Origin of the sequence: Umboniibacter marinipuniceus, from assembly GCF_003688415.1 — a bacterium.
GTDB lineage: Bacteria > Pseudomonadota > Gammaproteobacteria > Pseudomonadales > DSM-25080 > Umboniibacter > Umboniibacter marinipuniceus.
Genome location: NZ_REFJ01000001.1, coordinates 228,281 through 285,951, shown reverse-complemented (window position 1 = coordinate 285,951; position 57,671 = coordinate 228,281). Strand labels below are relative to the sequence as shown.

The following is a 57,671-nucleotide window of genomic DNA, read 5'->3' as shown; positions in this document are numbered from 1 at the left end:
CTATGCCCAAGGCTGCGAACTCAAAAAGCAGCAGTCCAATTACCGTGGCGATGCGATTAGTGATGAAGTTGACCGTCAAATTGCCCACATCGATAGCGAATACGCAGCAGTTTCAGGGAATGGCGGTGCAGCGGCGAAAGATCCCATTTTTATTGTTGGCCTACCCCGTGCAGGATCAACCTTACTTGAGCAAATACTCGCTTCACACAGCCAAGTAGATGGCACGCTCGAGCTACCAAATATCCTCGCACTTGTGCATCAACTTAGGCGTGGAGACGAACAGCATCCAGCCGGGAACTACCCGGAATGTCTAAAGAATTTGCCGACTGAGGCGCTAAAGGAATTTGGTGAGGCCTATATCAATGACACCCAGATTCACCGTTCGGGCGCGCCTTTCTTCATAGATAAGATGCCTAATAACTTCCGTCATATCGGCTTAATCAAAAGCATTCTACCCAATGCAAAAATCATTGACGCTCGTCGCCACCCTATGGCGTGTTGCTTCTCAGGATTCAAACAGCTCTTCGCCGAGGGGCAGGAATTCTCGTACTCGCTAACCGATATTGGCCACTACTACGCTGATTATGTTCGCCTAATGGATCATTGGCATAGCGCGTATCCGGGCGAAATTCTAACCGTTGACTATGAAAATGTAGTAGACGATTTAGCAGGACAAGTTAGCGCTATTCTGGACTACTGTGAGCTACCCTTTGAAGCGGCCTGCATAGAATTCCATAACAACAAGCGCTCGGTACGAACCGCAAGCTCCGAACAAGTCCGCACACCAATCTACCGACAGGGCGTTGATCAATGGCGAAACTTTGAGCCGTGGTTGACTGAACTTAAGGATGCACTCGGCGTGACTTACCGGCGCTGAGCCCTCCGGAGGGTACTGGCAAGTTAACTACTAAAAACCAGCCTACCGCTAGTTGCCCAATCCATCAACCCACAGTTATCTCACGCCAACACGCAAAAGCCCTATCGCGGCGCAATCGTGTTAGCGCCGCCGAGCAAAGGTGTCGTTGAATGTTAAACAGGTTATAAACCGCCGAGTGAACATTTAGAAAATGCTGTGCTTGACTCCTCGACTTAAATCGCCGCATCTGCCGCTCTCGAACTCGCGTCGGCTCATGAGAAGACTCGGATCTATTATTACGATATTGCATCGTATCGTGTTCTGAATTTGGTGTCAGCGCTCGATGAGCACCACGATAGCTGCCGAGTTTATCAGTAACGATTGTTCTCGGTGTTAACTGCCGGTTCGAAACAAGTAATCGTCGGAAGAAGCGTTTAGCTGCTTTGGTATCTCTACGTTTTTGAACTAAAACATCGATGACATCGCCATCTTGATCAACGGCTCGCCAGAGATAATGTCGCTCACCTTTGTTGTTGATGAATACTTCATCCATGAACCACGTGTCACCAAACACCTCAGCCGCAGAACGCAAACGCTTTTGATAGATCCGACCGAACTTACGACACCAGCTTCGAATCGATTCGCGGCTTACATCAATGCCTCGCTCGGCTAACAAATCCTCGACGTCGCGTAAACTCAGACTGAATTTATAGGAAGCCCAAACAGCGAACTGAATGACATCGGATGAAAATCGGTGGCGCTTGTAAATACTTATGGGCAAATTATCTTGGAGGCTGAGTTAACTTGCCAGTACCTACTGAGCTGACACACCGGAATGAAGGATGATCGCTAAACTCGACCAGATTAAAAAGCTTAGTATTGTTTTCACTCTTTGTTGTCCCTTGTAGCGATACCATCACCAGCCAAAGTTAAATGCAATTGTGGGATTAACTGGAGCCTAACCGACTCACCCAAACCCGCGGTTGGGCGTACCCCCCTGAAAGCCCGCCCCTAAAACTTACGCCAACGCAAGTAGTAGCACTATTATTGACTCCATCACTACGATTAAGCAACGGTATGCTTTTCCTTCGTGACGGCCGATTGCAATATGGAACAAAGATTGAATTTCCATATTATAAAAGAACGGGCGCAAAACTAGACAGTAAAAATAGCAATACCACAAAAATCGAACGGAATGTTTGATAACTGAGCTTGGATCTGCGACAGTTGGCACAACCCAAAGTAACAAGAGTACGACAATGCTCCCGAGCCCTCGATACTTATAACCCATCAACACCCTCACAACTACAGTCGTTTTCGATTACCTGTTCTGTAAATTTCCCGGCGCCATATGAGGCCGCTTCTTGAGCTGTTTCGCCTCCGTCTAGCCCCCTTCTTACATACTCACCCGCCGTTTTCCCAGCGAGAAGTTCAAGGCCTTTCATGGTGAAATTCTGCCAGTCACCATTCGAGTAATACAAATACATCTCGGATGCGTCCATTGCGGCTTGCGGAGCCCGCAGTATTTTAAAAGGTACCGCTCCAATCTCGGCTGAAGCTTGGATACCACTACGAAGGTCTTCCGTTTCGGAGCCGCCCCACCAAGTAGGAAATTCTTCAGCTATTAAATGAAATGGGGCTAAGTTGTCAGGACACCAACCCCAAGGATCCACCATCATCACCGGATTCCCGTTCGTGTACGCATAGGTGTTCACGCCACCCGCATTACCAATCGGGTCGCTTTGCAAGTATCGCCCAATACTAGGGTCGTAATCTCGGTGATAGTTGAAGTACAAACCGTTTCCTATGATGTCGTATTGGCCAGGGAACTTAACATGAAGTGACTCAGTCGTAGTGGTCTCTTCGATGTCGTATCCGTTATGAACGCCACGCCAAACCAAGTCGGTTGCAGCCACATCTTTAAACATACCGACTGGTTGACCTAAGTGACCCGTCGCAATGTGCCTAAAGGTGTTTGTATTATGCACCGACAATAATTGCCCATTCAAATAGATGTAGTCAATATGCTTGGTCTTACTCTCATCCCAATGACTCAACAAATTCGCTCCCACAAACGTAAAATAGTCGCTTTGGCTGCCGTTTTTGAGCTGCACCAGTTGATTGGATTCATCTCGAGTTAGGCGAACGTCATTGCCGCTCCAGGTGTAGCGATTCGTTAAGCCACGTGCGTCGTATTCAAGGGCCCCTGTGACACCGTTTGGAAAACGTGTACTAGTGACGTTGCCGATGCTGTTATAGCCAAAGCTCTTGTTGCCGGCACTCTGAAGCTGGCCGTAGCTGTTGTAGCTAAACGTACCACTCACGCCTGTTCGGCTAATAATATTGCCGTTCGTTCCATACTGAATGCTATCTTTTACCTGCGGGTACATCGGATTACCGCCCGTCACCGCGGTCAGTTGATTGTTTGAGCCATAATGGTACCAACGCGAATTGTTGGTGCTGAGGTGATCGGTTGCCATCACCAATCGAACCGGGTCGCCTGCCTGATAGCTATAGCTTTGACTGAGAGTGGCGTAGCCACTACTGTTAAGCACGCTCTGTTGTTTCAACATCCCAAAACCGTTGTAACTTTTTAATTGAGCACCACCGCCACGCATGCTGTACCCTTCAATTTGCCCGAACGGGTTGTAGTTGACGTCACTAGCAGCAACCCTGCGATATGTACTATTTGCGTTTATTACCTCAACCTTAGATGCCCACTCATATACGCCGTTATCGTAAGTGTATTCGACTTTTCGACCGCCGGGGTGAGTGAGGCGCGTTAACTGCCCCGTTGTGGGCGAATACTCCGAACTCAGATCACGGGTTACCGAACCAATCACCATACGCTCGCGAGTTACACGACCGAAATCGTCGTAGGCATACTGCTTCCGGGTAACCAAAGTGGCAGCGGAATAGTGATCGACTTGGCTTAATAGACCGTCCTGATTGTAATATCGTTGGTAGAGCAGTTCCGTAGTTCCGGCACCATTGATCACGTGTTTCCAAAGACGTCCTGTACCGCTTTGGTAGCTAAATGTTTCTTTTCGTCCGTCGGCACGTGTGACCGTTTCGATTTGGCCTTGAGCATTGTAGGTGTAAGTTGTAGTTCCGCTTACTGGGCTCACTTCACTTACTAACTCGCCGAAGCCATTGTAGTTATAGGTTGTAATCAAGGCACCTCGCGTGAGTTTAGTGACTTGATCGAACGCTCCATACTCGTAACGTGTGGTTTCGCCGTTCGGTTCGATCTCAGTGATTAACCGGTTTTTCGAGTCGTATTGGTAGCTGAATTCACCACCACCTTCACGCTTGGCAATCAGGTTCCCGCGACCGTCGTAATCGTACTCGAATGTCATGGTGGGCTGGGTATTTAAGTCCGGATTTTCGTAGAGAAACTCCTTGATAACCTTACCCATTGAGTTGTACTCATATCCTCTCCGATAGTGATAGGTGCTTGATGACGTCGCGTTGCTACGCTCCATCGTCGAGACTTCGCTTACAAGCCCCTGGTTATTATAGGCTGTCAAATACGCAGTATAGTCTGACGCTAAAGCCGGCAATGGTGACGTAATTGCCGCTACGCTAAGTACCCAAATTATTAATCTATTTGCTGTATGCATCGCTATTCCTCCTCTCAAAGCTCGTTAAAGCAGGTTGGTTCCCAGGGGTTACAACCAGGAAGGGGGGGAGGCGGTAATGGCGGCTCTTCATCTACCCAAGTTCCAAGACTTCGAGTGATCAGGCGGCCGTTTTGATCATAGTCAAATGACTCACCTGTCGTCGTTTGACTACTCGGTCGAACGACATTCACGAGCTGACCAAGGTTGTTGTACTCATAGGTAGTAGTGAGAGTAGAGCTTCCGTCGAGCATTTGATAGGAGGCTTGTGTTGGCTGGCCGTCATTATTGTAGGCGGTATTTACCTTGTAGAGATTTTCGTACTGGACCGACGTTGGCAAACCAGCTGCACCATAACTCAGCACTTGCAGTTGAACGTCGTTGTTGAGCGACTGTCGCGTTATAAGACCTGCGTCGTTGTATTCCATGGTAAGTTTTACGTTGGTCGGTGAGATCTCCTCAACCTTAGTGACCCGACCGTTGCCGTTAACGGTGTAGTTCCAGCTTGTGGTGCGACTTCCTCCATTCACTAAGTCAGTGACAGTCATTGCAGTAGGCAAGCCGACTTTGCACGTGGAATTATTTGCTGTGCAATAGGTGTAGTTAACGCGGTGTTGATCTTGACCATCAAAACGAAGTGTTTCGCTATCGAGCTTACCCCAGACCTGGCTGTGGAAGCTACGCGTCACTTGTGTTGTATCGATGTCTGAAGCGGTCTCGGTTCGAGAAATCGGAAAGCCATAAACATCGTAAGTGTAGGTGGCCAGCACACCTCCGTTGGTTAGTTCGGAGGCTAAACGACCGGTATCGGGTTCGTAAGTGAATTCTGCTACGGCACTCGGGCAGCTGCTGTCGCCCACTGCTTGGTTCTTCAGAATTCTAGGCACACCTAAGGCGTCATCGGCGTAGATCACATTTGTGACTCGACCATGTTCGTCGTTAACTTGTGCTTGATTCACCGTGCGCCCGAATTCCGACGAATAGAAGCTTGAGTACGTAACCGTTACTTCTTCCTCGTTACCGTATTTACGTGACAAGTTAGCGCGGCCATTACTGTCGTAACCCCACCAACGCACTCGAATACCGTCATCGTTGGTTCGACCAATGAGTCGATGAGATGAATCGTACATGTAGCCGGTCTTTACGCCTGTTGGGCTAATCACTTCCGTTAGTCGACCATTGTTGTCGTAGTTGTAGTCCCAAGTTCCTTGGTCTGTACTGATCGACGTGACGACTTTGTTGCACTCGGAACCCGTGCAGCTGACGTTGAGCGTTTGGTAGTTGTAGTTCAGTTGTGAACCTGAGGAGTGGGCCACTCGATAAGGGAGACGGGTTGTTGTGTTGCTGTACGAATAGCTGAGGGTATCGCCGGTCACATTCGAGACCTGAATAACGCGGCCATAGCTAAGAGCAGACTGGGAACCTGCTACAAAGCGAGCACGGAATCGACCGGGAAGAACAAAGCTCCACTCGCTTGCTAGTAACTCGAGCGTAGCCCCATGCTCTAATGAATTCAACGGCGAGGCGTTTGTGCCATCATAATAAAACGCGTAAACCAACCCTTGGACTGCGATGCTTATTACATTCTCAGCGTTGTGCGCGAGCGATGGAAGCGACGCTTCAGACCATCCCTTACCGTACAATGCCAACTCAGTTACGTCGCTACGATATAGTCGATTAACACGCAGCGGTAAGCGGTGCCCCGATTTGTAGTCACTTTCCCATTGAAGCTTAATGCCTCTAACTACATCGATCGGATTCCCGCTGAAAAATGCTGTTCCAGCAGCAACACTGCCATTTCCTTCCGAATTACATTGAAACTCTTCGGTGTCGTCTACATCCAACTCAGGAATATCGACAGCAAAGTCCAGCAAGTCTTTCTTGGAATTATCGTCTTTTCCGTAGGATACGGATGAAACCGCGCTCGGTGTACCACCTCCCCACGATAATGCTATTCGCGAGCCAATGACATAAATATTGTCAACTACGTCTCCGTCACAAGGGTCGGCAAAATATGCTTGCATACCAGCTTGTGTAGTCTGCTCGTCACAATCAGCAGTCGCTGGTAGGGCTGCAAAGAAAAGAACTACTGAGAAAACGGCAACGATCAGTTGAGCGTTTAATTTGAAACGACTAATGAATTGATTTGGTGCTTGGTGCTTGGTGCTTGGTGCTTGGTGCTTGGTGCTTGGTGCTTGGTGCTTGGTGCTTGGTGCTTGGTGCTTGGTGCTTGGTGCTTGTCATTATCTTGATTCTTCCGTGAAGTATAATTCTAATCGCAGTCAACATTATTTTAGTCAATTAGATTGCACAAGCACCAATAATAACGGAGGCGGAGATTGTGAACTAGCGCACGAATTGATCGATATTGCGTTATTAATGAGACTGCGAATGTGACATTTTCGACCACGCGGTTGTCTTTGTAAATGAGTCCACACTAAAATGTCACAGTCGACGTTAAGCTACATCGCACGTCATAACTGGCGTAGAGGCATGAGGTCGTTTAAAGTCGATTGATGTGAAAATATATACGTTTAAAATCAGAGCTATATTTCAACACTCCGGAGGCCGAGGCCAGTGGTTCGAACCCACTAGGGCGGGCCATACTCCAAAACCAGGTTCGAATCGATTCTCGACTTAATTCAATGCTTCGCCCCGCGAGCAATTCTCAACATCCCGAAAACTAAAACTGAATTTATAGTAAGACCTAACGGCCAACCGAATGACATCGGACGAGAATCAGTGGCGCTGATAAATCGTCTTGGGCAAATTATCTTCAAGGCTAAGTCAACTTGCCAGTACCATCCTACAACGTTAACGGATTCAACTCCTTCGGCAACTGCTGAGCCGCAGCTTCCATCTGTCTCATGAACTTATCGCCCATTTTCTCGGCCGCCTCCAGAGCCGCATAGATGGCGCCAATATTTCTATCTGCCAAGACTTTCAGAACTTGTTCGGCCTGATATATATCCTTTACTGACTTAGCCGCTTGCGATGCTGGCCTACGCTGACTGGTCACTAATTTGTGCAATGCAAACCGAGCAGGTTCAGGTACATTGACAAGAAGTCCCGTATCGAATGCGGCAACCGCCGGCTGAATTTCGTGGAGCAAATAATCTAAAAATCGAAGGGGTTCTGCAGCCGCATTGAATTGCTTTATATAGACTGGCTTCGAGTCTGGTTTTCCGCGCATTGGCGTCAACAGTTCAACACTATACTGTTGTCCTCGAATTTTATAGGCAGTTGAAGGATGCTTGGGATTCAGCATGCCCACTTCAACAAATCCCATACCGCTATCTTCTAGTATTTGAGTAAGATCAACTGACTTATCATCAACCACCACCGGCAATTGAGTATCGACAGCTATATCTAGATCGCTCGTCGCGAACGAGTCTGACCACACAACCCCAAGCATGGTTCCTATTAAATTAAAGGCGGGCGTACCTATTAAAACGCCGCCATAAAGGAACATCCCGCTTCGCTCTAAAAGCTTTAGCACCTTACCCTCTTGTGCTGTAAGCGCCCGCGCACCTCCCGCGAGTAGCTGATTAACCAAGATAGCTCGAGCCCTACGATCGACCTCTCCTGCCGCCCACAGCGCTTTCTCTCTCTCGACGAGTTTTTGAGTTTCTTCGTTATCAGGACCTAAATATCTTTGAATTGGAGCTTGGCCAACTTTTGTTGATGTGTAGACGTAATATTGATCGCGAATTTTTTTCCGTACAAACGAAATACCTTTACCATCGAATGCAGGGGTTTGGCATGCTGCTAATAAATCCAAGTAAGCATTTTGAGTATTATGGCTTAGCTCAATCATTTGCTATCATCCTAGACTGGCTTATTCGGAGTATAACACCATTATCATCCGAGCGTATAAAACTTGGATGATAGTACTCGCGAAAATAGGCAAAAGCCCGATCGCGGCGCAATCGTGTCGGCGCCGCCGAGCAAAGATGTCGTTGAATATTGAACAAGTTGCAAACAGCCGAGTGCACTTTTAAAAAACTGCATGACATCGGGCAAAAATCGGTGGCGCTTGTAAATGCTCATGGGCAAATTATCTCGGCGGCGGAGTTAACTTGTCAGTACCTATCCGAGGAAACGTCTAAGGCTAACTGACCTTTTTCCAGCAAATTGAACCACGACACCCCTGAGATGTCCAAGTAGTTGATCAGTCCCCATTTATAATGCCGAGGCTAAGTAGATCCGAGGGGTTGTGGTGGTTTTTAAAACTTTGTTATATGATCCAGCCCCAGTTATTAATTGCCTAATAAATAGTTTCAAAAATAATTAGCTTAAGGAGAAGCATCATATGTTGCGCAGTACTCTAATCACGGTTATCGCGCTGAGTTGCGGCACCACTTTTGCGGAGACGCAGAATACCGCACTTAATCAATCATTTAATCACGAACTAACACTAGGCGCTTCGACTTGGAATAGAGAACGTTCTGATGTGACCGAGGATTCGCTATTAGTCGGTTACCGATACAGTTTTGGCGAGATCAAAGTCGACGCACCCTTTAATGCGCTCAACTTTTTAAATCCAAGGTCGTCACTAGCGATTTCGCGGGAATATGTGCAGTGGGACTCAGCTTATCATGAGGGTGACGATTCATTAATGCTGATTGGTGGCAGCTATGTAACGGACAATCAATTTATTTTTACGTTGCTAGACTTGGATTCAGATGTGAGTGCAATTTCTGTTGGTAAGCAGTTCAACGGTACCCAGCGGATATCACTTCAGTTCGCAACGGAAGTTGATCTATTCGGTGCAACCTATCGCGAGTATCTCGACTTTGGGGACTCCTCCGGACTTCTTTATGGCTTGACTTTAAGCTCTGACTTTGACGACTCAATGGGTGGAGTGTTGGATTTAGAATACTTTTTTGATCGTCAATGGAGTGTCGCTGGCAGATATTCTCATCAACAATATTTGGATGATTATACTTGTTTTCAGTGTGACAGCCGACGAACGCTCTCACTGAAAACCAATTACTGGTTTAATCAGCAGTTTGGGTTATCAGCTGTTTATCGGCACGGTTTTGACAACGTATTCAATGAACTTGGGATTGAGTTTGCCGTTAGATTCTAAGATGGGACTCTGTATGGCTGAGGTTCGCCTAATGCGGCGCTCGGCCATGTAGAGAGATAGCGTTTCCTCACCATAAATACAATGTATAAGCAAACGAGCACTGAAATTAGCAACGTACATTCAGCCTATCGGCACCAATTTCGCATAGCTTCTCGAATCACCAAGACACCAAGTTAAGCGGATAAGTCCGCGATGTTACCTAAGCTAAAACTGAGTTTGAAGCAGGCCTAATGCACCAACTTTTTGGAACAGTCCGCTAAGACTGACGTCAGTGACTCGAATCCTCTGAAGCTACACATTCAAATGTCTGTAGCTCAACCCGTAACTCGCCTTCCCTCGTGATTCGATACAGGCGGTTATAGTGCGTTTCGTCTAGATCGTCCACCTCGGCCGACGCGAGTAGGCTTGCCAGTTGCGGCGTGGTGTTTGAATGCCCTACCACCACAACGTCACCAGTATAGTCGTCGAGTTTCTTGGCAAGGGCATCAAGAGCACGTGGATCGTAGGTTTGTAGTTTAAGCTGGTGATACTGTGCCACTGGGCGCGCGGTGTCAGTTGTGCGTACATAGTTAGTAGTGAACACTGCCGTCACAGAAGCCGAGGCAAAATAGTTAGCTAGCCACCGTGCGCGCTGCTCACCACAGAAAGTTAGCGCAGGGTCCTCGCCGCCAAGTTTCTCTGCGTGCCTAACAAGGTAGATATCGGCTGAAGCTGACGGCGCAAAAGACAATGTATAAGTGACTGCCAAAGGCACTAGCGCCACCAGCGGTTTGAATAGGATTCGACACCAAGACGATCGCACTGGTGCAACCGGCGTGAGCACTGGGGCTGTCATAATAATTCCTCGTCTTTGAGGGATTCAGTGTACGCCGTTAAGTCCGCTCAAGAAAGTGTCGCCTACTAAGAAACTGAAGGCCGTGTCATAGAGGTTGGATTGGTACTCGCCTCTCCCTTGGACAGCGATGAATTGGGTATGCTAGCCACCTTCTTCGCAACGTCCTTCGCTAAGCTTGGCGCCGAAGTCCACTTCCCCCCAAAGACATTACAGAGCCTACCGATAACTTCTACTTCCGCCTCTCTGGAGGCCTTAGACATCCCCTCTTCACTCTGCACTATTGGCCTGACACCAGACGTCGTAGCAATCACCTCATCGGGACTCAGCGCAATATTGAAGTGACGATTATAAATCTGACTCAAGTAGCTCCTTTCGTCTGCGCTAATTCCGGTGTTCGTCGGCCCCGCCTGACTTACCTCGGTGGTACCAAAGAGTGTTTTCCCGTTCAACGGCAGGGCGAAGATGACGCGCTTTGCATCATCTTGGAGCACAACACCGTGCGCTATCCGCCGGTTAATGATCAGATGGCTACCGCGAATATAGTCAAGATGAAAGCGGCTGCTAATACCCGATGACCTCAAAATATTACTTGCCCACGGTCCCGCTGCATTAACCACCTTATCGAAGTGTAAGCTCTCGCCCGTAGCCAGCTCTACCTCGCCATCAACGCTCAGCCGGCTCACAGAGCACTGAGAACGAAGGTTTACTCCCAGCGTTTTGAGTTCATCAATGATAGCCGCCATCAGCGCTTGATCATCCATCATGACGTCAAAGTAGCTCCAGGCTCCTACTAAGTCGCCATGCTTCGCATCGGGGAAGCGGCTCAGATACTGATAGCGACTCCACCAGCGGCTCGCTCCTAGCGAGTAGCGGCCACTCAGCCACTGATAAAGCTTAACGCCAGCACCAATTAACCATCGGCTTCGCGTTTGAGATCGATAGATGGGGATAAAATTTTCCACGACACGCGTTTGTTGAGGGTACTGCTTTATCCAGCTAGCACGTTCCATGAGCGCATGGTAAACAAATCTGAGCTGACCGTGTTCAAGGTAGCGCAGTCCGCCGTGCAACATTCTAGACGATGCGGAGGAGGTAGCTTGGCCAAAATCTCCGCCCTCAATGAGGGTAACGTCGTTGCCTTTCATGGCAAGTTCACGGGCGATACAAAGCCCATTTATTCCACCGCCAACTACGCCAATTCTTACCGCTTTTTTCGAATTTTTAGGCACCAGAATTTCTCCTTTGATACCTTAAATTTAGCAGCGTATTTTCGCTAGCGCTAAACATTTTTATCAATGGTCGAAAATAGGGTTGAATGGCTTTTTCTGCCTAAGATGAAAGAAAAACGCCCACTCAATAGTGGGCGCTTACACAGCTCGATGGCGCTAGTTGTCGCTTAGAATTCGTAGCGAAGCCCCAAGCTGTAGCTGCTACCCACCGTTTGTTCAACAATGGTCGTATCACCCTGCGCAAAGGTGACTTTTTCGTCCAATAGGTTTTGCACCTTGAACCGAACTCGCAACGCCTCTAGCGGAAACACATCGACGTTTAGATCCAGTGAGTTGAAGGGTTGCTCATAGGCATCTGGCGCACCCGCCCGCCCAGCAAAGACCAGTCGCTCGCCGGCAATGTTGTAGACCATATTGGCCGACACCAAGCCGCCGTCTGAGTCGTAGCCAAGCGCCGCATTGGCCACCCATTCAGAATGACCATTCATCCGCCGTGTATTATTTGTCAAACCAATATCCGATTGGGAAATCTGAATTTCCGAATCGGAAAGCGTAAGATTACCGCTGACAAACAGACCCGAGCTCAGTTGGGATAAATCTTTCAACATTTCGAACTCCACCCCATAAACCTCAGCGGAATCGGCGTTCACAAAACCAATCACTAAGTTATCGTCAGAGCCCGGGCGTTGGATCGCCTCAATAGGCGCACTAATATCCTTATAGAACAGCGTAGAAGTTAAGCTATCGCCATTTTCAAAAAACCATTCAAAGCGTAAGTCTGCGTTGGTGAGATCAGAGGGTTCTAAGAGCGGATTACCCACAACGCGAAATTCAGTGACGGTATCAATATAGGTTGCGTCGGAAACTTCGCGTAAGTCTGGTCGAACCACCGTTTGCGATACTGAGGTGCGTACTTGAAAGGTCTCCGCGCCCAGAAAGTCACCGTTACTATAGGTGAGCGCCAAAGACGGGTACCAATCATCGGATACACTGAAGGAATCAACGATTTCCTGCTCGCTCAGTCCCACTGGATCATCGCTATAGTTTAAGCTGTCGTAAGGCAACGAGAACTGGGTATATTCTTCCCAGCGGACGCCTGCGTTTAGACGCCAAGCTTCTGATAATTGAACATCCAAACTACCCCAACCTGCGTGGCTCTCCAAAAAAGCAACATAACTTTCAGAGCCAATGCCACCCGTTCGGAAACCTAAGCCGCTAGTCACATCAAGAAGGCTCGCATCGTCGAAAATACGATCTGGCAGGGTGAGAACATCGCCACTGTCGCGTAAGTCTGCGGCGTTTTGAACGCCTGCGGTACTAATGTTGGTGGGGAGATATTCGAAGTGACGAACCTTGAGCCAATAATCGTAGCCACCACTTATGGTCCATTCGCTGTCTCCAAGCTCATCACCAGCCTCGAACTCCCAGCCATAGCTTTCGACCTCATCATCAAGACGAGTCCAGTTAAAGGAGGCTACACTTGAGGATGAACGAATCGCCGAACTCACGAGCTCGCCCCCGGTCGTTAGACTATCCAACCCCAACACCGAGACTTCTCCTGGCACATCACTGGTAGCCGTCGCATCGGAGTAGTACCAGCCCGCACCCAAACGTGCGAAAAATAGCGTGTCATCAAAGCGATGACTTCCACGCACTTGATTAACAAATAATTCACGCTGTTCGTAGCGAGTAGCCCATTCTCGCTCTCTGTTACCATCCGCTAGGATAGTATTCAGGTCATTGCCGATGGCCACGCGGGTTTCATCTTCAGTATTACGAAGAAACAGTGAACTAAAGAGAAGTTGATGATCATTCGTGTAACGCAAGCCCACGTTAAAGGCCCCCGTTAACGAGATTTCATTAACCGTTCGCTGAGTATCGGTGTAGATGTCATTGGGTTGAGCCCAATTTTTGGTCATTCGATGCTTGTTGCGCCATTTATTCTCTTGTCCAGCAAGCGCCAAGAAGCCAATCTCTAAGTCATCGGAAAGAAAGAAGTTATTACCCAACGCTAACTTGGCGTTGCGGTCGGGATCTAAGGATTGGTGCTGAATGGCAAATTGGCGATCTAAGCTTGCGGCGTAAGATTGATTAATTGCCACCGCATCATTTCGCGTTGCTGAGATATCTGAACTCCGCAGCGTCGCAAAAATATTTGATACGCTGAGGTCGCCACGATAGTCCGTTAATCCCTGACTAATAGCGCTTGGAAACGCCATACTGTCAGCGGCTGCACCCAAGCTATCTCCGCCGTTGGAGTTTGTAAAGCCATCCTTCGAGCTGCTATTAAAGCCGCTAGATAGCTCTAAGTTCAGGACAAAGTCATCCGGAATTCCTTTGGTGCGAATATTGATATTGCCGCCGCCAAAGGCAGCTGGCAGATCGGCACTGTAAGACTTTTGAATGACCATTGAATCAATGATGTCGGTAGGAAAGATATCCAGAGGAAGCACATTACGGCTAAAGTCTGGAGAGGGTACTTGGGCACCGTTGAGCTGAGTAGAAGAATAGCGCTCCCCTAAACCGCGAACATACACATATTTACCGCCCAGCAGAGTTAATCCTGGTACCCGACGTAGCGCGGCGGCTAAGTCCGAGTCGCCTGCTCGGGAGATAGTTTCGGCGCTTAAGATGTCAACTTGGTGAGACTCTTCAATTCGCTCCACAATAAGCTGCTCTGCAGCGTCGCGCTGACGTCCAGTGACCAAAACTTCTTCAATCGGCGCTGGTCGCTCGGGATCGAATCCGGTTTGCGCCATTACAGCAGGGCTACTAAGCAGTGCCAAAGCAATCGCTGAAGCAAGCGCGGAAGGAGTAAATAAATTCGGCTTCATGAGCTTAAACCTAATAATTGTTGCATGAAAGGAAACAGAGGTTTGATGAGGTGCTTCGCACCCCACCATTGAGTGCTAGCAGTTAGTTGCTCACGCCAGCGGGGAGTGAGTCTAACCCCACCGTCCATCCTGCAGTCCAGTCGTCTCCGTCTTTTACCGCACCAATGAAATCTGAGTCGTCAAAGCGGGTATCGATGGCCGTTAGCGTCACTGGGCTAGCACCGAGGGTTTCGGCAGCACTGATATAGCCGTTTCGGATTGACTGAATTTCGGCCAAATCGGTGGTCACAGCGTTGTCGTTTCCGCTTACGAAGGTCGCCATATCAACAAGGGTATTGCCGTCAATGTCTTCGGTCCCCGGATCCTTGAGCGGCTCAGAGCCAGCGAAGATATTACCCTTTAACTCAATTCGACCCTGCGACGCTTGATAGGGCGCTCCGTCATCAAACTCGACGAGTTCATTTGATTCACCCGTGGCGTTGTAGGTGGTGATAATGGAATTGTACAAACCGCCGTTAAAGCCCTTGCGGAAAAGAACACCCTCGGAATCTCCGTGCGTACCTCCCGCACTCTCATCTGAGGCCGAGCTCAGGCAGGTCATGTTCGCGATTTTTACGTCCGTGTAAGGCATCAGCGAGTGCCACATTTCTTCCTGGTTACCCGTTCCAGATGCCTTACTCTGACCATCTGCTTCAATACAGCGGTTGCCATCCATTTCTTCATGAACAATCAATGCGTACTGGACGACACCCGTGTGACCATCAGTGAAATCGAGTGAATCATCATCTACAAAGCTCAGGACGGCATGTGATACCGAGACATCACCGCCAAAGAATTCCAGGCCATCATCGTAGGTGCTGTAGACCTGAACATAGTCCACTTCGGTGTTCCCACCCACGGCATAGAAGCTGATGCCGTTCAGCTCATCGCCCTCTGATACTTCGAAGCCCGAGTGCTTGACCACCACATAATTGAGCGCACCGGAGCTCTCATCATTGTTGTCACCGCCGTAGTAGGAAGGCACCCCCTCGGTCTGCACTGCGCAAGTCGCATTGTTACGCTGATCGTCAGTACAGGCTTGGGTTATACCATTGCCATTCAGCTGCAGTCCACCCCACTGCTGACGCGCATTTTCCGGATTATTACTATCTTCAATGTCAGCAATTGATGTGAAAGTAATAGGGGCATCAACAGCTCCACGAGCAATAATCTGCGAGCCACGGTTGATGCGCAAGAAGGTGCCTTCCGGGAACGCTAAGGTTGCGCCCTTGTTGACAAACAACACCGGACCTTCGGGAGCGCCACCTTGATCCACCGGCGCATTGCCCGCGCTCGGCACTGTGCCAGCTATGGAGTTATCTACGTCCTGTCCTATCTCCAGCGCTCCCGCAAATTTATGAACACCGCCGCTCTCTAAAACGCCAAACGTCACATCGGCCATCACCGGCTTACCGGCACGGGCAAACTCTAACGAGTAAGAACAGTTGCCATCAGATAGGTAATCGCCTTGGTAGCTCGTACCGTTGACGTCATAGGCGGCGCATGGGTTGGTCACTCCGCCTCCGTTATCACCGCCAATATCGCCGCCGGTTATGGTATTGCCCACGTTCAAATCGACGTCGCTGCCGCATGCCGCGAGGACGGTTGATAGACTCATTGCGAGGAAAAGTTTATTGCGCTTCATGGTGCTCTCCAAAACAATTATTAGCTAAGCCTGTCGGCTTGGTTATTTTCGAAACTGTGGCTAGTTTGAGCGCCTAAGATGACAATTCGGTGTCGGGAATATTGCGATAGCGTTAACGCTTTGTGACAGGACCATGACCTTGGTTTAGTGTGAAGTTAATCATGCCCCCTACAATAACAGGCGAAGGTCTACGGTTAAGACAAGCCGTTGATTACCCCGCCGGATAACCAGCGTAGTCAAATCCTTCGGAGCAAGTTCAAGCCAGGATGTTTGGGCTATTTCAGGAGTGGAGAGTAACGCGCCATCTATCTCGGTTATGACATCGTTAAGGCGTAACGCCGATTGCGTTAACCAAGACGGATTAACCGCGCTAGTAATCTTTAAACCTCTGCCGCGCCCAGTTCGAGCGAACCACTCAACCGCCACAAATTGATCAAATCTTAATATTCTAGCGGTGGGCGGCTTGCTAGCTTCCTCGCGCTTCACAACCTGCGGCGCTTGCCGTGCAGCGGATAAGCGGGCAAGTGAAGATTGCTCACCAAGATACCAACGCTGCTTTCCCTGTGGACCGTTGAGTTCAATGTACCTTGGAGTAATTAAGGTGATAACTCGGGGGTCGGAGTCACCAATGCGCTCGCCAAGAAAACTAACGCTCATTGAGGAATCATCGCTCACAATGACGCGCGAAAGCTGTGGATCCGCACCGACAATAATGCCGCTGAGATGTTGTGAAAGCGCCAGGTGCGAAGTAAGCAGACTCCAACACATCCATCCGCTATTCAGTATCTTTTTACGCCACTGCGACACAATCACCACCTCGTCTTGATGCTTCAATTCCTCCTAGCCTAATTGCGATGTGTTACAAGTCCGTTAACGATCGTGTTGCGTAGGCGGCGTAGGAAGCGGTAGCAGGTAGGTTAAATTTATTGACCTCTGAGTGAGTATTTATCACGTAGAAAAACATGAAGTTTGCAGTAATCTTCAGTTAATCATGAGTTGTGAGCATGCCATCATGTCTACCTTTGACCCCATTATTGCTAGTGATTATATCCTCCCCGAAATTTTGTCACTGGAGGATCAAGCCGTGTTTGCCAAGAGTTGGCATTTGGTCGGCTGTGCTAATGACCTATCCCAGCACGGTGATTTCTTTGTGACCCATATCGGGCAGGAGTCGGTAGTAGTCATCAATGATCGGGGGGCGCTGCGGGCGCTGAGTAATATTTGTCGCCATCGCGGCCACCCGCTACTTACTGGTAGTGGTAATACGCAGCAAATTAGCTGTCCCTATCACAGCTGGCGCTATCAGACAGACGGGCAGTTACTTCGTGCACCCAATGCGAAGCGCGTGGCAAATTTTTCGACAGCGGACATTTGCCTCCCGAGCTATGCGGTGCGGCGCGAACAAGATCTAATCTGGGTTTGTCTTGCCCAGGACGAGCCTTTCCCCGCTCACCAACTGGCGCGTGTAAGCGAAGAAATTTACGAACGCTTAGGCCCGCTCTCGGCGCTGAATTCGCTTACGCAAAGCGAGTATTACATTGCGGCAAATTGGAAGGTGGTGATGGACAATTACTTAGAGTGCTATCACTGCGGAGTAGGCCATAAAAGCTTCTGCGAAGTGATGGCGCTACCTAGCTACCATGGTAGTGCGGACGGCTGTTGGAGCTTACAAACAGCTCACTATACGGGGACGATACCACTGCCTCTGAATAGCCCTAAAGAGTGGGCATTTTTTAGCTTTTATCCCAATATGATTATTAATATCACACCCGGTGTTAGGCAGATAAATTTTATGCAGGTTGTTCCTGTGAGTGCCGAACAAACCTTAGTGAAACTAAGGACGTGGCGTGATGGTGAAGAGAACGCGCTGACAGCGTTACTCGCTAACGTCATACTAGATGTAAAACGCGAAGACATTGCCTATTGCGAGGCCGTGCAACGTGGCTATCACAGCGCGAGCTTTACGCAGGGCATTGTTATGGCAGACGAGAGTGGCGGCCCACTTAGCGAGCTCGCCGTACTCCATTTTCACCAATGGCTGAAGCACCGGATGCCGAGTTAGCCTAACTGACGCTGACGTACTGCTTCGAAAAGAATCACACCCGTTGCCACAGAAACATTGAGCGATGACACCGAACCGGCCATGGGCAGGTTCACCAAAAAGTCACAATAATCACGAGTTAAACGGCGCATACCTTTATCCTCAGCACCCATTACAATGGCCAAAGGTCCCTTGAGATCCTGTTGATAAACCGTTGTTGGTGCCTCGCCTGCGGTGCCGACAATCCAAATTCCAGCCTGCTGGAACATATCTAGCGTGCGCGCCATATTGGTCACCACCACAAATGGTGTGGTGTCCGCAGCACCACACGCGATCTTTCGTGCGGTGGCGGTAAGCCCCGCTGATTTATCGCGGGTGGTAATCACAGCGTGCACGCCCGCCGCATCGGCTGAACGCAAACAGGCGCCAATATTGTGGGGATCGGTGACGCCATCTAACAGTAGGAAAAACGGCGGTTCATCCAGGGATTCGATCAACGACGCGAGGTACTTTTCGTCTTTCAGCTCGCCCGGAGTACAACGGGCGATCACACCCTGATGGTTGCCTTCAACCATCTCATCCATCACTTTTCGTGATTTAGTGGTTACCGAGATACCGTCTCGCTGGGCTTGCCCGAGTACTTTCTGCAGCCGTTGGTCACCGCGACCCTGCAAAACAACGAGCTCTTGGACACGTGTAGCGTCGGTTTTGAGGAGCGACTGAACAGCGTGCAGTCCAAAAATTAAATCCATCTTCAGTTTCCTAATTGTTCATTGCGTTGCAAAGGTCGGTTTCGCCAAAGCTTAGCTGCGTCCAAACTGCCACCAGCGTTTCTTTTTCTCCGCAGGTTTGGCCTCCGCAGACACTGTGTTAGACGGCTTTTTCGCCTTTGCTTTACCTGGCTTCACGCGCGCCTTAATGGCGGCGTGGCTCTTCGACACATTACGCGTTGACGCATCTCCAGCGCTCTCGGGTGCGGCATTCGTCCGACGTCTCGGCTTACGGGTATCCGTGTTGACGTTGCCCTGAGAGCCAAGGAAATCCTCACCTTTGGCGGCGGTTTGGGGACCTCGTTTGGCCTTAGCTTTAGGCTTTGGCTTGGCTTTCACTGCACCCAATGGTACGGCCTTGTCAGCAGCTTTCGCTTTTGACTTAACTGGCTTAGGTGCACGTTCCTTAATTGGCTTTGAACGTTTCGCTGGCGACTTTTCCACCTTTGAACGCGGCCCGGATTTAGCTCCAGCAGCCTTTGCTTTGCTACCTGAACGAGCGGTTCTTTCACCCTTCGCTGCAGCCTTATTGCCCCTACCTTTAGTGGCGGATCGGCGTGACTCGTGACCAACCAATTCTAGATCTATCTTGCGCTCATCGAGGTCAACGCGTGCCACCTTAACGCGGACGCTGTCGCCTAAGTTGAAGCTATTGCCGCTGTGTTCAGCCACCAGTCTTTGCTTGGCTTGGTCGAAATGATAATAATCTTGAGTCAAATTACTGATATGCGCCAAGCCTTCAATGAACAAATCCTTCAGCTCAATAAACAAACCGAAGCTGGTGACGGTAGCCACCGTGCCATCAAACTCCTCGCCAAGGTGGTGGCGGAGGAACTCACACTTTAGCCACGCAATCACGTCTCGCGTTGCTTCGTCGGAACGACGCTCTGTCATGGAGCACTGCTCGCCCGCCTGCAACATGGCGTTCATATCGTACGGATACAAGTCCGCAAAATCTGCTGACTCCGCATCGGGGTGTTTCTTCACCTTAGCGCCGTCATTCTTGGCAATCAACGCGCGGATTGCTCGGTGAACCAGTAGGTCTGGGTAACGGCGAATTGGGCTGGTGAAGTGGGTATAAGCGGAGTACGCCAAACCGAAGTGACCTTCGTTATCTGGGCGATATTGAGCCTGAGCCATAGAGCGCAACATCATAGACTGAATCACGTGTGCATCAGGCCGCTCGCCAATACTGCCTAGCAGCAGCTGGTAATCAGCGGGAGTAGGCTGATCGCCACCCGTTAAACTCAATCCGAGTTCACCTAAGTAAGCACGAAGGTTTTCTAGGCGTTCTTGAGCCGGCCCTTCGTGGACTCGGAAGAGCGCAGGGATGTTAGCCTTAGCGAGTAATTCTGCCGCGCAGACGTTGGCCGCTAACATGGCTTCTTCAATCATCTTGTGCGCATCGTTGCGCTCTACTGGAACGATTTTTTCGATCTTACGCCCAGGGCCAAAGATAATTCTTGGCTCGACCGTTTCAAAGTCAATCGCGCCGCGCGTATCACGTTTCGCCCGCAACGCATTATAGAGTGAATGAAGGGTCTCCAGATCCGCAATTCGATCTGCAAGACGAGTGCGAGTTTCCCCATCCGGCCCTTCGCTCAGCGCGCGGCCCACTTCACTGTAGGTTAAACGCTTATGGGAGTGAATTACGGCCTCGTAAAAACTGAAGTCATTAACCTCGCCGTCCTCGCTGAGCTGCATTTCACAGACCATCGCAAGGCGATCAACTTCAGGATTGAGTGAACACAAGCCGTTAGACAACTGCTCAGGCAGCATCGGCACCACATAACCAGGGAAATAGGTAGAGTTACCGCGATTAATTCCCTCGATATCTAACGCACTCATTGGTTTCACGTAATGGGAGACATCAGCAATGGCCACATAGAGCGTGTAGCCGCCGTTTGCTTTGCGCTTTGCGTAAACCGCATCATCAAAGTCTCGGGCATCTTCGCCGTCAATGGTTACTAACGGAACACTTCGTAAATCGAAACGCCCAAGCTTGTCACTGTTGATAACCTCTTCTGGCAACTCGTTGGCAACCTCGGTTACTCCCTCGGGCCATTCTGCGGGGATCTGGTGAGAATGGATAGCCACCTCAATCTCCATACCCGCCGACATGTTGTCACCCAGAACTTGGATAATTTTCGCCGTAGCCAAGTTACGCTTGCTGGGAAAGCTGATTAATTCAGCCACCACCATCTGCCCATCGCGAGCGTCGAGCTGATCCTCGGGCGCAATCACAATGTTCTGATTAATCTTTTGATTATCAGGGATTACATAGCGAACGTAGCCCTCATCCACAAAACGCCCCACCAAGGTGGTATTGGCTCGCTGCGTGATATGGATGATGGTACCTTCACGGCGACCACGACGATCCACCGCGCCTGGACGAACCACAGCGATATCGCCATCGAAAGCCTTGGCCATTTGATGCTGATTGATAAAAATATCATCCGAGCCGTCATCGGGACGAAAGAAGCCATAGCCATCTCGGTGCCCGATAATTTTGCCGTGCAGCACGTCGGCCTTACTCATTGGCACAAAGCGGTCACGGCGATTTAGCAAAACTTGCCCATCACGAATCATTGCCTTAAGACGACGGCGTAAACCCTCGCGCTGGTCCTCGGATTCCGCTTGAGCAAGCTCGCACAATTCTTCGTAGCTTTGAGGTTTGAGGTCTAACGCCTCGAGCAACCATTCACGGCTAACAACAGGATTGGCGTAATTTTTCGCTTCGCGCTCAGCATGAGGGTCGGCTTTCGGTTTTTGGGGCATATAGTATTTGTATTCCACGGTTAGTGTTTGATGTTTATGCAATTATAAGCTGAAAACGTACAAATAAACTTTTTATTATCGGGCTAATCACTAGATTTTAGTCAGTAATTACACGGCTAAGCCCCAAATAGGGGGATGATTCAGCAGGTTTACGCTCCTATAGTGCGAACTACTATAATAATGTGCAGAATCTATCTGCTGTCAGTAAATGGGACATCTATGCAACAACCCGTGCTTCGAACACATCAAATCATCAATATGTGCCTTGGCTTTATGGGCATCCAGTTTGGTTTCGCGCTACAAAATGCCAACGTCAGCCGTATCTTCCAAACCTTGGGCGCGAATATGGATGAACTGGCAATACTTTGGATTGCTGCGCCGCTGACTGGCCTTCTGATTCAACCCATTATTGGCTACTACAGTGACCGCACCTGGACTCGATGGGGACGCCGCAGGCCTTTCTTCTTCGCTGGCGCCTTGCTGTCTGCCATTGCGCTATTCATCATGCCGAATTCACCAGCACTTTGGATTGCAGTGGTGATGCTGTGGTTACTGGATGCCGCGATCAATACTTCCATGGAACCGTTTCGGGCCTATGTGGGTGACAACTTACCCCCAAAACAGCGCCCTTTAGGCTACGCATTACAGAGTTTTTTTATTGGTGTAGGCGCTGTCATCGCCAGCTCATTGCCCTGGCTACTCACCGCACTGGGCGTTAGTAATGTGGCAGCCGAAGGCGAACTTCCAAACTCGGTGGTCTATTCCTTCTATCTGGGGGGCATCGTGTTCTTTAGCGCCGTGCTTTACACCATTGTCACCACGGAAGAGTACTCCCCTGAACAACTCGCTCAATTCAACAGGCAGAATGACGAACGCGTTGCGCTCACTTATCAACCACTCTCACTTCAGCCGTGGCAGCTAGCGTTGCTGATCGGGGGGTTAATACTGGGCGGCGCTACCTACACACTAGGCTGGAACAAAGAGCTATGGGTGTTAGTAGGGTTGCTAAGTGGTGGCTTTCTGCTCTTTGCCGCGGCGAGCTGGCTGCAGCGCCGAGGTTCGGACAACATGATCGTGTCATTAGCCAATGACATTGCCCATATGCCGGTAATGATGCGACGCTTGGCTGTGGTTCAATTCTTCACTTGGTTCGCACTCTTCTCAATGTGGATTTACACCACCTCGGCGGTGACCGGCTTTCATTTTGGCAGCTCCGATCCAAGCAGCAGTACCTACAACGAGGGCGCCAACTGGGTAGGTGTACTCTTCAGTGCCTACAACGGAGTTGGTATGCTAGCGGCGCTTCTACTGCCGCTCTTAGCAAGAAAGATCGGCACCCCCGCTACCCATGCGCTTGCGTTATCTCTAGGAGGTGTGGGCCTGGTGAGTTTCTATTTCATCGCTGACCCGAAATGGTTGCTTGCCTCCATGGTGTTGGTGGGCGTTGCATGGGCGTCCATTCTCTCACTCCCGTACGCCTTATTATCTAATTGCTTACCGTCGCATAAAATGGGCACTTACATGGGCATCTTCAATTTGTTTATTGTCATCCCGCAGCTCATTGCGGCGAGCGTACTAGGTCTGCTAGTTAGCCAGCTGTTTGATAATCAGCCAATCTTTGCCATGGTGATCGGCGGAGTGAGCTTTTTAGTAGCCGCCGCCTCCTTAATTGGTTTTAATGATGACAGCCACACTCGCCTCGAGGATTCACAATGAATAATGCTCAGCGTCAACTTTCGCCCCTCTTTTTCGGGATCCTTAGCCTTCCTGCCACTGCAATGGGCTTCGCGTTATCGGTACAAATTGCCGCGCTAAGCTGGATCCTTACCACCCAGTATGGTTTAGACATTCACGAGGTTGGCTTCGTTTGGGCTGCAGGCCCTATTGCGGGTATTCTTGGGCAAGTAATCATTGGCATTGTTAGTGACCGCACTTGGTTCTGGGGTGGCAGACGGCGACCCTTTATTTTTATTGGAGGCTTTATTGCCGCCATCATGTTGCTGGCGCTCCCAAATATTGATGTAATCTCTTCAGAACTGGGGATTGAAGCACTTATTGGCGTAGCCATTGTTGTTGCTCTCAGCTTAGACCTGGCGATCAATGTAAGTTTTAATCCAACACGAAGCCTAATTACCGACGTCACGCCAAGCGGTGATCAACGAACTCGCGGCTACACGTGGATGCAGACGATTTCGGGAAGCTTTGGCGTCTTGGCCTATGCGATAGGAGCCTATTGGGGTAACTATGTGCTTATCTACTTCGCCGTAGGCCTAGTACTTGCCTTCTCTCTACTCCCACCGCTGTTCATCACCGAACCTCGCGAGTTAGCGCCTAATCAAACCGATGACGAAGAACAGGGCACTACGGTAGAGATGATCATGGCGATCAAACCGCTGTGGGGCTTTGCGCTTTACAGTTTGTATGCCATGCCGGCGCGTATTTTTGGATTCGAAGCCGACCATTTCTATGTCGAAATCGCAGCGATCATCCTCACATTAGGGCTGATGGCCGAAACCATTTTCCGCACCGAAACGGCGGCTAACTCAGCTACCGTCGGCTTTCGTAAGGTGGCTACCGCGAACGCACTGAGCTGGATTGGTGTGCAATCCATGTTTGTTTACATGATTGCCTTTGTACAAGGGCGTATAAGCGGCCTAGATGACAATAGTGTTGGCCAAGTGATCTCTATTAGCTTTTTGATTCTTAATGCTGTGGCAGCCATTTTACCAGCAACCGTACTAGCACCTTTGTCGCGCCGCATTGGTACCGTTGCCACTATGGCTGTGTGTACGGCAACCATGGGGCTTGGCTATTTCCTTATCCTTGGAGTGGCCAGCACCGTGACCACACTTTACCTACTGATGGCTGTGCTAGGGATAGGTTGGGCAGCTATTGTGAGCTTGCCCTTTGCTATTATGAGTCGTAAAGCAAACCCGGCCAAAATGGGCCAGTTTATGGGGTTATTTAACCTTTCGATTGTGCTGCCGCAACTCTTCGTTAGCCTCGCAATTGGCCTATTGGTCTCTCGCATGGAAGATCAGAGCCAGGTATTTTGGGTCAGTGGTATTGCCCTGTTACTTTCGGCGCTTGCTTGGTCGCAAACCCGTGATAGCAAGGGTCATTAAGCCGAGATTCTCACCTTAATGCTTAGCAAAAAATAGTGTAGAATAGCTGCCTAAAAAAGGAGCTACGATGCTAACGTATATTGAGAGCGATACCCTTCGCGTGGGTATCCGCCACCTAGGGGCCGAATTAGCGTCCCTGGTTACCATTGAAGGTAATCGCGAGTATATCTGGCAGGCGGACCCCGCTATTTGGGATGGAAGTGCGCCCATCCTCTTCCCTATTACCGGCGTGCTACGAGAAGGCCATGTGCTTATCGATGACAAGCCCTGCGAAATTCCAAAACATGGGTTTTGCCGAAGCAGAAACTTTGACCTTGTTTCCCAGTCGAAATCCTACTGTAAGTTTCGCACAACTCACGATGATGAGACGCTCAGCTACTACCCCTTCGAGTTTGCACTCGAGGTTGAGTTTTCTCTGTCGAATGAGGGCTTAGCTGTGGCCTACACGCTAACCAACACTGGTTCGCGAGCATTGCTATTTAGCATCGGTTCGCACCCCGCACTCATGTTACCTAGCGCCGACGTCAGCGCCTATGAATTGGCGGTTGATACCAGTGAACCATTAACCATTTCTAGCGTCACCGAGACTGGCTTGGTAGAGCCTGACACAATACCATTAGCGCGAAACCAAAATGACGCCATTCAACTAACGCCTAGCCTATTCAACAATGACGCTCTGGTGTTTATAGACTCGCCCATTCGCGCCGTCACATTACGAGACCTTGAGGGCAACGCGCACTGGCGTATGCATTGGGAGCACACCCCGCATCTTGGTATCTGGGCAAAACCAAATGCTCCCTACGTTTGCATAGAGCCTTGGCAAAGCTACGCTGACAGCGGCACCAGCAGCATCAACTTTGCCGATAAAGCAGGTATTCAGCGCCTTGCCGCTGGCGACGTCAGCACCGATGGCTACACCATTGAAATAGTGGGCTGCGAATAACAGGTGGCGAGCCAACCTGATTTTTGCTAGCGTTATGAAAGTTTATAAGAAGAGAGAATCATCATGTTTAAGCGTTTGATTGCCACCACAATGGTGTTAGTTGGCTCCGGTTGCCAACCTGATGTCAGCGAACAAGCTCAAGCTGAGTTAATGGCCAACAGCCTACAAATGCAGTATGAACTTATCTCGAATCAAGCTCCAAACGGTGATAACTCCGTATGCTTAGAGCTTGGCGCGGAATGGGCTACCTGTAACCAGTTTGATATTTTATTAACTGCAAATGACAACGGTGTCATTTCATCAAACTGGACCATTTACTTTCACAGTGTGAGACGACTCTTAGACATTAAGTCTGACCAAGTCACCGTTGTCCATCATACTGGTGACTTCTACGAAATGCGCCCAACCGCTGACTTTTCGGGAATACAAGCAGGCGAAACACTCCGCATACCTATTATTGGCGAGTTCTTCGAGGTAGGTAAAAGTGACTTTCTTCCCGGCGCGTTTGTCGTAGTAGGCGAATCGGAGCCACGCCAGATTGTGGCGATGGATACCGAGGACTTAAACGCGATTGTTTTGGACATCCCTGAAACGGAGCTGCAGCGCACCAGTGATGAGGCCTCCGTGAACGAGACTTCGGCACTTCGCTATGAGCAAAATATCGCGTTGGGCGACGTACCCGCAGCCGCCGCGATTTTCCCTACCCCTGTTAGCGCAACATTCAGCGACGAAAATATCGCCGTCCCCGCTGGCTTCCAGTTTTCTCAAGTAGAGTTGAGCGCCGGAGCCTTTGACGCGCTAACTATTTCCGCAGACCGTCAAGGTATTGAGCTGAATGGCGAATTCCCAATCATTGCTGTTATTCGCGAGAGTGATTTTGCCGATGAAGCAGCCGTCTCGGGCGCCTACCGCTTATCCATTACCCCAGACGGAGTAGGTGTTAGCGGCTTCGACGAACGCGGTGTCTACTATGGTCTAAATACCCTCTTCGGCCTGATGAATGATCAACACCTACCGCTGGGTGATGTACTCGATTACCCGCGCTTTGACTATCGCGGCGTGATGATTGATGTGGCGCGCAACTTCCATTCGAAGGAGTTCATCCTCCGTCTTATCGACGAAATGAGCTTTGCCAAACTTAACAAGCTTTCCTTACACCTCACAGATGACGAAGGTTGGAGATTGGAAATACCTGGTTTACCCGAACTCACCGAGGTTGGTGCTGAGCGCTGCTTCGACCTAACTGAGCAGGACTGCTTGCTGCCTCAGCTAGGCAGTGGCGCCAGCACTGATAATTTTGGTTCTGGCTACTACAGCCGTCAGGATTTCATTGATATCCTGCGTTACGCACAGGCGCGCCAGGTTGACGTGATCCCAGAAATCGATATGCCAGCTCACGCTCGTGCCGCGGTTGTCGCCATGGAAGCACGTTACAACCGCTTGCTGGCTGAAGGGGATACGATGGGTGCTAATGAGTACCGCCTCATTGATCCAGCCGATACCTCCAATGTCACCACGGTGCAGTACTACAACCGCCTGAGCTTTATCAACCCGTGTGTAGCCTCATCAACACGCTTTACCGAAAAGCTACTCTTTGAAGTTGCTTCAATGTACCGAGACGCCGGCGTCCGTCTTGGCCACTGGCATTTTGCTGGAGACGAAGCCAAAAACATCAAACGCGGCGCTGGATTCCAAGATATTGCCAGTAACGAACTGGTTGACTTTAAAGGTGCCATAGACCTGTCTAACGAAGACTATCCCTTTGAAAAATCACCGGCTTGCCAAATACTGATTGACGACGGCGTCATTAGCTCTGCTGCCGAGCTACCTACCTATTGGGCTGAAAAAGTCAGTGAAATGTCGGTGGCCGCTGGCTTCCCAGTTTTCCAAGCTTGGGAAGACGGCCTAAAGTATGCTGACGGTGCGCAGGACTTTGCCAGCGAGCAGGTTTACGTAAACTTCTGGGAGATGTTGGCACCTGGCGGTAGCAGCACAGCTTACGATTGGGCCGCCAAGGGTTACGATCTTGTGATTTCGGTGCCGGACTACCTCTACTTTGACTTCCCGCAAGCTATTGATCAGCAAGAAGCAGGTTACTACTGGGCAACCCGCGCAAACACATTACAGAAAGTCTTTGGTTTTGCCCCTGAGAATTTGCCGCAAAATGCGTCAAACTCGGTCAACAGCCACGGGCATGGCTTTAGCGCAGAGTCTGACCGCAGCGTTCAAGACTTTGCAGGAATGAGCGTGCAGCTGTGGAGTGAGTTAGTTCGCACGGATATTCAGGCCGAGTACATGATGTATCCACGCCTTTACGCTGCCGGCGAAAGAGCATGGCATCGTGCTAGCTGGGAACTCGACTATACGCCAGGGACTACGTTTAGCCTGAATGATGGATTGGTCGATCAACAGGCGATACAGAAAGATTACACGCTTTTCTTGGCAACCTTAGGCGAACGCATCCTACCTCGACTCCACCAGAGCGGGGCAAACTATCGACTTCCGCTACCGGGCGGCGTTATTAGTGAGGGAGAACTGAAAATGAATACGGAAATTCCTCACTTTGGCTTAGAGTATTCGGTAGACGGCGGTGTTAAGTGGGAGCGCTATAACGCTTCGGAGACGGTAGTCGTTGACGTTGATTCCGTGCTCGCACGGACTGTTGCCGATGGTCGTTACTCACGCGTAGTCATCATCAGCTCCAAATAATTAGTCTTTAGTTTCTCGTTCCTACCACTTCGATACCAGTCTACAGGCTGGTATCGAAGCTGGGAAGACACTGGAGAGACGCCAATCACAACCGTTTCGCTTAAGCTTTAAGATAGCGAATCAGTTAGGTTCAATTAATTCGACAACCCCCATTCGCTTACCCTGACAACCCTCATTCGCTTACTCTGACAACCCTCATTCGCTTACTCTGACAACCCTCATTCGCTTACTCTGACAACCTCCATTCGCTTACTCTGACAACCCTCATTCGCTTACTCTGACAACCTCCATTCGCTTATCAACGGCACTCTATCCCGCAACTTAGCTTGACGACTTACACCCGCTGCTTTCGCCTAAGCAACGATACTCGTAGTGATTACTCAAAGGGACGATACGCGAAGCTCATCAGTATTTCCGATACAAAAAAAAGCCTTCCCAACGAGACCTCTTTTTAAAGAGCTCTGTTAAGAAGGCTTTAGGATAGTCAACGGAAGTCATTCAGCTGACTGTGCCATTAAGACCTTTAGCTTTAGAACTTAGCACGCAGTCCTAGGAAGATTCTTGGACCGTAAGAGTTTACTTCACCGAGGTTATCGCTCACGTAGAAGTACTGCTGCTTCGGCTCATTGAACAAGTTTATCGCTTCAATTTTCACCTGGAAGGTGTCGTTGATATCATAACTTGCGCGGGCTTCCCATACACCCACATCACCTACGTAGCGAAGGCGATTGCCGTTGCTGGTATAAGGCTGGAAGTATTCACTGCGGTACTTGTAAATCACACTCATGTCAAAGTCAGCAATCTGATAGTAGACTTGACCTGAGAACACGTGCTCTGAGAACCCAGGAAGATTACCTGGCGCTACAATACCAATCTTAGTCTGGGTATAGCTTCCGTCTAGGTTACGTACCGAAACATCTCCATAGTTTTCATCTTCAAACTCGAAGTCAGAATCAGCGTAGTTGTAGCTCGCTTTTACACCTAAGCCACTCAAGAAACTTGGCAAGTATGAAAGACGGTGTGACGCAGAAACTTCAACACCCGACAGGCCATTAGTTTCTTCTACCGTATCACGCAGAAGAACTTCAGACTCAATTGTCTGGCCATCTACGGTGAACGATTCAGCAACAGAAACCTGCTCGAAACCGCCTGTGAAAGTCTTATGATAGACACCAACAGATAACATCGAATCTTCGTTAGGATACCACTCCCAACTCGCGTCGAAGTTCCAAGATGTCAACGGACCGGTAGCTGGATTACCTGACGCGCTAACATCAGTAATTAAGTCATTTGGATCCGTGATATCGGTTGCAGTATTAACACGGAAACCACGGTTGTAATTCAAATCACTTGGGTCTGGACGAGACATACCTTTAAAGATACCACCGCGAAGTAGCATGTCATCGGTAAGATCTAGCACAACATTCATGCTCGGAAGCACTTCAGTGTAGTCGTCTCCGGCTACCACTCTCTCAAGATCCGCTCCAGGAACAGGTTGCATGCTCAGGAAGCCGCTTGAATCCGTGATAATTTCATAATCAGTACGATAGCCAACTGACTCAACATCAGTATTCACAACTCGCACACCGAAGTTACCACGTAGTGGAAGGTTGCTGATTTCCGTTGCAAAATTTGCCATCAGGTAAGCAGAGGTCGTCGACTCAGTGACATCCGTAGTACTTGGGCTTACGCGTTGCTGATCAGGATAAGCGAAGTCTTCGCCATGGAAATCAAGAATCATGTTGGTGACACACATGGTGTCGAATGTTGCCCAACTATTTGAAGACGAAACTACATTGCCAGATGAATCAACAGTGGTAATTAGGTCGCCTGAGCGCTCACTCGAAAGGAAGCCATCTTCAGGAAAGTCGACGGCACAAGCTTGGTTGATGGCCTCAATGGCATCGCGCTCCGCTTGCGAGCTGTCGTCTAGGTTTGGCGTAGTATAACGTGTGCCGCCCAAGTTTAGGTAACTAAGCTCAGAGACACGGATACCACCCTCAATACCCGTAAAGAAATCGCCTTCCATCTCATAGTCAAAATCAGCTCGGAACGCCTCAACGGTATTGGTGCGATCTACGTCTGAGTCAATACGAGCACGATATTCATCAGAGAATAACGTGTGGTCAGTGACGTCAAAGTCGGTAATAGTGTACTGAGGGATACCTGAATAGCGATCCCAATGTACTAAGGGGCGATAGCCCGCAGCAGTGTCCATATTGTAGATGTCTTGATTGTCTGACTGGGTTCTTAATGAAACCTGAAGCTCTTCGCGAGTTGTCTCAGAGAAACCATAGTCTACCGATACACTTAGTTTGTCGGTAAGCTGATGCGCAATATTTAGACCGAAACCTTTGTAGTCTTCGGAGCGGGAGAATACTTCACTATTAGATTCAATAGCCGTTTCACCAACCCACTCTAGGATCGCACCACTTGAGGTAGTAACAAGGCCTGGGCCAGTTACATTCTCAGTAGAACGTTTTTGGTTTGCAAAGTTAAGGTCGTGACGCTGCTCAGACTGAACTCGATCAGAAAGCTGCATGTCGAAGTTGACGTCCCAATCTTCATTCGGCTGCCATTGAAGTGCTAAGAACACAGCATCACGCTCATCGGACGTATCGTTTTGGCGATAACCGCGAGAGCTCGGCGCAAACGCGTAGGCTAAGCCATCGCTGTAGGCCTTACCGGTCGCTGGGTCAATCTTAGTGATATAGCCTTGATTGCTTTCAGAGAAATCTCCATCGCCATCTGGATCGTATGGCGCATCGGCACGCTGATCTTCGCAATCACTATCACCTGCGTAGTAATAACCTTCCCAGGTAGCAGCTGGATCATTCAAACATGCATAGATAGAGCTACCAGACGGGCTAGATGAGCGAACTTCTTGCTCAGGTTGAGAAATATCACTCACTTGATAGCCGAATGACACACCTACATCACCCATTCCTTCAAAGTTAAACTGATCTACAAAGCTGAACGTGGCACGATGCCCCCAATCTCCAGCCATTGAATCCTCAATATCTTGCTGGTCTGGGTTGTAGTTACCCTTCAGGTCCACTTGAATTCGCTGTTCGTCATAGCTCAGCGGCTTCAGAGTCTCTAATTCGATTAAACCGGCTACGCCGCCTTCGATAAGACTAGCGTCTTGAGTCTTATAGACAGCAATCTTATTCATAAGCTCGGACGGGAACTGAGAGAAGTTAACTGAACGGTCACCACTACCATTAGTCGCCTCGCGACCATTAAAGGTTGTGGCGCTTAAGTACGGCCCCAATCCGCGAATGGACACTTCCGTGGCGCCGCCGTTCTCGCGGTGAGACGAGACACCCGTGATTGACTCCAGTGCTTCACCAATTGACAGAGCGGGTAGGTCCCCAATATCACTAGCCGAAAGGCCATCGACAATCGAAGTCGCATTGCGTTTGATTTCGATCCGGTTTCGGTTAGTTGCCCGAGAACCCGTTACCAAAACCTCTTCTACCGCTTCAGACTCCACAGCTGGCTGTTCTGCTTCCTGTGCGAAAACGTTGCTGCCGAGGAATGGCGTTGCTGCGGCAATAGCCGTAACCAACGCGCACTGACGAAATGACGGCCGAGTGCCTTCATCCCTAGCTGAGAATTTATTCATTAGAACTTCCCCCAAATGTGTATTACAGATTTTATTGATTTATTATTTATTTGGTTTTATCTCGAGAGGCTAATCGCTAAAGCCATCTTGAGTTCGAGTAGTACTGCAGCGGAATAGCGTTAGCAGCAACCTAACTCTTATATCCAACTTTGTCAGCGAATTACTGCCTTGTCAATCATATTGTTATGAACATAGTAGATAAATTGGCATTACCAAAATGAGCTAAATTGGCTGAAGCGCGTTAAATCAGTGCCTTAATAACGGATAAACAGGGGGAAACTGATAACTTTCTTTCCGAAACTCGTTCAAAGCAGTAACGGTCATCAAGCCAAACAAACCGCTAGCGCCGAGCCATTTGTATGACCAATTGATTGACAATTGTGTTTGCGATAATTACATTAATGAGCCAAGCGATCAGTTTCGGCGCACCGAAACACGCCGAAATTCAAGAAGGACATAATAATGAAACTACGCTCCAAAATAGCGGCATTAGCTACTGGCTTTATTTGCACCTGCTCCATTGCAGAGAATTACTTCGTCACCTCACCGTCAGATTATGAATCGATCGCCAAGTCATTGGAGGCGGGAGATAACGTCGTGCTCGCAAATGGAGAGTGGGAAGACTTCGAATTACTTTTAGCTGGTCAAGGGACCGCTGAGGAACCGATAACACTGAGCGCCGAAGAGGCTGGCAAAGTTATTCTTACAGGGCAGTCAAACCTTCGTTTAGTAGGTCAGCACTTGATCGTTTCAGGCCTAACATTTAGAGATGGTTACACCCCAAGCAGTGCAGTGATCGAGTTTCGCCGCAACAAGGAAGCCGTTGCGTTTGACTCGCGGGTAACTAATGTTGTGATTGAGAACTATAGCAACCCTGATCGCTTCGAGTCCGATTTTTGGGTCTCAATGTATGGCCAGCGAAATCGTGTCGATCATAGTGCGTTTGTCGGTAAGACAAACAAAGGCGTGACCTTTGCAGTTCGGCTTAACACTGAAGAAAGCCAGAGCAACCATCACCGCATTGATCACAACTACTTCGGCCATCGCCCCGAGCTCGGCTCCAATGGCGGCGAAACGCTGCGTATTGGCACCTCCCATTACTCCCTTAGCGATTCTTTCACGCTTGTTGAAAATAACGTCTTCGATCGCACCAATGGCGAAGTAGAGATCATATCCGTTAAGTCTGGCAAAAACACAATCCGGAACAATCTCTTCTACGAAGCGCGCGGGACGCTCACACTTCGCCATGGCAACGGAAACTTGATTGAAGGAAACGTTTTTCTAGGTAACGGCGTCGATCATACTGGCGGTGTTCGCATCATTAACGCAGACCAAGTCGTTCGCAACAACTACTTTGAAGGGCTGCGTGGCTACCGATTTGGCAGTGGATTTACTGTAATGAACGGCGTACCGAACTCACCGATTAATCGCTACCACCAAGTCGACAACGCACTCATCGAGAACAATACCCTAGTTGATGTCTCCCACATTCAGTTCGCTGCAGGCAGCGACGATGAGCGCTCTGCAGCGCCCATAAATTCAACTTTCAGAAACAATTTAATTGTAAACACCGATGGCAAATCGCCATTCACCGCTTTTGATAGCGTTGATGGCATTAACTTCAGCAACAACTTGACGGTAGGATTCAACGACGAGATGTTGGGCCGTAGCGACACTCTCGATGAAGACCAACTAGCTCGCGATGAGCGCGGGCTATTGTCGACCAAAGATAATTTACGGATCGGCGCCAGCCGTCTGCAAGCGGCAACTTTTGAGGCCGTTGGCCCGCAATGGTACGAGAAAAAGCGCAGCGATATTTATTTCGGAGCTGGCCGCGAAATTACTATTTCTCCGAATGAAGACGCCATTTTTGACGCCATCGAGGCCGCTCAGGATGGCGATGTGATTGTTCTGTCGCCCGGTAGCTATAATGTGCGCAAGGTGCTTCCGGTCAGTAGAATTATTTCCATCGTGGCTAAGGATCCATCCGAGACTACAATCAGTTTCGAGCGTCAAACGTTATTCGAAATCCGCAATCACGGTAGTTTAAGGCTTGAAGGACTTACTATTTCCGGCGCCGAAAGCCCCGACTCTTCAGGGAATACAGTTATTCGCACTCAGAAGTGGGGGATGTTCAGAAACTATCGACTTGAACTCCTTAACAACACCTTTGAATCATTGGATATTAACCGTTCTTTCCATCTTTTCGAATCGGGTGCACGAGCGTTTGCTACCGAGATAATTATCCAAGGAAATACGATCTCAGATGTCAGCGGCAATCTCCTCGTACTCGACAAGGAAATTGATGACCTCGGTATCTACAACGCCGAATACGTCACCATTACCGACAATACGCTTTCAAATGTAAAGGGATCGCTCATCTCACTTTATCGCGGTGGGAGAGATGAAAGCACTTTCGGCCCCCACTTCTTGCTCGCCAATAACAACATCGATAATGTCGGTTCAAGCGAAGCCCTAGTCTATCTTCACGGGGTTCAGGTGACATCCATCAAAGAAAATAGCTTCAAGAATAGCGGACCGATAGTCATTGAGCATACCGTCGGGGAGCCGATTAGCCGAATTGAATCAAATTGCTTCCAGAGCACCGGCGAAATCTCAGTGGTAGAGCTCGTTGCTCCCGGCAACCATACCGCGCATTTAGACAATCCATCCTGCTAATAGCCCGTAGAGAGTACTAAGTATGTTTGTCCTATTTCGTTCATTTATTACTATCTTTTTTATAAGCTATGCATCCTCTGCCGCGGCGGCGCATCCAAATTTGGTTATCAACACTGACGACGTCGATACGATGCGTCAGGCGGTAGATAGCCCTTCAGGAAGGTTCACAGTTGCTTACAACGACTTGCTGACTCGACTAGAGCCAATCATCGAATCAGGGGTCGACGTCCCTGTTCCGGTTGATTCGGGCGGCGGTTACACTCACGAGCAACACAAGCTCAACTATCGCCTACTCTATGACGCGGGCATCGCATTCCAAGTTTCAGGAGACGAGCGCTACTCGGACTTCGTTCGCGACACGCTGCTTGAGTATGCTGAGTTATATCCAAACCTCTCGCTCCACCCGAAACATCGCCCTAATGCGACTAACCCAGGTAGGTTGTTTTGGCAAAGCCTTAATGAGGCCGTTTGGCTTGTGTATTCAATTCAAGCTTATGATTTGGTTTACAACTCCCTAAGCAGCTCAGAGCGAGATCGTATTGAAGCCGGCGTTCTCCGACCAATGGCGCTCTTTCTCTCCGAGGATTCCCCAACCACTTTCAACAAAGTGCATAATCACGGCACGTGGGTGACAGCAGCTGTTGGCATGACGGGCTTTGTCCTCGACGAACCTCTATGGGTAGATCGAGCCCTCTATGACCTAGAACTTTCCGGTGAAGGCGGTTTTCTAAAACAGATTGACGAGCTCTTTTCGTCGGACGGTTACTATTCTGAAGGCCCATACTACCAGCGCTACGCGCTGATGCCGTTTGTGACCTTTGCAAAGGCTATTGAGAATAATCGCCCTAACCTACGCATCTTTGAATATCGTGACAACCTGCTGCTCAAAGCGATTGATACCACTATCCAACTTAGTTACGACGGTCTATTTTTCGGCATCAACGACGCAATCAAATCAAAGGGGATCGTGACCGACGAACTTGTTCTCGCGGTAGCCATTGCCTACTCGCAAACAGGTGATAGAAGCCTTTTAAGTGTTGCGGACGCACAAGATCAAACCATTCTCAGTGGGGATGGCTTACTAGTCGCTCAAGCGCTAGATGACAATCTAGCCGAGGACTATCAAATGCGCTCTCAAGCTTTTCTTGACGGCCCCAATGATGATCAGGGAGCACTTGTTGTATTGCGGAGTAATGATTCCGTTCTGGTTGGCTCTGAAGGGCAGGCTTTAGTGTTTAAGGCCACGTCGCAGGGCCTAGGGCATGGGCATTTCGACAAGCTGAGCATTCAATGGTTTGACCGTGGCGAAGAGGTCTATACGGATTACGGCGCGGCAAGATTTCTCAATATCGAATCCAAAAACGGCGGACGCTATCTGCCTGAAAACGAAACCTATGCCAAGCAAACAATTGCCCACAATACCTTGGTAGTTAACGAAACCTCTCATTTTGATGGTGACGTTAAATTAGGCAATTTAAATGCACCAACCCTTAATACCTTCAACGTTAGCGAGGAGTTAGTACTCACTAGCGCGACAATCAATACAGCCTACGATGGCGTGCTACTAGGTAGAACACTGGTTAGTTTTGATTTAGCAGGTGAGTCGGTCGTTTTGGATATTTTTGACGTCGAGGCAGAAACCGAGAGCACGCTAGACCTTCCCGTTCACTACAACGGCCAGCTCATTAATACTTCCACCGACATTCACAGTGAACCCTCACTGCAGCCACTATCAGATCGTAACGGCTATCAGCACTTATGGCTCCGCGGCACCGCCCAACCAGGAGCTGGGCTGACTCAGCACACCGTTTTAGGCGAAAATAATCGTTTCTATACCCACAGTTCAATTCTTCCGGATCGAGCACAAGTGCTGTACGTAGAAACGGGCGCGAACGATCCTGACTTCAACTTAGTTCATCAACAGGCCTTCATTACCCGTATCCAAGGTGCCGCGCAGAACCGCTTTGTGAGCTTATTCGAGCCACACGGTGAATATAACCCAGCTAAGGAGTATACCCTGGAGGCGAGTAGTCGCGTGGCTGCGATGGATGTCATTGAAGATGAAAACGGACTCACTGTTTACATTTCGTTAACCGACGGCTCTCAGTGCGCAGTGGCGATAGCGCAAGATGCGGCAGGCATTAGCGAATCTGCAGAATTGACCTGCGAGTAGACTCGGAATGAATAGAAATTTTTCAACAGATTTGGACATTGCTATGAAACTAAAGAACAAAGTCGCAATCGTTAGCGGCGGGTCACGTGATATCGGTAAATCTATATCACTAAAGCTTGCGTCCGAGGGCGCCAAGGTAGTTGTTAACTATTATGGCAACCAGGAAAATGCAGAGCGAACGCTTGCTGAAATCCGCGAAGCAGGTGGCGAGGCAATCATCGTAAAGGCCGACGTAACGACCGCTGACGGAGCGCAGAGTCTAGTTGACGCGGCATTGGAGAACTTTGGCGATACGGTTGATATTCTAGTCAATGTTGCCGGTGGCCTCGTGGCCAGAAAGCCACTCCTTGAAATGGATGAAGATTTCTTTGATCAAGTACTTCGACTGAACCTTCATAGCACCTTTCTCCTTACAAAAGCGGTTGTACCCGTTATGCGAAATGGCGCAAGTATTATCAATTTGGCTTCGCAGGCAGGGCGAGACGGTGGCGGCCCGGGGGCTTCGGCTTACGCAACATCGAAGGGAGCTGTCATGACCTTCACCCGCGCAATGGCGAAAGAGCTTGGCCCCCAGGGTATTCGTGTTAATGCAATTTGCCCAGGGATGATTAGCACCACTTTCCACGATACGTTCACACAAGATAACGTACGCTCAAACGTTGCCAACAGCACTCCTTTGAAGCGAGAGGGACACCCTGACGAGATGGGAGACGTAGTTGCATTCCTCGCGTCAACGGACTCTTCATTCCTAACAGGGGTAAATCTGGATACCAACGGCGGGCTATTGTTCTCGTGATTACCTTTGCAGAAACAAACAAAAAAATTGCCATTATCGGCGAATGCATGGCCGAAGTAAGTCAGCTCAGTCTTCAGCCAGGCGAAGCGAGTAGTGACGCAAAGCTCTCCTTCGGTGGAGACACACTTAATTGCGCAATCTACATGGCACGCGAAGGGGTTTCACCCGCCTTCATCACCTCAATAGGCGATGATTTTGTCAGTGATTGGATGCTGTCGTGCTGGCAGGAAGAAGCGGTTGACTGTCAATACGTTTCTCAAGAGCCAGGCAGTGCGCCCGGTCTCTATGCAATCAGAACGGACAGTGATGGTGAGCGAAGTTTCACCTATTGGCGAAGCGGTTCTCCAGCAAGCCGAATGTTCGACAGCGAGACGAAAATCAACCGAGTCTTCACCGCGCTTGAGCAATTCGACCTGGTTTTTCTGAGCGGCATTTCACTTGCCATCATAAGTGATCAGGACAAGGAACAAATTATTGAACGTTTAGGGCACTACCGCAAAGCCGGGGGATTGGTCGTATTTGACGGCAACTACCGACAGCAACTTTGGGATAGTTTAGCATCTACTCGGTTGTGGTATGACCGCCTCTATAAGGAAGTCGACATCGCCCTCGCGACACTCGACGACGAACAAAAGATCTACCCGGGTAGCACCCAAGAAGATGTTGCTGAGCGCCTGCTTGCTAGTGGCGTCAGCGAGGTAGTGTTAAAGCTGGGCGAGAAAGGCTGCTCAATTTATGATCCAAGCACTCAAAAAGGGATCGCTGTCTCGACGACCCCTGTAAAACCCGTTGACACAACGTCTGCTGGCGACTCATTTAACGGTGCGTATCTCGCTCAGCGGATCCAAGGCGAAAATCCGCTAGAAGCGGCTAAGCACGCTAACCAAGTGGCAGCCCACGTTGTCATGCATAAAGGCGCAATTGTTCCAAAATCAATCTACGGAGTTGAGAAATGAGCCAATCCTACACCATCGCCGAGATCACCGCGCAGTGCCCGGTTATTCCAGTCATCGTCATCAATGATCTCGAAGATGTAATTCCTCTCGGCACCGCGCTGATTAAAGGCGGACTTACCGTTCTAGAACTAACACTCCGAACCGAGCAAGGCCTGGAGGCCATTCGACTACTAAGATCTACCTTTCCCGACGCCATTGTTGGCGCGGGAACAGTGCTCACTCCTGAAGATCTAGAACTAGCCATTGCCGCAGGGTCGCAGTTCGTTGTCTCACCCGGCACTACTCGAGAACTCGCTGCAGCGATTAAAGCGGCGAACATTCCTGCACTTCCCGGTGTTTCTACCGTCAGCGAAGCAATGGAACTAGCTCAGTTAGGTTTCAAGCACTTGAAGCTATTTCCGGCGGAAGCCATCGGTGGCATTAAGCTGCTCAAATCGATTGCGGGACCACTTTCACAGCTTTCATTCTGCACCACCGGGGGAATCACGCCGAGTAATGCTAAAGATTACCTAGCACTTCCTAATGTCCCGTGCGTAGGTGGCACCTGGATGGTTTCGAATGAATTGATTGCTAATAAGAACTGGGGTGAAATTCAAAGGCTAGCCAGCGAGGCCGCTGTCGCTAGCTGAAGAAGAGTACTAAGGCGCGTCACTAGCGGCGCGCCTCGTCATCATTACTAGTCGAATAAACTATTGACAGAGAATCGTTGTCGTCGAGCCATAACTTCTTTTCTAACTCGTTCAACTTCCTGAGCTTCCGAGACATCGTGCATAGCTTTTAAACCTCGAGCGAAGTGAGATCGCATAGCCTTCCTAGCTGCCGAAGGGTCTCGCTGCTCCATCGCTTTAATAATTGCCATATGTTCTTTTAGTCGAGTAGCTCCATCTTGCTTACAAACCGACTTGTGAGCCTCTAAAATTTCTGGACTCTGTTGCTGGATCTTTAGGAGGCTATCGATGCTTTCTAAAAGCCAACGATTGTTGGTGGCTTTAGCAATAATTAGGTGGAACTTTAAATCCGCGACTTCTGAAGTCAGGTCGCCACGATCATTTTCATCAACCATCTCTTGATAGACTTCACGAAGCGCTTCTACTTCGCCTTCCGAAATCATAACAGCCGCTAACGCCGCCGCTTCGCCTTCTAATACAACTCGGGCCTCGGTTACCTCAAACGGGCTAAATTTCGTTGCCGATAAAGGTGCTGAGGCTGGCTCAATAACATAAACGCCTGACCCCATCTTGACTACCACTCGGCCTTTAACCTCTAGGGCAATCATAGCCTCTCGAATGGTTGGCCGACTAACGTTGAGGTCCGCCGCCAATTCCCTTTCAGTTGGCAAGCGACTACCAATAGGGTAGAGCCCCTCGTCGAGCCCTCGCTCGATTTCCGCTACAACACGCTGGTAAAGTCTTTGGCTGGTTGCTGCTCTTGACTGGGTCATCATCTATCCTTCAGTGAACACTGGGAAACAATTGATCATACAAGCTGTATGACCAATTGACAACCTAAAAACGTACTTGCTCTAGCGCTTTCTAAGCGCATTAAGGCTAAGGCCTCAAGATTGAGACCCTAGCGATAACTGCTAGTTATTTAGAACTTGTAACTAGCGCCAAAGGTTACGCGCCGATCTGTCAGGCCCTGGAAACAGTTAAGTGCTCCCTCGTTGACACATGACTGACGAACGTCAGATTCGGTGAGGTTGATCCCTTCCAACGCTACGCTGAGCTGATCGGTGACATCATAGTTCACGCTTGCATTAAGCTGACCGCGATCTTCTTGAACCACTGGGAAGCCCCAAGGGAAACTAGAGGTACTACCGAAGTCAGTTGAACGATATGCCTCGCGCCAGGTGTATCGCATTCGAGCAGAAAGGTCATACTTTTCATAATACAGCGTGAAGTTATAGGCATTCTCGGACAAATCAATTAACGACTGTACCGCTGTTATCTGACCTGCATTGGGCGCTGTGCGATCGAAAACTGACTGCGCACGACTGGTAGCCGTATCAACCGCTTTACCGCCATCAAACTCTTGCATGGTATAGTTTGCTACAATTCCGAAGCCTGATGCCCAACCCAACTCCTGTTCGAAGCCTGCTAAGTCATACTGGAACGCCAGCTCAATACCCTGCTGAGTTGTTTCGCCATTGTCATTGATAGTTGTAGCTTTCGGCACACAAACACCAACGCCGGGTGTTGGGGCGAATACGTTAGTATCTGCAATTGGATTCCAGATACCCCCTTGCTCACAATCCGGACCAATTATATCTCGGTAGCCAGTGTTTGGGTCCTCATAAGGATCATCTTGCTGACCTACGAACAAGCCTGTCCGAGTCTTATGGAAATATCCGATACTAACCACACTTGATTCGGCAAAGTACCATTCTGCACTCAAGTCAAAGCTCGTCACCTTCTCAGGATTAAGCGCTGGGTTGCCGATAGCGACCGCCGGATTCGGGCTTGTGCTGTAGGTCACTGAGGTAGACAGGTCATTGAAGTCAGGACGGCGAACATCCTTGCTCCATGCACCACGGAGAAGCAAGTCATCACTCAATGCTGCAACGATATTCACGCGCGGCAGTAAGAAACTATAATCTGCAGTCTGACTTTCTCGCGTGACGACATCATTACCATTAGCATCTTTCGTAACGCTATTACCCACTGACGTTAGATCAGTTTGAACATAGCGAACGCCAAAATTACCGGAGAAAATTCCCTGCTCGAAGTTCGCTTGGGCGTAGAGCGCGTTCGTCTCTTCGTCGATATCAAAGAATGCATCAACACTTGAGGTAGGCTGGTCAATTGGACGCGAGCCGCCGTGCGCAGTAATCGCCGCGTTCAAGGTGTCTAAGACATAATCTGGGTTTGAAGCAACAAGTTCTGGATCGATAACTAAGAAGTCCTTCACAAAGAGACTTCTTCCATCAGCGTCACCAAAATTGTTAGGCCCTGCAACGAGTAGGTCTTCGAATAAACTACCTGAAGGAGAGTCGGCCATTGATCGCAGACCAACTGAAGACCTTACTTCATCTGTAGTGCTGCTGGTCTTATTGTATCTCCAGCCAACGTCAATCCATTTAATGAAGTTCATATCGAGGTCATAGCTAAAATCAAGTCGTAACGCATCTTCTTGGTTCTTAAACTCATCACGACCGATTTGTACATCACGAAGTACGACGTTAGCTGGATCTAGGAGTTCCGCGGCTGATGGGGCATTTGCTTCGCCTGATGCGATACCAAAGGCCAAAGAACCACCACGCAGGTCGTACTCAAACGGGGTGCCGTTCTCGTTTGATGAATTAAGCGCGGCATTGGGGTTGATAAAGTTCAATGTCGTGTTAATTCGTGGCGACGTTGAGGTGGAACGTGACGACGAAATTTCCGCACGAGCGGTCAAGCGATCGCCTTGCCACTCTCCACCAACGCTAAAGATATCGCTGTCTGTGATTCGAGAGTTCGTATCACTAGAGAATCGTAGATTCGGGTCACTACCGTCCGCCTCTACTGGGAGAACACCCACTTGAGCAGCCATGATAGAACCTAGGTCAACACCGTCCAGCGTGCCGAAGTTAACTTCTTCAAACGAGGATGGAATTGAAATGTTTCGAAGGCCACTTACACCGGATGCTTGAACTCGAGAGCTTTCTTCCTTTCGATCTTGACGATTAAACACCCCATCAACCCAAAACTTCGTATTGTCGTTTGGGGCCCACTCAAAGGTTGTTACATAGTTCTGAGTTTCGTACTCATAGTTATCATAGTCCTGGTTCAAGAACTGGATAGGGAGAAAATCAAAAGCTTGTGCGCTCGCCGCACCGCTATCGGAGCGAACAATATTGTCACGATCCACTCGAGGACGGAAAGCCGTTACATCCTGCTCTGCGTAGCTTCCACTGATTACGAATCCAAAATCACCCGCATCGGTAGACCAATTATCGCCCCACGTTCCTGAGACACGAGGCGTAATGCCATCGGGAGAAAGACTGCTATCTTCGCCCTGTACACTCACAGCACCAAGCATTTCACTTAGCTCAAGCGGTCGAATAGTGGTTAAGTTGATAGTACCGCCAACCGAGCCCTCGATGGTTGTAGCATCCGGAGCTTTAGTGACCTCAACACCTGAGATTATTGACGCTGAAACGTCTTCGAAGTTAATACCGCCTCGCCCTGATCCTGAGCCCACCGTTGAAATACCATTGATTTCAGTACGGTTAGCATTGGTACCACGAATCTGGACGCCGGTACCCACACCGGCCGAACGTGTAATTTGAATACCTGTAATATTCTCAAGAACCTCTGCAAGGTTTTGATCAGGTAGCTTACCAATATCTTCCGACTGAATGAACTCAGTAAGATTGGCGGTTTCACGCTTCGCTTTCAACGCACTGTCAAGCGACGCGCGTATCCCCATCACGTGAACTTCTTCAATGACCTCTGGGTTCGCGGTGGGTTGCTCGTTTTGATCTTGAGCATAGAGAAGACCAGATGTACTCGCGGACAACACCGCTAACGCTAGCGGCGAAATATTAAATTTCTTCATCGTATTTAGTCCCAAAATTATTTTCTGATATTTATTGTATTAGGCACAAGGTACAGCAGTAACCTTATTAACTAATATCACTTCGACAATAATTGGTCAAATATTTTGGTACTACATTAAATCAGATCAAAACCGAACATAAATCGCTTTTTGGCTTTACCAAAAGCAAAGCAACCGACCGAGTAACGATCGTGCCGCTACATTAAAATAGAGCTAAGAAGCCTAATAAAAGGGCGTAAAACGCAATTAGCTAGCTGTTCAAGCGCAGGCTCACCCCGTCCCGCTGGAGTTCGACCCATAACCAGCTACACAAGAATACGATTCGCAAGTACGCCTCACATCAGACTAATGGTAAGACCAATAAGTTAAATTCAACCGACAATCCTTATTGACATTGATCTAACAAATTGTTTTGATAGAGCCCATAATTAATAACTATAATTGTTTATTTCAACTACACATTATCAAGACACTTATTCATTGCTCACTGTTTAGCTGCAAGCTTCCCAACTCGGCTTAACGGTTAACAACCTACGTTTTATTCAAGGAGATATTTATGTCACAACCTACTATTGGCTTCATTGGCCTCGGGCTTATGGGCGGAAACATGGTTGAAAACTTACAACGCAAAAACTACAGCGTTAACGTTTTAGACCTCAACCCAGAAGCGGTTGGCGTCTGCGTCGCTCGAGGCGCTTCGGCCATGTCATCGGCGAAAGAACTCGCCGAAAAGAGTGACATCATTATGCTTTGCCTAACTACGTCAACCATCGTAGAGAAAGTGATGTACGCCGATGATGGCATTCTGGCGGGTATTCAAAGCGGGACCATCGTGATTGATTACGGCACCTCAGTACCATCCTCAACACGCCGAATCGGCGCCGACATCAAAGCCAAAGGCGCTGACATGATTGACGCGCCACTTGGCCGAACACCGGCTCACGCAAAAGACGGCCTATTGAATATTATGGCGGCTGGTGACCTAGCGGTTTACGAACGCGCACTACCGATATTAAAAGATCAAGGTGAGAACGTTTTCCATCTTGGCCCATTGGGCGCTGGACACACCACCAAACTCATCAATAACTTCATGGGCATGACGACGGTGTGCGCGATGTCTCAAGCGTTCGCTGTTGCTGAACGAGCAGGCGTAGACGGACAACAACTTTTCGACATCATGTCCGCAGGCCCGTCAAACTCCCCATTTATGCAATTCTGCAAGAACTACGCAGTTGATGGCGTTAGCGACCTAGGTTTCTCAATCGCCAACGCCAACAAGGACCTCGGCTACTTCTTAGCAATGCTTGAAGACCTTGATACGGAATCAAAGATTGCTAGCGGAGCCTCTAGTTACCTACAGGTCGCCGTAGAGCAAGGCATGGGGAGCGGCAATGTTCCTGAGATCTTCGATTACTTTCGTACGCTTAATAAGTAAGCAATATTCGTCAACGAATTTTTCAGCGAGGAAGATCAATGACTAAAGTGCAGAGCGAACACTTTATTTTCGCAGCGACCAGCGAAGTAGAAGACCTAGGTGGTGGCCTAAAGCGCCAGATTCTGGGTTACAACCATGAGTTGATGGCCGTTAAGGTTTGGTTTGCTGAGGGCGCTGAGGGCTATACCCACAAGCATCGCCACTCACAGGTAACCTACGTGGAAGAGGGTGAATTTCATTTCAATATTGACGGAGAGATCCGCGTTCTACGTAAAGGCGATAGCTGCCTGATACCTCCCCATGTCGAGCACGGAGCAATCAGCCCGACCGGCGGAATTCTAATTGATACCTTTAGCCCGGTAAGAAGCGATTTCATCGAGGGATCTTAGCATGAAGATTATGGGAATCAGGTGGTGGGTCATTGCGCTCATCGCCATTGCAACCATCATTAACTACATTGACCGTCAGGCGCTAAGCGTCCTATGGCCAGACATCGTTGAAGAGCTCTTCCCTAACGAATCTTCGTTTGAGCGAAAGCAAATTTACGCTAACATTTCGATCGTCTTCGTTTTTTCATATGCCTTCGGCCAAGCAATTTTCGGCAAGGTCTTTGATTGGATTGGAACGCGATTAGGCTTTGTCTTGTCGATTGGTGTCTGGTCTTTAGCCACCATAGCCCACGCCTTTGCACAGGGCGTTCTGAGCCTAAGTATCATGAGATCTGTACTTGGTGTAGCTGAAGCCGGTAACTGGCCTGGCGCGGCCAAAGCCAATGCCGAGTGGTTTCCTACCAAAGAACGAGCCTTAGCCCAGGGCATCTTCAATTCGGGGGCTGCCATCGGTGGCATTGTTGCCATTCCTTTGATTGCAGTCCTGACCGTATATTTTAGCTGGCAGTTAGTCTTCGTAATCGTTGGTCTTCTCGGCTTCCTTTGGGTTATACCATGGGTCATCCTTGTCAAATCTCCGCCCGGATCTCATCCATGGATTACTGCCGAAGAACGAGAGTACATCCTCACTGGTCAGCGTACCGAGGAGAGTATTAATGGCGAGCTGGTTGAGGAATACAATCCGTCAACTGGTGAACTGCTTAAGCGAAAGCAAAGCTGGGGAGTCATCATTTCCTCTGCGGCAATTGACCCTATCTGGTGGCTATTCGTTTTCTGGATCCCAATCTATCTAAACGAAGTCTACGGAATGGATGTTAAGGCCATTGGCATTTACGGCTGGGTTCCTTATGTAGGAGCCATGTTCGGAGCTTGGTTTGGCGGCCTCTTCGCGCAAAACCGCTTAAAAGCTGGTTGGGATGTGAATAAGACAAGAAAGACAGTTATTAGTCTTGGTTGCTTAATCATGTTGCCAGCGCTCTTAGCTATGGCCAGCCCTGGCTCTGCAATTAATGCTGTTCTGATCATGGCAGTGATTCTTTTCGGATTTCAAACCGCTATCGGCAACGTTCAAACCTTACCAAGTGATCTGCTAGGTAAGAAAGCTGTTGGTACTTTAGCCGGAATTTCGGGCATGGCTGCCAAGCTTGGCGCTGTAGGTCTTACTTCATTGGTGCCAATATTAACGGCTAACGGCAACTACACCCCAGCATTTATTATTGGCGCTTCATTAGCCATTGTTGCCATGTTGTCCGTACTTATTTTGATTCCCAAGATCGAACCGCTTAAGCACTAGCGGCCCCTAACCCCGCGTGTCAAAAGCGCTTCGTACACACTTTTGACGCTTCCTTTTGAGCTCGAGGCTACTCGAGCTCATTTTTTTTGCCCATCCTCATGAAACCTCTTCACCTTAAGCAGTCAACCTGCGCCGATCATTGAAACGCTTTAGAACCGCCGTTCCTTTACCGACTGTTCAGTAGAGGGCGAAGCCTTGCTGCATCACAGCCTGTCGTGATGGTGCGCCAACAAAGCGGCCGAGACTTATCTAACCGTACCTCGGAGAATATAAGAAGCAGGATATGCGCGTTCAGCCGTTAGCCGAAAGCCGTTAGCCGAAAGCCGTTAGCCGTTAGCCGAAAGCCGAAAGCCGAACGCCGAAAGCCGAAAGCCGAAGGCCGAAGGCCGAAGGCCGAAGGCAATAAGTATGCTCTGGAAGTAAAAAAGGCGCCACTAACAAACGTTGGTGGCGTACTGAAGGGCCAGTAAAAAGCGCGAGTCGAAACTCGCATAGGGTAAGGTTGATAGCTCTCACTATCGATAACAAGTTTGGTACTTCGCCCGTTGGGCAAACTGGCTAACGCTATCTATCAAAGTGTTAACCAGGTCTTTCAGTGTGCATTGCTAGCGAATAACACTCGCCAGTAGCGAGTGATTACCACTCGCGTTTTTTATGACCCTTAAGGGCATAGTAAAGAATGTAAGCGTAAAGAGGTAACATCACTGCGTAAGCCGTTTGACCGTCAATAGACTCTGCCAACAAACCGTATACGAGGGGCAGTAGTGCGCCACCCGAGATACCCATGATCAGTAGAGCTGAACCTTTGGCGGTGAATTTACCAAGGCCATCTAGTGCTAGCGGCCATACCGCCGGCCAAACTAGTGCGTTGGCAAAGCCAAGCAATGCGATGAAGCTAATTGTGTCAGGCAGTAGCGGGACACCCATCCAACCCCAAAGTAGGCTAGAAACCACCGTGCTCTCTGGGTTACTCAAAATCACCGCGAATGAGAAGATGATTCCAGAAATAGCCGAAGCCTTAAGCGCCGTTTCCTGATTGATCACACGTGGAATTAGCGCGATACCTAGTGCGTAGCCAATGAGCATGAACGCCATAGTATAAGAGGTCAACGAGGTCGCATTCGCCACGCCAAGATTTGAAGCGAACAAGCCAATCGTGTCGCCTGCAATGACCTCCGCACCAACGTATACGAAAATAGTAATGGCACCCAAGATGAGGCCAGGGAACTGCATAATAGATGTCTTGCTCTCTGAACCCGAGGCATCGCCAACGGCATCAACTTCATCATCGTCCGCAGAAAGTTCCGGTAGTGGCGACATCTTTAGTAGCGCTGCGAGCACCAAGAAAGTAATCGCCAAGCCAATGTAAGGATTAATGAGCCCATCTGCGAGTGCGGTAATGGTTTCTGCTTTTTGCGCTTCAGGCATTGCCGCCAAAGACTGAGCAGAGATACCGTCAAAGCCACTCAATACAACCGCCGTGAACGCCAACGGAGCAATAAAGCCCGCGCCTTTATTCAATAGCCCCATGAACATGATACGAACCGCTGCACTCTCTGCAGGGCCCACTTTAACCACATAAGGGTTTGCGCCGGTTTGCAGCAAGGTGAGACCGGTACCAATTACGAACTGAGCTAGCAGGAAGAGCACGAAGTCTTGCGCCTGCGCAGCCGGAATGTACATCAAAAAGCCAATAACTAAGGTGAACAGGCCAATCGCCATGCCATCCTTATAGCCAAACTTTTCCAACACCATAGCAGACGGCAGCGCCATCGCGGTGTAGGCCACATAGAAGGCTGATGCAACGAGAATTGCCTCGGTTTCCGATAACTGACAAACCATCTGCAGGTAGGGAACTAGCGCTCCGTTAGCCCAGGTGATAAAACCGAAAATAAAGAACAGCGCACCAATAATGGCGATAGGACCGAAGTTGCTCGCCTGAGCAGCCTTCGATGAATTGTTAATTTCTGAAGTCATACGACTCTCCCTGGTTAATAAAGTAGGAGTGGGCGCACCCGATTACGTCCCGCTTTTTTGTTGTTATTGTTGTTGGTAAATAATTTGGCCGTCGATGACCGTTGTTAAAACCTTGGTATTATCTTCACTCAGCTGCACCCAAGATGCAGCTGAGCCCACCTGGAGATTCCCCAGTGACGATGCATTGATAAACGCCGCTGGGTATTCCGAAGCCATTGCAACGGCCTCCTCGAAACTAACTCCTAAGTCCACTACAGTATTATTGACAGCGGTCAACATATCTAAGTGAGAGCCCGCTAGTTCGCCAGTGGTGGAATTTAATCGGTCACCCTGACGAATGACTTTTCGACCAAAGAACTCGAATTCACTTTCGTCAGTGCCAATTAAGGACATTGCATCGGTAACTAGAACTAGCTTACCTTTTGGCTTGCTGCGAAGCGCAACCCGCAAAGCGCCCGCACTAACATGGTGACGATCCACGATTATTCCACACCAAGCATCATCGGCTAACAGCGCCGCGCCCACCACACCTTCCGCACGAGAAGTAAAGGCGCTCATTGCATTATATAGGTGGGTGAAACCCGTTGCACCGGCTGCTAGCGCAGCATTTGTTTCTTCGAATGTCGCGTTAGTATGCCCTAGGCAGACAATAACGCCGGCACGCACTAAGCGTTTGATATCCTCAATCTCAACGCACTCTGGCGCTAAGGTGACCATCTTAATTCCGAGGTCACCACGCTCGTAAACCGCCCACTCAGCCTCGCTAATTGGGCGAATTTTACTCTCCTCGTGAGTTCCTTTTTTAGGTACCGACAAATGCGGCCCTTCAAAATGAACACCGAGAATACCCGGTTCGTTAGCAGCAATAGCGGATGCAATGGTATTGGCCGCTGCAGCGATTACATCGACATCATCGGTGATTAAGGTAGGTAGCATCGCTACGGTACCAAATTGCGCGTGCGCCGCCATCATCGTCTTTAGGCCGTCTAGGGTTGGCGCAAAATTGAATAGCGCTCCACCGCCGCCATTGACCTGAGTATCAATAAACCCAGGTATCACTTTTCCACTTAAACACTCTTCCGCGCTCGCGCCTTCATTGATAGCGGAAATCGTACCATCAACAACGTCAACGGTGACATGGCTCAGCCATTCCTTACCGTTAAAAAGTGATTTGAAGTGGAATTGCTGACTCATAGTGTTTGTGTAACCTTCTTCAAACCCTTTGGCTCGTCTGGTGAGAAACCAAGATCAACAGCAACTTGCGCAATATCAACGTAGAAACGCTGTAACAAGCTCAGTGGAGCCAAACGCGGATGGATATCGGCCGCGCACTGCTGCAGATGAAGGACATTAGCGCCACGTGAGGTGACTTCGGCTACCTGTTCCCCGTGCGCTTCTTCCGATTCATCCTTCACAGAGAGCTCGAGAATCGTTAGCTTCTGCTCAACTAAGGTTACTGGGCCATGAAGGAATTCTGCCGAACTAAATGACTCAGCGTGAATAGAACAAACTTCTTTCAGCTTCAGAGCCACTTCCTTTGATACCGCGAAGCCTAGCCCACGACCAAGAACGACTAGGTTACGCTCACCTTTGAACTGCTCCACACTCAACTGCGGCTTCTCTGCCAACGTGGCGTCAAGCGCGGCCGGTAGTTTAGTCAGGCCGGCACGAAGTTCATCGCTATCCGCCCACTCGGCGGTAATATGTGCCAGTGCTGCGAGGGTACACAAGTAACTCTTGGTTGCCGCGACCGAAGTTTCAGCGCCGGCGCTCAGCGGGATAAAGGTATCAACGATATCTTTGATTGGAGAGGTTTCGTCATTGACCAAGGCTACAACGTGCGCGCCCGCTTTTTTAGCCATTTCAGCCTGTGCCAAAATGTCAGGCGAACGTCCAGACTGAGAAATAACGATGACCAGAAAGTTCTCAAGCTTTAGCTTACGACCATACACACTCGCAACCGATGGCGCGGCAGCATAAACCGGTACGCCTACTTCAATCTCGATAAGATATTTGCCGTAAACGCCTGCGTGATCCGAAGAACCGCGACCCACAATCATGACTCCGGCTGGAGGAGTGTCTCTAAGACGCTTTCCTAACTCAGCAACCGTTGCCTGATTCGCCTTGAACTGCTCCGCGATGCGTTGAGGGGTTTCGCGAGCTTCGCGTTCCATTAGTGTATTGGTCATCATTTGCTCCATGGGTCATTTAGGCTTTGAGAGACTAGCTCACATTGCACGACTACGCTTTTTCAATATACGTATTAAACCGTAAATGAAGGCAAATGACAACGTTGTCATTTGGTATTTTTAGTGACTACTCGCTTAGCAATATTCGCGGCTAGGGCCGCCGCAGCCGAATCATCATGATTAGACAGCACGCCGTGAACGGATTCAGGGAGATGCTGTGTAGCCGTTTGATCTTCGGCGAATGCGTAGTAATCGAAAAAGGACTGCCAGGCTTTACGCTGCTTCACAGTTCGCCCGCGCATTGCCAGCCTTGTTAACAGCATGGCTTGAATGGGATTGACCACGTCATCCCCGCCAATTGATCCACCATCCCAATAATTAAGCAGCACGTTTATATCAGATAATGCTTCCACCTGATGCCACCACAACATAGGAATGAAGATAGCGTCACCGGGAGACAACTGCACCACCTGCTTGGTTACTTCCGCTTCACGATAACGGGGAAACGCCTCATAATCAGGTGAATTAATATCTACCAACGAAATTGACGCTCCGCTAGGAGTATGATCTACCGGACCCACATAGAGATTATGAAGTTGGGCGGGAGGAAAAAGCGTAAATTTACGCTGCCCTGCAGCAACCACCGCAATGTTATCACTGTCGTCAACGTGCGGCGCCACCGTAGTGCGATTTCCAATCCAGATACGCGGTTCAACATTTGGCCAAACGGCAAGCTTAACCTCATCACTCAGGTCATCTAAGTAATCAGACACATAGGCGGACTGGATAGAATAAAGCGGTGGACTTTCTAGGGACTGGGATTGCGCCAAACGGCTAAGAAACTTATCAAAGGCAATTTCACGGCGGTCAAAATTGAGCCGGAAACTGTCTTCGCGGTAACCAACTCTACCTTGATAACGCGCCGGCGCCTCGAGCGTGTTGACGCGAGCGACCGATGCTTTGTCCTGGAGGAGTTTTAGGAGTTCATTGTTCCCTGATTGAGCAGCCTTTACCAGCGAAAAGTCGCTGGCAAAGCCACGAATGACGAGGGGCTCCTGCGCCTCAATTGCTGCCCGAAGGGCTGCCGCTAAGTCGCCATTCGTTACTTCTTTCATCACTTACTTCTGCTGTGCAGCCTTAAGGTCAATTAACACTTGTAGCTGTGCCAAAGACTGAAGGTGCGCGAAAATAGCAGGGAAGTAGTTACGGCGATGTAACTCAAGTACTTTGTCGTCACTAAGCTCTTGAACCTTCTTATCATCTACACGGAACAAACCGTTAAGTAGGCGTGACTCGCCCTCAATAGTTACACGCACCTGTGCTGGAGCAATCAACTCATATTCGTCAAGCACACGAAGCAATTCACGGGTAACCGCTTCCTGCTCTACGTACTGCTTCATGATTTCCTGCGAACGCTCTGCGCGTGCGCCGAGTGTGCCGTCTTCAGAAATGATGGCTTCACCGTCTTCAGCAAGTAGATCACTCTTAACGTCAACACAAAGCACCAGGCGCTGGTTTTCGTCGTCACGTGCTACCGCGAAAGGGTAACGCTGAATATCCATTGGGATATAAGTAGTGTTAGCTTTGTCAGCGGTGAAAACGAGGTTCTCGCCCTCTTCCACACCTAAAATACCCACCGAACGGAATTCTCCGTTATTTGGATCTTTAACAAACATTACTGGGAAATTTGCGCTGGCGAAACCGAACTCTTGCGCCACGAGGGGAACAACGTTCTGGCCTGCAAGGTGAGCAAAGCTCAAGCCAGGTTTAATTTTTAGATCACTGTGAACGCCCTTATCTAGGGGCTGAAATTCTTTGGTCATTGCTACATCCATTATTATATACAAACAAAAACGCCGGGCTAAGGCCCGGCGTTTCATTTTACGCGATTCGCTTAGAAGCTAAAGCGACCGCTGATTACGAAACGTCGTCCGTTTTCATAGACTGACATTAGGCGATCTTCGTACTCACTGTACTGAACAATCTGCTCGTTGCCAAGGTTAAGCGCCTCAACATCTAGCTGGAAGTAATCAGTAACATACCAAGTTGCAGAAGCATCGATCTGGCCGTAAGCGTCAGTGCTTAGGTCATTACCGTTCCAGTGCAAGCCGTTGTAGAAGTCACTACGGTAGTTATACATCAAACGAGCGCCAAAGTCGTCGTTTTCGTAGTAACCCATCAAGTTTGCAGTGTGCTCAGATACGCCAGGTACTTTATCTTCCATTGACGCATCGTCAGCAGAAGTTGAAGTGTAAGCGTAGTTACCCTGTACACCGAAACCACCGAAGTCATGTTGCACGCTGAATTCTAGACCAGTAGCGGTTCCACCTGGACCATTCTCAGGACGCGTAAAGGTTACGTCAACATCTTGACCTGCTTGCTGGTCGTAGATTGGCTTAACGTAAGTTGAACCTACCTGGTAAGAGTCTTGGTCGTTGTAGAAGAACGTTGCCGAGAACATTGATGCATCAGCGTAGTACCACTCGTAAGACACGTCTAGCTTGTTAGCAAAGAATGGCTTCAAGTTAGGGTTACCCGCCTGACCCGTTGGGTTTGGTGAATTAAGCGCACCGTAAGATTCGAAAGAAGACAGGTTAGACCAGTTCTGACGAGCCATTACACGTGATGCCGCACCACGAATGATCATATCTTCGTTTAGGTCGTAAGCGATGTTCAAGCTTGGCAAGAACTCGCTGTAGCTGTTGTCGGTCTCAACCCACTCAAGCTGCGACGGTGTCAACCAGTTACGATCAAGAGTTAGGAAACCCCAAGAATCGCCGCTGAAGCTCCATGCGCCAGAAGTTTGATCAGTCGTTACGTAACGAACACCTACGTTACCGCGGAAGTTGTCACCTTCGAAGTCAGCCTGCACGTATAGCGCAGTAGTGTCTTCTTCAACTGACCACTGGTTAGCAAGCTCGCGAGAAATCGCGTAATCTGCCGCTACACCATTAAGACCACCGAAAGCAATCTCTTCCATTACCTTACGGTTCTGGGCTAGCTGATCGGTAATGTTGCCACCTACTGGCGCGCCAGTATTGATGTTGCCAAGTGCATCAAGGCCACATGATGAAAGATCAGGACATTCGTTGAAAATATACTGAAGGTAAACGTTCCAACCGATGTCGCCGTTCGCAGCAGCATCATATGTGTCTGGACCATGCCAAGAGTAAACTTTACGATCCTGAGTACGCTCAGCTTGACGCATCTTCGCACCGAACTGAATACCAGTAACCATACCCATGTCTAGCGGCACTTCGAAATCAACCTGCGCGTATTTCTCTTCGTCAGTTGTTGGCTTCTCACCACCCCAGATCCAACCTGCGCCGAAATCAGCTGCGTCAGTTGGCGATGGGTCCATGCTCATGCTTGGGCTGCCTAGATCGTAGCTGTAATCACCACCTGTGTAGCCGTACTCCCAAGAAGTTTCACGGTAAGTACCGCCACTTGCTTCAGTTGTACCAATTGCCGCATCAACACTGTAAGCATCGGTGTCGTACTCAAAGTTCAACGTGATCGATGAAGTCTCTGTAGAAGATACACGGTTGATGTAGTTAACTACTGCGTCACCGCCACCCATGATAGAGCCGGCTACAGTTGAGTTACTCTTAATAGTACCTGTTTGCTCTAGCTCATCTTCGTCACGACCAGTCCACGCCAACCAGTTAGCGTTCATGTTGTCTGAATCAAGCTGTGAATCGAGCACATCAAGCGTGAATACCATGTCTTCGGTAGGTGCGAACTGTACCGATGCGAACAAGGTAGTTAGTTCACGCTCTTGAATGAATAGTGGTGAACCCATAACGGTCGGCGTCATGATGCCGTTCGCGTTAGTGTCAGCCCAACCCAATACTTCGAAACCTGCACGGTTAACTGTGTTTTCCTGGCGAGTAGCCGAGATCAACGCACCGAAAGTTTCTGAATCGTTCTTCCAAGAGAAAAGACCGTTTACTGACGGATCGATTTCTTCTGAGTTCTCACCGTAGCTAGCGCTTGCACCGAAGTTGATAGTTGCTGCGTCTAGATCTAGTGGACGACGAGTCTTAACGATTACCGTACCACCCAATGAGCCTTCATCAACTGATGCCAAAGAAGCTTTGTGAACTTCTAGGCCAGATACCAATGAAGATGGTAGTAGCGTGTAGTTGAAGCTACGTGCTGGATTGTCAAGAATGAACCAGTCAGCTGTTGCAACAGTCTGGCCGTTTAGAAGAGTACGGTTGAAATCTGGACCAGCGCCACGGATAGTGATCTTCTCACCTTCACCGAAGTCACGTGATACAGAAACACCTGGTAGACGAGAAAGTGACTCAGCCACGTTCTTATCTGGGAACTTGCCAACATCTTCAGCTGAAATCGCTTCGATTACAGTGTCAGAGTTACGCTTGGTGTTCATCGCGTCCTGCATAGAGGCACGAATACCAGTTACTACTACTTCTTCTACTACTTCTTCCTGTGCAACCGTACCAACAGCCATAGCGCCAGTGGTTACAAGAAGTGCGGCTTGGATAGACCGAGCCATTAACGTACGCTTACTCATTGAGATTCCCCCAAAAGGATCATTATCATTATATGCGCCTCTAACGGACGCGAGTCTTAAACTGTGTTACAGCGCTAGACTATTGCCACGCCGCCACTCGAACTTCAAAGGTTAGATGACAACGGTGTCATTATCATCTTATTCAAAGAAAAAAAATAAAACAAGAAAAATTTGACAACGTTGTCATCAATAGTTTTCAATCGGTAGCCATACGTATGGTGGCAGCAATTCCACTTAGCGGCTTAGGTAGCTTCGCACAGCATGCCCCTGTCCTCTTCAGGGCTAGCCCCAATGAACAGCCTAAGCAACTGATTTGATTGATTTTTTGACACAGGAATGCCCCTAGCGTCATTAGGCGTTCACAATAACGATAAGTTGGGTCCTATTTTGAGCATTACGATTCGCGACATTGCAGCTAAAGCCGGCGTCTCATTCAAAACCGTTTCACGGGTTTTGAATAATGAGACCTCGGTGAAGGATGCCACCAAAGAAAAGGTCATGGCAATTGTCGAAGAGCTAGGATATCAACCCAATAACGCGGCGCGTAATCTCGCCGGAAATCATACCTATTCAGTGGGTTATATTTATAACAACCCTAACGCCTACTACGTCATTGAGTTTCAGGAAGGCCTACTAAAAAGTTGCCATGACGCGGGCTTTGAGCTGCTAATCCACCCAGTGAAGGAAACCAATGAGGCGCTAGCTGAAGTGGTGGACAAGCTCGTAAAGCGCTCGCGTATAGCTGGGCTTGTCTTAACCCCGCCATTCTCCGAAGATCCGGCCACCATCGAAATGCTAACAACCCGTAAAATTCCGTTTGTACGAGTCATCTCGGGCCAGGCCCCAGCTACCGTTGAAGCAAACTCCGTTTACGTTGACGATTTCGAGGCTGCAAAGGAGATAGGCGACTATATCGTTAGTCTAGGACATACGGATATCGCCATTCTTAGCGGCGATGAAGAGCACGCCTCAACGCAGCAGCGAGTAAGTGGCTTCAAGTCCGCGTTAGATCCTCATCATCGCGCTCAAGTACTCAACGGTGAGTACTCGTTTGAATCCGGCGTGGCCAATATGCGGATATTGATCGAAGAGGGCAGAGTGCCTTCTGCCGTGTTTGCACTGAATGATGAAATTGCCGCAGGCGCGCTTTTTGCCGCAAGACTTTATGGGCTGCAGATTCCAGAGCAGCTATCGATTGCTGGCTTTGAGGATAGCCCCTTTTCGCGCCAAACATGGCCTCGCCTCACAACTGCACATCAGCCCAACCATGATATCGCCAGATCAGCCGGAGAAAGGCTGGTAAAACTCATCTGCAACACCGATATAAGCAACACACCGACACTTTCATTTCAGCCAGAATTGGTTAAACGAGACTCCACCGGCATTCCAAGCTAGCCGGCGTGTTTTAGTAAGTTGTTTATCCCCCAATAGAAAAAGGCGAGTCAATGACTCGCCTTTTTTGCTTGCAGCGTATCGCCGCTAAGACTGGTAATCACCAACTGATCACCAACCTCTACCGGCTCCTCGCAAACTACTGACCAGAGACTATCGCCAATCTGAATCTTAACTTGCGCTGCACCAACGCTGGTAACGCAGCCCTCGCTACCAATCAGTTGAACCAAACGATTATTGAGCTGAGGCCGATCCGTCTTCTCGTTAAACGCCTTGAAGCGCTTTATGTATAAGAAAGAAAGAATGGCGGCGGTTGGGGCGAATGCTAATAGCTGCAGTTCCCAACCAATTGGCAACACTGCCGTTAACACCGCGGTGCCAAGCGCCGCTACGGCAATTCCCATCAAAAAGCCCGCCGCGCCAAGCATTTCTAAGGCAATAAGCGCTCCGCCAAGAACTACCCAATGCCACCAAAGCATCTCAATATTCATATCCCGCTCCTCGTTATTCTTTGGTTGAAGCTAGCACATTTTTAATGCCGTCAAGTGAACCAATCAAGCTACTTGCTTCAAGCGGCATCAATACAACTTTAGAGTTTTCTGCGCTGCCGATCTCAGTCAGTGCTTGCGTGTACTTTTGCGCGACAAAGTAGTTGATGGCGTTTATATCACCCGCTGCAATGGACTCCGATACCACGCGCGTTGCCTTCGCTTCTGCTTCCGCTTCTCGCTCACGCGCTTCGGACTCCAAGAATGCTGCTGTTCTAGCACCTTCTGCACGGAGAATCTCGGCCTGCTTTTCACCTTCAGCACGCTGAATTTCGGCCTCTCTAACACCTTGCGCCACCAAGATTGCTGCTCGCTTATCTCGCTCTGCTTTCATTTGATTAGCCATAGAATCCACGAGGTCGCGAGGTGGCGTGATGTCACGAATTTCAATACGGGTAACCTTGACGCCCCATGGGTCAGTGGCCTCATCAACCTTTTCCAACAACGCCATATTGATACGGTCACGACTCGACAACATCTCATCCAATTCCATTGAACCCAAAACGGCACGGATGTTAGTCATGACTAAGTTTTGCATGGCTCGCTCAAGGTCATTGACTTCATAGGACGCTTTCACGGCATCGATGACCTGGAAGAAACATACCGCATCAGTGGTAACC

The 57,671-nt window shown here is 49.3% G+C and carries 38 protein-coding genes (2 of these 38 running past the window's edge); 16 read left to right on the top strand and 22 right to left on the bottom strand.

Annotated elements, in window-relative coordinates; genetic code table 11:
* Positions 1 to 877: the end of a tetratricopeptide repeat-containing sulfotransferase family protein gene (locus tag DFR27_RS01305; RefSeq protein ID WP_211327525.1), read on the top strand. Its footprint begins 1,109 nt before the window's first position; only the last 877 of its 1,986 coding nucleotides appear in the window; its start codon lies off the left edge, out of view; the stop codon is at positions 875 to 877.
* Positions 878 to 941: 64 nt separating this feature from the next.
* Here DFR27_RS01305 and DFR27_RS01300 read toward each other — a convergent pair whose 3' ends face one another.
* The 4 genes from DFR27_RS01300 to DFR27_RS01280 all read right to left on the bottom strand — a co-directional run bounded on the left by DFR27_RS01300 (position 942) and on the right by DFR27_RS01280 (position 8,293).
* Positions 942 to 1,631 (bottom strand): IS6 family transposase, encoded by a 690-nt coding sequence (locus DFR27_RS01300; RefSeq protein ID WP_425452012.1) that lies wholly within the window; start codon positions 1,629 to 1,631, stop codon positions 942 to 944.
* A gap of 505 nt (positions 1,632 to 2,136) precedes the next feature.
* A complete protein-coding gene (locus DFR27_RS01295; protein WP_211327524.1) occupies positions 2,137 to 4,341 on the bottom strand; it encodes an RHS repeat-associated core domain-containing protein in 2,205 nt (734 codons plus the stop codon).
* Between the two features lie 152 nt (positions 4,342 to 4,493).
* Positions 4,494 to 6,500, bottom strand: coding sequence for a DUF6531 domain-containing protein (locus DFR27_RS01290; RefSeq protein WP_121875650.1), 2,007 nt, complete (start codon positions 6,498 to 6,500; stop codon positions 4,494 to 4,496).
* A gap of 782 nt (positions 6,501 to 7,282) precedes the next feature.
* Positions 7,283 to 8,293, bottom strand: a complete 1,011-nt coding sequence (locus DFR27_RS01280) for a GSU2403 family nucleotidyltransferase fold protein (RefSeq protein WP_121875648.1) — start codon at positions 8,291 to 8,293, stop codon at positions 7,283 to 7,285.
* 495 nt (positions 8,294 to 8,788) lie between these two features.
* Here DFR27_RS01280 and DFR27_RS01275 point away from each other — a divergent pair, with 495 nt between their 5' ends.
* Positions 8,789 to 9,568 (top strand): hypothetical protein, encoded by a 780-nt coding sequence (locus tag DFR27_RS01275; protein WP_121875647.1) that lies wholly within the window; start codon positions 8,789 to 8,791, stop codon positions 9,566 to 9,568.
* A 268-nt stretch (positions 9,569 to 9,836) separates the two neighbouring features.
* On the opposite strand, the gene DFR27_RS01270 is transcribed toward DFR27_RS01275, so the two are convergent.
* From DFR27_RS01270 to DFR27_RS01250, 5 genes are all read right to left on the bottom strand, one after another.
* Complete coding sequence (locus tag DFR27_RS01270; protein WP_121875646.1) at positions 9,837 to 10,403, bottom strand: SixA phosphatase family protein; 567 nt, start codon at positions 10,401 to 10,403, stop codon at positions 9,837 to 9,839.
* Between the two features lie 65 nt (positions 10,404 to 10,468).
* Positions 10,469 to 11,632, bottom strand: a complete 1,164-nt coding sequence (locus tag DFR27_RS01265) for an FAD-dependent oxidoreductase (protein ID WP_170150733.1) — start codon at positions 11,630 to 11,632, stop codon at positions 10,469 to 10,471.
* Positions 11,633 to 11,799: 167 nt separating this feature from the next.
* Positions 11,800 to 14,466: a TonB-dependent receptor domain-containing protein gene (locus tag DFR27_RS01260; protein ID WP_170150732.1), complete on the bottom strand. Its 2,667-nt coding sequence runs from the start codon at positions 14,464 to 14,466 to the stop codon at positions 11,800 to 11,802.
* 82 nt (positions 14,467 to 14,548) lie between these two features.
* Positions 14,549 to 16,150, bottom strand: a complete 1,602-nt coding sequence (locus tag DFR27_RS01255; protein ID WP_121875643.1) for a hypothetical protein — start codon at positions 16,148 to 16,150, stop codon at positions 14,549 to 14,551.
* 168 nt (positions 16,151 to 16,318) lie between these two features.
* A complete protein-coding gene (locus DFR27_RS01250) occupies positions 16,319 to 16,984 on the bottom strand; it encodes a hypothetical protein (protein WP_121875642.1) in 666 nt (221 codons plus the stop codon).
* Positions 16,985 to 17,087: 103 nt separating this feature from the next.
* Here DFR27_RS01250 and DFR27_RS01245 point away from each other — a divergent pair, with 103 nt between their 5' ends.
* Complete coding sequence (locus DFR27_RS01245; RefSeq protein WP_121875641.1) at positions 17,088 to 18,212, top strand: aromatic ring-hydroxylating oxygenase subunit alpha; 1,125 nt, start codon at positions 17,088 to 17,090, stop codon at positions 18,210 to 18,212.
* Here DFR27_RS01245 and rlmB read toward each other — a convergent pair.
* A complete protein-coding gene (gene rlmB / locus DFR27_RS01240) occupies positions 18,209 to 18,949 on the bottom strand; it encodes a 23S rRNA (guanosine(2251)-2'-O)-methyltransferase RlmB (RefSeq protein ID WP_121875640.1) in 741 nt (246 codons plus the stop codon). The two genes, DFR27_RS01245 and rlmB, sit on opposite strands and share 4 nt — an antisense overlap.
* A gap of 45 nt (positions 18,950 to 18,994) precedes the next feature.
* On the bottom strand, positions 18,995 to 21,739 hold the full coding sequence (rnr, locus tag DFR27_RS01235; protein WP_121875639.1) for a ribonuclease R: 2,745 nt from the start codon (positions 21,737 to 21,739) through the stop codon (positions 18,995 to 18,997).
* A gap of 219 nt (positions 21,740 to 21,958) precedes the next feature.
* On the opposite strand from rnr, the gene DFR27_RS01230 reads away from it, so the two are divergent.
* The 4 genes from DFR27_RS01230 (at position 21,959) to DFR27_RS01215 (ending at position 28,516) form a co-directional block, all read left to right on the top strand.
* Positions 21,959 to 23,455 (top strand): MFS transporter, encoded by a 1,497-nt coding sequence (locus DFR27_RS01230; RefSeq protein WP_121875638.1) that lies wholly within the window; start codon positions 21,959 to 21,961, stop codon positions 23,453 to 23,455.
* Positions 23,452 to 24,864 carry an MFS transporter gene (locus tag DFR27_RS01225; RefSeq protein ID WP_121875637.1) on the top strand — a complete coding sequence of 471 codons (1,413 nt, stop codon included), beginning with the start codon at positions 23,452 to 23,454 and terminating at the stop codon, positions 24,862 to 24,864. Before DFR27_RS01230 ends, DFR27_RS01225 begins: the two co-directional genes overlap by 4 nt.
* 67 nt (positions 24,865 to 24,931) lie before the next feature.
* Positions 24,932 to 25,807, top strand: coding sequence for an aldose 1-epimerase family protein (locus DFR27_RS01220; protein WP_121875636.1), 876 nt, complete (start codon positions 24,932 to 24,934; stop codon positions 25,805 to 25,807).
* A 63-nt stretch (positions 25,808 to 25,870) separates the two neighbouring features.
* Positions 25,871 to 28,516 (top strand): family 20 glycosylhydrolase, encoded by a 2,646-nt coding sequence (locus tag DFR27_RS01215; RefSeq protein WP_121875635.1) that lies wholly within the window; start codon positions 25,871 to 25,873, stop codon positions 28,514 to 28,516.
* Positions 28,517 to 29,045: 529 nt separating this feature from the next.
* Here the strand turns inward: DFR27_RS01215 and DFR27_RS01210 are convergent.
* Positions 29,046 to 32,144 (bottom strand): TonB-dependent receptor, encoded by a 3,099-nt coding sequence (locus DFR27_RS01210; protein ID WP_121875634.1) that lies wholly within the window; start codon positions 32,142 to 32,144, stop codon positions 29,046 to 29,048.
* A 462-nt stretch (positions 32,145 to 32,606) separates the two neighbouring features.
* Here DFR27_RS01210 and DFR27_RS01205 point away from each other — a divergent pair, with 462 nt between their 5' ends.
* From DFR27_RS01205 to DFR27_RS01185, 5 genes are read left to right on the top strand one after another with little or no spacing between them, the layout of a single operon-like run.
* Positions 32,607 to 34,823 (top strand): polysaccharide lyase 6 family protein, encoded by a 2,217-nt coding sequence (locus tag DFR27_RS01205; protein ID WP_121875633.1) that lies wholly within the window; start codon positions 32,607 to 32,609, stop codon positions 34,821 to 34,823.
* A 22-nt stretch (positions 34,824 to 34,845) separates the two neighbouring features.
* A complete protein-coding gene (locus DFR27_RS01200; protein ID WP_121875632.1) occupies positions 34,846 to 36,996 on the top strand; it encodes a heparinase II/III domain-containing protein in 2,151 nt (716 codons plus the stop codon).
* 43 nt (positions 36,997 to 37,039) lie between these two features.
* Positions 37,040 to 37,792 carry an SDR family NAD(P)-dependent oxidoreductase gene (locus DFR27_RS01195; RefSeq protein ID WP_121876086.1) on the top strand — a complete coding sequence of 251 codons (753 nt, stop codon included), beginning with the start codon at positions 37,040 to 37,042 and terminating at the stop codon, positions 37,790 to 37,792.
* A complete protein-coding gene (locus DFR27_RS01190; RefSeq protein WP_121875631.1) occupies positions 37,789 to 38,748 on the top strand; it encodes a sugar kinase in 960 nt (319 codons plus the stop codon). The genes DFR27_RS01195 and DFR27_RS01190 overlap by 4 nt, the downstream gene beginning before the upstream one ends.
* On the top strand, positions 38,745 to 39,377 hold the full coding sequence (locus tag DFR27_RS01185) for a bifunctional 4-hydroxy-2-oxoglutarate aldolase/2-dehydro-3-deoxy-phosphogluconate aldolase (RefSeq protein WP_121875630.1): 633 nt from the start codon (positions 38,745 to 38,747) through the stop codon (positions 39,375 to 39,377). Before DFR27_RS01190 ends, DFR27_RS01185 begins: the two co-directional genes overlap by 4 nt.
* A gap of 47 nt (positions 39,378 to 39,424) precedes the next feature.
* On the opposite strand, the gene DFR27_RS01180 is transcribed toward DFR27_RS01185, so the two are convergent.
* Both DFR27_RS01180 and DFR27_RS01175 read right to left on the bottom strand, forming a co-directional pair.
* Complete coding sequence (locus DFR27_RS01180; protein ID WP_121875629.1) at positions 39,425 to 40,189, bottom strand: FadR/GntR family transcriptional regulator; 765 nt, start codon at positions 40,187 to 40,189, stop codon at positions 39,425 to 39,427.
* A 149-nt stretch (positions 40,190 to 40,338) separates the two neighbouring features.
* The gene (locus DFR27_RS01175) at positions 40,339 to 43,287 is read right to left on the bottom strand and encodes a TonB-dependent receptor (RefSeq protein ID WP_121875628.1); all 2,949 of its coding nucleotides are present in this window, start codon (positions 43,285 to 43,287) and stop codon (positions 40,339 to 40,341) included.
* 556 nt (positions 43,288 to 43,843) lie between these two features.
* Between DFR27_RS01175 and DFR27_RS01170 the strand changes: the two genes are divergently transcribed.
* The 3 genes from DFR27_RS01170 to DFR27_RS01160 are packed head-to-tail and all read left to right on the top strand — an operon-like array spanning position 43,844 to position 46,405.
* Entirely contained in the window at positions 43,844 to 44,722 is an 879-nt protein-coding gene (locus DFR27_RS01170; protein WP_121875627.1) for an NAD(P)-dependent oxidoreductase, read from the top strand.
* Positions 44,723 to 44,760: 38 nt separating this feature from the next.
* Positions 44,761 to 45,111, top strand: coding sequence for a cupin domain-containing protein (locus DFR27_RS01165; protein ID WP_121875626.1), 351 nt, complete (start codon positions 44,761 to 44,763; stop codon positions 45,109 to 45,111).
* A gap of 1 nt (position 45,112) precedes the next feature.
* The gene (locus tag DFR27_RS01160) at positions 45,113 to 46,405 is read left to right on the top strand and encodes an MFS transporter (RefSeq protein ID WP_121875625.1); all 1,293 of its coding nucleotides are present in this window, start codon (positions 45,113 to 45,115) and stop codon (positions 46,403 to 46,405) included.
* 636 nt (positions 46,406 to 47,041) lie between these two features.
* On the opposite strand, the gene DFR27_RS01155 is transcribed toward DFR27_RS01160, so the two are convergent.
* The 6 genes from DFR27_RS01155 to DFR27_RS01130 form a co-directional block, all read right to left on the bottom strand.
* The gene (locus DFR27_RS01155; protein ID WP_121875624.1) at positions 47,042 to 48,382 is read right to left on the bottom strand and encodes a sugar MFS transporter; all 1,341 of its coding nucleotides are present in this window, start codon (positions 48,380 to 48,382) and stop codon (positions 47,042 to 47,044) included.
* Between the two features lie 63 nt (positions 48,383 to 48,445).
* Positions 48,446 to 49,576 carry an N-acetylglucosamine-6-phosphate deacetylase gene (nagA, locus tag DFR27_RS01150; RefSeq protein ID WP_121875623.1) on the bottom strand — a complete coding sequence of 377 codons (1,131 nt, stop codon included), beginning with the start codon at positions 49,574 to 49,576 and terminating at the stop codon, positions 48,446 to 48,448.
* On the bottom strand, positions 49,573 to 50,571 hold the full coding sequence (gene nagB-II, locus DFR27_RS01145) for a glucosamine-6-phosphate deaminase NagB-II (protein WP_121875622.1): 999 nt from the start codon (positions 50,569 to 50,571) through the stop codon (positions 49,573 to 49,575). The genes nagA and nagB-II overlap by 4 nt, the downstream gene beginning before the upstream one ends.
* 107 nt (positions 50,572 to 50,678) lie before the next feature.
* A complete protein-coding gene (locus DFR27_RS01140; protein WP_147434492.1) occupies positions 50,679 to 51,686 on the bottom strand; it encodes a cupin-like domain-containing protein in 1,008 nt (335 codons plus the stop codon).
* Positions 51,687 to 51,689: 3 nt separating this feature from the next.
* Positions 51,690 to 52,394: a SapC family protein gene (locus tag DFR27_RS01135; RefSeq protein ID WP_170150731.1), complete on the bottom strand. Its 705-nt coding sequence runs from the start codon at positions 52,392 to 52,394 to the stop codon at positions 51,690 to 51,692.
* A 71-nt stretch (positions 52,395 to 52,465) separates the two neighbouring features.
* Positions 52,466 to 55,111 (bottom strand): TonB-dependent receptor, encoded by a 2,646-nt coding sequence (locus DFR27_RS01130; protein ID WP_121875619.1) that lies wholly within the window; start codon positions 55,109 to 55,111, stop codon positions 52,466 to 52,468.
* 387 nt (positions 55,112 to 55,498) lie between these two features.
* On the opposite strand from DFR27_RS01130, the gene DFR27_RS01125 reads away from it, so the two are divergent.
* Complete coding sequence (locus DFR27_RS01125) at positions 55,499 to 56,506, top strand: LacI family DNA-binding transcriptional regulator (protein WP_121876085.1); 1,008 nt, start codon at positions 55,499 to 55,501, stop codon at positions 56,504 to 56,506.
* A 47-nt stretch (positions 56,507 to 56,553) separates the two neighbouring features.
* On the opposite strand, the gene DFR27_RS01120 is transcribed toward DFR27_RS01125, so the two are convergent.
* Positions 56,554 to 56,994, bottom strand: coding sequence for an NfeD family protein (locus DFR27_RS01120; protein WP_121875618.1), 441 nt, complete (start codon positions 56,992 to 56,994; stop codon positions 56,554 to 56,556).
* A gap of 13 nt (positions 56,995 to 57,007) precedes the next feature.
* Positions 57,008 to 57,671 carry the 3' portion of an SPFH domain-containing protein gene (locus tag DFR27_RS01115; protein ID WP_121875617.1) on the bottom strand. The gene runs 239 nt beyond the window's last position, so only the last 664 of its 903 coding nucleotides appear in the window; its start codon lies off the right edge, out of view; it ends in the stop codon at positions 57,008 to 57,010.

Coding starts and splice junctions, on each gene's coding strand:
- DFR27_RS01230 (WP_121875638.1), top strand. CDS start 21,959: ATGCAACAACCCGTGCTTCGAACACATCAAATCATCAATATGTGCCTT.
- DFR27_RS01175 (WP_121875628.1), bottom strand. CDS start 43,287: ATGAAGAAATTTAATATTTCGCCGCTAGCGTTAGCGGTGTTGTCCGCG.
- DFR27_RS01200 (WP_121875632.1), top strand. CDS start 34,846: ATGTTTGTCCTATTTCGTTCATTTATTACTATCTTTTTTATAAGCTAT.
- DFR27_RS01170 (WP_121875627.1), top strand. CDS start 43,844: ATGTCACAACCTACTATTGGCTTCATTGGCCTCGGGCTTATGGGCGGA.
- DFR27_RS01255 (WP_121875643.1), bottom strand. CDS start 16,150: ATGAAGCGCAATAAACTTTTCCTCGCAATGAGTCTATCAACCGTCCTC.
- DFR27_RS01210 (WP_121875634.1), bottom strand. CDS start 32,144: ATGAATAAATTCTCAGCTAGGGATGAAGGCACTCGGCCGTCATTTCGT.
- DFR27_RS01205 (WP_121875633.1), top strand. CDS start 32,607: ATGAAACTACGCTCCAAAATAGCGGCATTAGCTACTGGCTTTATTTGC.
- DFR27_RS01160 (WP_121875625.1), top strand. CDS start 45,113: ATGAAGATTATGGGAATCAGGTGGTGGGTCATTGCGCTCATCGCCATT.
- DFR27_RS01120 (WP_121875618.1), bottom strand. CDS start 56,994: ATGAATATTGAGATGCTTTGGTGGCATTGGGTAGTTCTTGGCGGAGCG.
- DFR27_RS01180 (WP_121875629.1), bottom strand. CDS start 40,189: ATGACCCAGTCAAGAGCAGCAACCAGCCAAAGACTTTACCAGCGTGTT.
- nagA (WP_121875623.1), bottom strand. CDS start 49,576: ATGAGTCAGCAATTCCACTTCAAATCACTTTTTAACGGTAAGGAATGG.
- rnr (WP_121875639.1), bottom strand. CDS start 21,739: ATGCCCCAAAAACCGAAAGCCGACCCTCATGCTGAGCGCGAAGCGAAA.
- DFR27_RS01155 (WP_121875624.1), bottom strand. CDS start 48,382: ATGACTTCAGAAATTAACAATTCATCGAAGGCTGCTCAGGCGAGCAAC.
- DFR27_RS01165 (WP_121875626.1), top strand. CDS start 44,761: ATGACTAAAGTGCAGAGCGAACACTTTATTTTCGCAGCGACCAGCGAA.
- DFR27_RS01270 (WP_121875646.1), bottom strand. CDS start 10,403: ATGACAGCCCCAGTGCTCACGCCGGTTGCACCAGTGCGATCGTCTTGG.
- DFR27_RS01185 (WP_121875630.1), top strand. CDS start 38,745: ATGAGCCAATCCTACACCATCGCCGAGATCACCGCGCAGTGCCCGGTT.
- DFR27_RS01130 (WP_121875619.1), bottom strand. CDS start 55,111: ATGAGTAAGCGTACGTTAATGGCTCGGTCTATCCAAGCCGCACTTCTT.
- DFR27_RS01220 (WP_121875636.1), top strand. CDS start 24,932: ATGCTAACGTATATTGAGAGCGATACCCTTCGCGTGGGTATCCGCCAC.
- DFR27_RS01225 (WP_121875637.1), top strand. CDS start 23,452: ATGAATAATGCTCAGCGTCAACTTTCGCCCCTCTTTTTCGGGATCCTT.
- DFR27_RS01135 (WP_170150731.1), bottom strand. CDS start 52,394: ATGACCAAAGAATTTCAGCCCCTAGATAAGGGCGTTCACAGTGATCTA.
- DFR27_RS01260 (WP_170150732.1), bottom strand. CDS start 14,466: ATGAAGCCGAATTTATTTACTCCTTCCGCGCTTGCTTCAGCGATTGCT.
- DFR27_RS01275 (WP_121875647.1), top strand. CDS start 8,789: ATGTTGCGCAGTACTCTAATCACGGTTATCGCGCTGAGTTGCGGCACC.
- DFR27_RS01195 (WP_121876086.1), top strand. CDS start 37,040: ATGAAACTAAAGAACAAAGTCGCAATCGTTAGCGGCGGGTCACGTGAT.
- nagB-II (WP_121875622.1), bottom strand. CDS start 50,571: ATGACCAATACACTAATGGAACGCGAAGCTCGCGAAACCCCTCAACGC.
- DFR27_RS01290 (WP_121875650.1), bottom strand. CDS start 6,500: ATGCAAGCATATTTTGCCGACCCTTGTGACGGAGACGTAGTTGACAAT.
- DFR27_RS01215 (WP_121875635.1), top strand. CDS start 25,871: ATGTTTAAGCGTTTGATTGCCACCACAATGGTGTTAGTTGGCTCCGGT.
- DFR27_RS01280 (WP_121875648.1), bottom strand. CDS start 8,293: ATGATTGAGCTAAGCCATAATACTCAAAATGCTTACTTGGATTTATTA.
- DFR27_RS01140 (WP_147434492.1), bottom strand. CDS start 51,686: ATGAAAGAAGTAACGAATGGCGACTTAGCGGCAGCCCTTCGGGCAGCA.
- DFR27_RS01295 (WP_211327524.1), bottom strand. CDS start 4,341: ATGGAGCGTAGCAACGCGACGTCATCAAGCACCTATCACTATCGGAGA.